Below are 57,393 nucleotides of genomic sequence, written 5' to 3' on the forward strand. Positions count from 1 at the left end.
ACCACGTCATCCAGGTCCGCGCCGGTCAGGTCAGAGAAGAAGCGCGCGGCATCCCCAAGCGTGGCGGAGAGACCGACCCAAGAGATCGGCGCTGCCAGCAAATGCCGCCATCGCCGCAAGGTCAGTGCGGCTTGCGCGCCGGTTCCGCCTTCATAGGTGTGGACCTCGTCGAGCAGAGCAAGCAACGGCTTGCGCGCCGCCGGAAGTCCCACGCCGAACAGGCCGCGCATCCAGTGATCGGACAGGCGCTGATTGAGGATCTCGGTCGTCGTGAACAGGATATCGGGCGGCGTGCGCTGCAATCTTGTCCGTGTCAGCATGATCTGGTCTTCGCCGATCGCCTGCCCGCAACCCGGCTGGACACAGGCCAGCCGCTCGGTACCGGCCGCGATATCGACGCCCCGCCATACGAGTTCGCTGTCGCAGCGTGGGCAACGTATCCAGGGACAGACGAAGTCCTCCCCGCGCCGGACCCAGTTCTTGTCGGTCAATTCCTGACGGGTGGCACGGGTCGGTGTCTTCCCGAACAGAGCACCGATGATGAGTGGTCGGCGCCCGTGTCCGGCGAGCGTCTGGTCGATCGTGCGCGCCATCCGAAACGCTTCGGCGAACTGGTCCTTGAGCAGTTCGATCCGCGGGTAAATGGCGATGGCCTTGACCCAGTGATCGGCACCGATGGCTTCGCCGATCCGGATCATTCCGGGCAGGTAGAAAGCAATGGTCTTGCCGCTGCCAGTGCCTGCGGTAACGATGGTGCCAGCATCGTCGGTGGCCGCCGACAGACGTAGCGCGGCACGTTCCTGAAAGCCTGCCAGTTTCATGCCGTCGCGCGCGGTCAGCGCCCGCCACAAATCCTGACGCAGTTGCGACCCGCCCAGCACCGATTCGTGTTCGGCGAGAATATCGGCGGGCAGTCGCTGCCGCTTGGGAAAGCGCCGCGGCCGGCAGTCGACCCGGAAGTCGGCGACGAGCGACGGCGCGCCCTGCCAGGGCTTGTTAGGGAAGAGCTGCCGGTTGGCGGCCAGCAGCCGCATCATTTCAGCGAAGCGTGACCGGATCCGAACGTCGCCGCCGACGCTTGCCATCTCGAAGATCAGCTTCGCGTCGATCAATTCCTCGACGAGATCCTGCCCGTCGGTGCTGCTGCCCCCAGCCGCCTCGCAGACCTGATCGCCGAGATCGAAGGCTTCGGCCTCGCTCAGCGAGCCGTCGGTGAACCCCCATTCGAGGGAGCGCATCTCAATGGCTTCGATGCGGTCGAGAACCGCGAGGGCGTGGTTGGACACGGGCATGATCGTGCCTACCTCAGCTTGATGCGGAACGCGCCGAGCAAGTTGCGGCTTTCGAGCCACGTCTGCACTTCGGACGTATAGGCGCTTAAAAGGGCATCGCTATTGGCTGCGGCGCGAATGAAGGCGACGACGCTCGTCGGGATGTCCGACGCCGCCAGTGTGCTCCAGGCCGCTTCGTGCTGGGTGAGGAGGCTATCGAGGCTGGCGATGGCCGCCTTTGGGTCCGGCGGAAGGCTGGCGCCAAACCCTGCCACTTCGCCCCGAATCTGCCGTATCTTGGTAACGCTCACCCGAAACTGCGGCACCTGGCCGAGCGCGCTCAGCACGTCATCGGCGCCAAAGGCGGCGCGCTTGTCGACATAGGCTCTCCATGCAGCGCTCGCGGCCTTGTGCCCTGCACTGGCGATACCGTTCAGCCGATCGGTGAAGGCGTGCTTGATGTCGAACGGCGGGTCGTTGACCTTCGCCGGGTCTTCCTTGATCGCCTCGCGCAATGTCCGCGCCTTGTCGGCATAGCCCAGGCCATCGCTTGGCTCGAAGTCGACCACGACACCGGCGTCGGCAAGGGCGCTCAGCGTCTCGCGGAGTCCCGCCATAAGTTGCGATGCGGATTCGAACTGCTTTGCGCGCGTGCCGAACTGCTCGGCCTCGGCGGCGCTGTTCTTGAGCTTCTGATAGGTGTTGATCTTGGTTGCGAGCGTAGCGGCGCGGTCAAGCAGCATCGGCTTGCTCCCCGTCGGTCGTCGCCATGGCGGTCAGGTTGGCTTCGATCGCGGTAAGCGAAGCATCGATCTGATCGAGGCTCGCCGCTACGGCACCATGCTTGGCGTCAAGACTCTGACTATTGGCGCCGATATTGTCATCGACGGTATCAAGAAAGGCTTGCGCTGCGGCCACCAGACCGGATCCCGCATCGACCGCGCCGCGTCGGCCACGACCGAAATGCGGTAGAGCAGCGACAGCATCGCCTTCGCCGGCGAGGGCGCGTGCGGCAGACAGTGAGTCATCGAAATACACTGTCTTGAAGCGCTCGAGCGCGTCGGCCAAACCCCGTCCAGTGTTGCTGGTGCCGATTCCGGCGTCGGCGACGGCCTGCCGTGCGGCATCGAGCGCAGTCACGATAGCGGCGCGCGTTGCGGTCGCACCGAACGCGGTTTCCATCGCCTCGAGCCATGACTTGCGCATCGCCATTTCCGATCCTGCCGCCGTGGGTAGAGCGTCCCTGACGTCGCGATAGAGTTTGGCAGGTTCTTGCGTATCACCATCGGGGGGTTGCAGGCGCAACTGCCATTTGGCCTGACGAAACTCGCGGATTGGCCCGAGGATGCGGCCTGGGTTGAGCATCGCGCCGGCGCGGCCGCCCTTCATGCTCGACATTTGGGATTGCGCGATCCCGACCAGCTTTTCGCGTTGCCGCGTCAGTTTGTCGTACAGCGACTTCATCTCGGGCGCCGTGCTCGCGCACTCGCTTGCCCATTGTGCGCTAAACGCTGCGTCGATCATGTCGGCGATCTTCGCATCGGGCTTGATCTTGCCGCCGATCGCTGCGCCGACACACAGCAACTCGACCGCTGCGGCAGCCTGGTTCCACTGCGGCGTCGGCTGACAGATGTCGTGCAATTGCGCCTCGACGTCCTTTGCCCAGATCTCGACGCAATCGAGGAAAGCAGCAAGCATCTTTTCGCCATCGGGAAACTCCCAGCGGAACTGGTCTTTGCTTGCGCGTAAAACACCTTGAAGGGCGGTAGCGGCGATCTCGGGTTGAACGAGTTTGCCCGGGATGACGACTTTGACAAGCATATGGCCAGCCACCTGCGTGGTCTGACGATCAAAACTAATACTCGTGCGGAAGAAGGGTTTGCCAGTCGACCCGACGAAATTCGACTTGGCTAGTCCGAGCATGTCCCAGTCTATTGCATTTGAGACGGCAGAGAAGACCAACCGTCGGAGCTTATCAGCGACGGTTTGTTCCAAGCCCTGTCCACCGAGCCACTGCTCGATCAACAAATCTTCCTTGCTGGCAGTGTTCCGCTGCGGTGCCTCTGCCGTGGGAGCATCGATTGTTGGCTCAATTGGCTTTGCCGCATCTGCGCCGGGAATCTCTGGAACCTCGAAGGCTGCACGCAGGCGTTCGTCGAGATTGGCGATTGTGCCGGTGCCGTCATAAAGTTCGAGAAATGCTGCCCAGCGCTCGTAGTTCTGTGGATTGCGGTTTTTCAGTTCGGCTTGCGCAACGGGAAGAAGCATAGTGATGCCGCCGAGTTTTTCGAGCAGCTTGGATGGCGGAAACGCGCCGGTCGCGATCGCGGGGCCGAAATTGTCGAGTACCTCGACCAGAAGGTCGTTTTGCAGGATGCGCGGGTTGAGACGCTCCGGCATCGAGTCCTTGTCGGCCCGAGACGCTGCAATCCACAACGCTTTTGGCGTGAATGGGTAGAGCCCGTAACCATCGACCTCGCCAAAGGTCGCATGGCACTCACTCTGGAGTGCGCAGGTCTCGCATTTCGAGCGCGGATTTTCGCCCGGCACTGCAGTCTCACTCCACTGCTCGATGCCATCACGTCCTAGGCGAACCGCGTTGAGATAGCGGGACGTGAACTGACTGAGCGATTCTTGCGTGACCTTGCGCCCCTCCGCGCGGCCAGCGGAGCGGTCCATATCGACGACGTGAGTCGTGCGCATATAGGCGGTCTCGGCCACGCTCTGGAAGAAGCCCGTGGTGACAGCGATCGCCGTCCGCATCTTGCATTGGCGCTCATCGCCTTGGGAAGTGATCGCCTGCAACAGCGCCCGGTCGATACCCTGCAAGCGCGCGAACTCCTCGACCAGCAGGACCAGTTCCTGCCCTTGCGTCTTCAGATAGCTGCGCAACCGCGCCATCAGTTCTTCGACGCGGTCGCCGGAAAAGCTGAGCGTCCGCGCCACCGCTCGATCGAGATTACGATTGATGATCCGGACCGCGAGCGGAAGATTGACGGTCCGATCGCATTCGATGGCTTCAATCGCCTTGCGCGCAAGACGCGATGCGTGCACGAAATCCATGCCGCCGAGTGGCAGATCTCCCTCTACAAAGATGCGGCGTTGATCGGGACGATCCTTGGCATTGGACGGTGCGAAGATGTGATCGACGATCTCGGCGATGACCGTGTCGTCGCCTAGGAAATGCGCTTCGCGCATATGAGGATCCTGGAACAGGTTCGGGAGCGTGCTCACCAACTCCTGTTCGAATTCGTCGGCGTCGTTCGGCAGGACCTCCTCGCGGATCGCTTGTGCCAGGTCGTTGAGCAATTGCTGCTTCTGGTCCGCCCGGGTCTGGGTCCCGTCACCCGCCGACTGGAGCGTCTCGAGGAAACCCGCCTGCTGGTCGGCAGGCAATTCGGCGATGATCATCTTGACGATGTTCCGCAGCGAAGTGCCCGACTTGCGCACGACCAGGACCACTCGGTCCTTGCTTGGCTTGATGTTGAGCCGCATCCAGTGAACCAGATGCGACTTACCCGAGCCGGTCTCGCCGAGGATCGCAGCCAGCGCATGCGGCCGGTCCTCGCGCAGAAAGTCCGCCAGAAATGCGGGTGGCGTCATGTCTGCCCACGAGGCTTCACCGATTTCCTGGAACGACTTTCCGACCTGCGGGCTGACCTTGAGATCCCAATCGCTGTGGACGGCGCGGAACAGGCTATCGCTGATATGCTCGGCGAACGGATTGATCACTTGGCGAACGGCGCCGGGATCCCAGCAAAGGAAATTGCGCATCATGCGGCTTCCCGCAGCGCGATGCGGCTGACACGACCTTCACGCGGCCCGAAGTCGAGAATGCGACCCGGCGCGTCGGCAACAGTCGCCATGGTCAGGCGCTGGCGATCCACGAGTCGCTGTAGCGCTAAGCTGGTCGTGATCGACAGGCGCTTGTCGGCGTCTGCCTGAGGGGTGAGCCGCATGGCTTCATATTCCTGACGAACGCTGCCCATTTCGAAGACCGGAAAGATCGCTGCCAACCGCGTCATAAATTGCTCGATCGGCAGGTCGTTGCCTTCGGCAAAGATGGCTGGAAGTGCGCTTTCAATCGCCTTGATGGGATCGGGGATCACTCGGCGAGAAGCGGCATCCTCGGCATCGCTGCCGCCGCCGACGATGGTGGCAAACCCAAGATAACGCGCCCAGTACAGGAAGTTTTGGTAGCGATTGAGCGAGGTCAGTTCGGTCTTTGAGGCGTGGTCGCCGATCTGCGCTTTCAGACTATTTTGCGGGGCCTCCGAGAAATTCATCGGGCGTAGCGGGCTGGAACTCAGGAACCAGGAAAGCGCAACCATGAAACCGGCCTGTTGGGCTTCAGAGGCACGGGTCGGATCGAACAAGGTGCGCCGCATGAACGCGAGGAAAAACGCCTCGCTACCCATTCCCTTCTTGCCACCGCCGCGCGCATCGGCTGTAAGACGCAGCTTGTCCTCAACCTCTTCGACCAAACCTATCCGCCGCGCTTCAAGAAGTGTGTTGCTAAACAGCGTCGTGGTCGACTCTCCATCATCATCAGCGCCCCGACCGCTGAGCGAAGGCGGTGTCGCCCAGGCCTCGAGCCGGTCTTTGACCTCGCCGTTCTCACTGTCGAACAAGGCGGCATAGATCGCGAACAACCGACTCGGAACAGCTTGGGCAGTTGTGACAATACTCATTGTGCTACCCTTGCATTAAATTCGTCGAGCGTCAGCGTCCGACCGCCAAAAACATCCTTCAATCTGCGTCCATCCGGTGCCGGCTGATCGAGCGGCGCGAGGAAGATGCGAGGATTGTCGGCGCGCGGGGCGAGATTCTGTGGCTCCAGTGTTTGCCGGTCGCCGACCATGACAAGTTCGGGACCGCGCGGGAGCCGCGACAAGGCCAGCGATGACAGATCACTGACGAAGAATGCCGTTTTTTCGGCAAATTTCAGCACGCGGGCCATGTCGAAAGGCTGCGGCCCAAGCGTGATCAGCTTGGCGAGCCGTGCTTGCGCCAGGCGTTGCAATGTGTCGCCGAGCCGGCGTGAAGCGTTGCGGGCCAAGTCGCTTGGCTCGTAGCTGACTAGCAGGCGGAGATCGCGATCGAACAGATTGGCGACGAGCGGGTCGAGCGGCTCGGTCCAGGGGCCGCGCGGTTCGCCGACAGCCACGCTGTTGAGGCGGCAGGTCTCGTCGGCACGGCACTTGCTGCAGCGGCTACACGTCCGTCCAACCCGGTTCGCGCCGTACAGGTCTTCGAGAATCGCGGCCGGACAGCGATCGTTGCGCAGATAGTCGCGCATGAGGTCGAGATTGCGTTTGGCCGCAAGCCAGCCGACCCGGCGCACGGGCTCTACCAGCGACTGCCACAAGGCTAGTTCGAGATGGTGATCGTCAATGATCTCGATCTCAAGCCAGTCGCCCTCTTGCTCGATCCGCGGATAGGGCGTGCCGAGCAGCCGCAATATGCCGGCTCGCGCCATCAAGGCGACGGTGCGTAGGTTCCAGTCGGTATTGGCATCGCCGAACATGTCGATGTCGCGCTCGTCGGTTCCGGGGCGTCCATCGATCCGCACAGCGAACCGTCCGTGTCCAAGACTGGTCTTGCGAGCGAACATCGCAGACCAGCGATGATAGCCACGATCGATGCTAATGACCTGCTGCGCATTGATGCGCTCGGCAATCCCAACGTCCTTGCCCGTCGGTACGATCAGCGACAGCGCGGCCTTGCCGTCACGCCCGCCGCGGCCGACCTCCTGATAGAAGCGGTCGAGCGTTTCAGGCACACAGGCGTGGATGACGCTGCGGGCATGGCCATAGTCAATGCCAAGCCCGAACGCCGATGTTCCAACGACGATATCGAGCGCTCCGTCGCGCCACTGACCGACGATGTCTTCACGCTCGGCGCGCCCGGTATCGCCATGGAGTTTGCGCACCCGGCGGAAGCCTGCCTCGATGAGCCGCGCATGCCATGCGTTGGCGGCATCCACTTCGGTGACGTAGAGCACGGCTGGTCGGGGCACGTGATGAAGCGCCTCGAGGACTTGGGCGATACGGCTCGCCTCGTCGGTCGATGGCGCGATCCAATAGTCTAGTTCAGGCCGTAACTGGACCGCCGCCAGGCTCTCAAAATTGCGCTCGGCACCAAATAGCGAGCGCAGCGTCTCGAGCGAGGAATCGGTGAGTGTCGCCGACAGCATGATCGTCCGCAGCGCCTGGCCGGCCGGCGCTGCTGACAGAAGTTCGCGCCGCAGTCCGCTCAGTTCCTGGAACTCGGTGCGGAAACCTGTGCCCCATTGATCGACGAGATGGGCCTCGTCGATCACCATGGCCCGCAACAGCCCCGCCTCGGCCGCGCGCCGCAAGGGATCGCGCAAACGGCCGCAAGCGGCTTCGGGCGACGCGAAGCACAGGCCTTGAGTGCCATCCGCGATGCGCTCGGCGATGATATTGTTCTGGACGTCGTTGCCGCCCTGGAAGGCGAGCGGCGACGACAGGCCGCAGACTTTGACCGCTTCCTGCTCGTGATTGACGCCGAGCGCGACCGTCGGGACGATCACCAAGGTGACGCCGCGGTTTTCCGCTTGGTCGGCCCCAACGAACCCGACGGTCTGGACCAACTGGAAAATCATGCTTTTGCCCTCGCCGGTCGGCAGCGCGACGACGAGGCTTCCGCCGGCGGGGGTCGAGAGCGCGGCCCGCACGGCGGCGCGCTGCCCGCGACTGCGATAAGAGGTGCGACCGACCGCGCCGAGCAAGGGATCGCCTTCGCAGCCAGCGTTGTTGAACTCGCGTCGAGTGGCCTCGGATGCGGCAAAAGTTTCGACGCCGTCGGCAGGATCTGTGAGCCATGCTGGTGTCCAAGGCTGAAGAGTTACCAGCCTCGCTTCGCCGGCGGCCGTGCTGCGGAGCCCGACCGCATCCCAAGCGGCGAACCCGTCGAAGCGCGGGTGCGACACCAGCACGGCGGGCGTCACCATCGCGCCGCGCCGGACATGCTCATGGGTCATCGCTTGGCGCAACAGAACAGCGAGATCGAGGCCACTTGCCAAACGGGCGGGGTCGACGAGCGCCTTGCGCAACCGCTCGATCGCCGGCGACTCGGCTTGCCAGTCGACCCCGCTATCGGTGCGATCGAGCAGATGGCTCAGTGCGACAAAGGCGTCATGACCGTCATGTTCAGCCATGCGAGGACCTCGCGCGTGTCCCGCCGAGGATGAAACACCCCATGGCGTCGAGCCGGATCGCGGGCGATGCAATGCTGGGGAGGATCGATTCTATGAGCGCGATATCGTCGCGCGCCATCGTGTCGCCGGCCGATTGGCGGCGCTGGAGGCGGTTCCGGCGCCGCTGCAGATCGCTCGCTGCAAGCGTCGTGGCCGCTGTGATCGCGTCGATTACGGAGGGTTGCTCGGACAAAGTCTGGCGCGCGCCGTCCCGCACGCGGCGGCAGACCGCAGGAAACGCCGCCGGATCGATATAGTCGGCGAGGATATGTGGCCGGCTACCGAGATTGAGGTCCGCGCTTGGGCCTTTGACATGCCCATTATAGGGTTTCGACAGGACGGCGAGCAGTGCCGGATCGGTGACCGCATCGCCATTGATGTCGATGAACAGGATCTGCTCGGTCTGCGCAAAATAACGCTGCGCACGGCGGGATGCGGCAAGTTCGGCGCGCGACGGCGCGAGCAGATCGGCCATCTCGAGGCTGGGCTCGATGGTGAAGCAAAGCTTGAACCCGATCCAAGCGTCGCCCTGCCAGTCCGCGACCGGGCGATAAGTGACGAACGCCGTCCCGCGATCGTCCCAGCGCGTGAAACGCGCGAGCACATCGATGAGCGGCGTGCCTGGCCGCAGCAGGGTCACGGCGGTCCGGCGTGTCGCAATCCGCCGCTTCCAGCTCAGCGGCTGGCTATCGTCGAGTTCGAGTTGTTGTTGCCACGGCAAGCGCGGGATCAAGGTTTGCTTGGTGATGCCGAGCTTGAACGGGTCTTCCTCGGGCCACGTAAACGGCCGTTTTTTGAGCTGGAGCGTACCGATCAGCCACTGGTCGACACCGGCCTCGAGCGCGGCCTCGTCGGCTTCGGCGTCGTCCAAAGACTGGATGAAGGCTTCGACGGGCTCCTCCGCCAGTGCGATCCGGTCGAGCGCATATTGCTCGTCCTGCGACTTGCGTTCTTCGGCGATCTGGCTCCGGATCTCCTCGGCCAGCACGACCAGGGCATCGGGCCCGGTGATCAGCAAGGCGTCGAGCGCGCGCGTCTCGAAATCCTCAAGCAGAAATTGCACATCGCTGATCGAGCGGTGGAAGATCGACAGGCCGTCCGCGAGCAGGGTCTGCCACGCGGAGAAGGCGCTTTCGTCTTCGTCAGAGGGAAGCAGGATTCGGTGACGGATGATCCCCTGGCGCCGGCCGTAGCGGTCGAGGCGCCCGATACGCTGTTCGATCCGAGCCGCGCTGAGTGGCAAATCGAGATGCACGATCGCATCGGCGAAGCTGAGATTGAGGCCTTCTTCGGCGGTCCGGTCGACGATGAGCACCGCGGCGTCGGGAGCGTTTGCGAACGCCGCGACGCCTTCTTCGTCGTCATCCACTGCCTCGCCGCCCTCGATAAGCAGCAGACAGGGCGTGTCGCCGAGCGCGTCTTCGAGCGCTTCGTGAAAAGCCGCCGCCAGCGCAGTCGCGGTGGCAAACACCACGATCTTGGGATGATCGACGTCAGCCCGCAAAGTCTTGATCAGGCGCCGCACGCTTTCGACCATCGTCTCGATGCGGTCGGCATCATCATAGTCTTCGGCTTGCTCGCGGAGCGCGCCGAGGATTTCGGTTTCGCCTGCAAAAATCGGGGCGACGCCGGCCAGCCAGGCGCGCAGTGCGTCGGCGCCTTCGGACACCGCGCCAAGAAGGTCGCGATAGCGGGCAGCAAGCGGCGTTGACCCGGCATCACCATCGACCAAAGAGTCCACCGCGGCCGACCGCCAGTCCTCGATCGTGCCAAGTAGCACCGCCAAGTCGTCGCTCGGATCACCTTCGGTGCGGACGTGAGCCATAGCGCCACCATCGGGACCGCGGGGCCGGAACTCCCAGCCCTGGGCGTCTGCGCGACGCGAGCGGATCAGGCGCTGGTGGATGCGATAGCTGTCGGCGACATGCTCCTTGAGCGCGCCACATAAGGTGACGAGCCGTTCGGGGGCTTCGCGGGTGGCATCGATCAACTGTGGCGCCAGATCCTGGACAACTGTGTCGTCGGGAAAGCTGCGGACAAGTTCCGCACCGCGCTGGCGCAGTACGATCCCTGAGGCATCGGGGTCGAGGCTGAGGAGTAAGCGGCCGATCGCGCGGCGCTGCTCGAGCTTCAGGCGGAACCCGTCGAGGTCATCAAGCGGGTGGGTCAGCGGATCGAGCAGGTTAAGCAGTGCCAGGAAGCGGGCTTCTTCGCCAAGCGGCGGTGTGGCGGAGAGCAGGAGCAACACTGGCACGTCGCGGGCGAGGTCCTGCAGCCGTGCCGCCGACGCGGCAAGAGGTCCGCCCTCAAGGCCGACCAGATGATGAGCCTCATCGACGACCAGAACGTCGGGGCTTCGCGTAACGCGCGCAATCTCCGCATGCGAGCAGCATTCGAACGGCTCGCCAAACTGATCGAGGCGGAGCTTTTCGGAGAGCTCGCGCCGCCATTGTTCGCACAGCGCCGATGGGGTCGCGACCAGTACTTCTGTTTCGGGGTTATCGATCAAATGCTGACGGATAATCAGACCGGCCTCTATGGTTTTGCCGAGACCGACCTCGTCGGCGAGCAGATAGCGCTGGATCGGATCGCTCAGCACGCGGCGAACCGCGGCGACCTGATGCGGCACGAAGTCGATCCCGGCCGAGAGCAGCGACGTCAGCCCCTGAGCCGCACTGGTGAGGGTTCGAAGCGGCGTCAGCGCCGCCTGGCGGCGGTCGTGGAGATATTGGCTTTCCGCGCCGCCGGCGGCCAGCATTTCAGCGGGATCCTCTGGCGCGTTCCACGGCCGGACGAACAAGTCGATCTCGCTGAAATCCTTTTGCTTCCCGTTGGGGAAGCGGACTTCATAAGTGACAAGGCCATTTTCCTGCTGGAGATAGTCGCTGATGCGGCCGACCCGCATACGCTCGTCGTCGAGAACATAGGCCCGGGTCTGCGGGCTTAAATAGGCACGGACGACCGCCCCTACCTCGCACTCGATATCTTCGCTGCGCTGGATCGAGTGGAAGATCGAGACGACACAGCGGCCCTCGGCCGCAGAATGCAGCTTCCCGACGCCCTTTTGCCCGGGCAATTCGACGAGCATTCCCCTGAACAGGCTCGTTTCCCCCAATGGGCGATTCCCCACAATCGCACCGTTAGGGACATCTTACTGACAGAGGGTTGAGAACCAACCAAAAACGGCAGCGCTACTGGTCCAAACTAGTCCGATGTTCTTGCCAGCCCTTCATGCGCAATTCGCAAGCAGGGCAGGCCCCGCATCCATACCCCCAGGAATGCAGCACGTCATGGACGCCGATGTAACAGGTGTGCGTCGTCGTCCGAATGAGATCCACGAACTCCGTTCCACCAATATTCTCGGCCATCCGCCAAGTCGCGGCCTTGTTGATCCACATCAGCGGCGTATGGAGAACCTGCCGGCTCCCCATGCCCAAATTCAGGGTCACTTGTAGCGATTTCAGCGTGTCGTCGCGGCAGTCGGGATACCCCGAATAGTCGGTTTCGCACATGCCGCCGATCAAATGGCGGAGATGACGCCGATACCCCAGCGCAGCAGCGAGGGTGAAGAAGAGCAGATTGCGCCCCGGCACAAAGGTGTTGGGCAAACCATCCTCGCGCATTGCGATCTCGGCACCGCTCGTAAGCGCCGTGTCGCTGATTTGCCCGAGGATCGAGAGATCAAGCATATGGTCCGCGCCGAGGCGCGCGGCCCATTCGGGCTTAATCGCCGTGACCTTTTCACGAAACTCATCGCGGCATTCAAGTTCGACGCGGTGGCGCTGGCCATAGTCGAACCCCACCGTTTCTACTGTGTCGAAATTGTCGAGCGCCCAGGCGAGGCAGGTCGCGCTGTCCTGTCCGCCAGAGAAAAGGACGAGGGCACCGCGGTCGTTCATGCGGCAACCTCTTCGCCCCAAAAGGTACAGGTCTCGCCGCTGGAATCGCGAAAGACGCTGACGCGGTGAAGATTAGCGATCGCGGGGTGGAGGCGGTCCCAGATCCAGCGGGAGAGATTTTCCATCGTGGCCGGACCGAGATCGTTGATCTCGTCGAGAAAACGGTGATCGAGGGCGTCGCGGGCATTCTCGATCATCTGTTCCAGAACGCCCAAATCGACGACCATTCCGGTGACCGGATCAGGTCGGCCGCGTACAGTGACCTCGGCGCGGTAGCTGTGGCCATGGATGCGCCGGCTCGATTCAGCCTGGATCGACCGATCGAGTGTGTGCGCAGCATCGAAACGAAATTGCTTGCTGAGCTCGAACATCAGCGAATTCCGATCATCTTGTGCGACTGGAGCGAGAGGCGCCAGCGCGGGTTAGCGGTACAATATGCGATTGTCGCGGCGAGATTGTCGGCAGCTTCGGGCGCATCCATGGGCTGCAGGAAGAAATGCGTGAATTCAAGATGCTCGAACTGCTCTGGATGCGCCTTGGCTTGGGGATAGACGAGTTTGATTTCGTTGCCGCCGGTCAAACAAAGCGCGGCGTCGGCCTTTGGCGATACGCAGATCCAGTCGATGCCGGCGGGCGCAAGCTGTGTGCCATTGGTTTCCACGCCGATTTCAAACCCGCGTTCGTGCAAAGCTTCGACCAACGCGTCGTCAACCTGCAACAAGGGCTCTCCGCCAGTAAGCACAATATAGCGGCCCTGAGCGCCTTCACCCCATGCCTCCTCGACTGCGTCGACGAGTCTGGCCGCATCCGCAAAGCGCCCGCCGCCGGTTCCGTCCATGCCTACGAAATCGGTGTCGCAGAAACTACATACCGACGAAGCGCGATCCTGCTCACGCCCGGACCAGAGATTGCAGCCCGAAAACCGGCAGAACACGGCAGCGCGGCCGCTCTGAGCGCCCTCACCCTGCAATGTCTTGAAGATTTCCTTAACCGCGTAGCTCATGCCGCATCCTCGCTCGCTTGCAAAAGCGGGGCGGCAGCAGGTTTGCGCCGCTGCCGTTGGTCGGCTTTCACGATGCCGACGAGATAATGTTTGAGGAGCGCGACGTCGCGATTGACGTTTTGCAGAGACTTCCAGCGCCGCTGTTCGTCGTCGAAATGCCAGTCGCCCTCGGTCCACGCGGTGCGGCCCTGCAGACAGAGCAGGCCCTCGTAGAAATCGTCGACCGACCGTGCATTTGCGCGCTCGGTGAGAACTTCCATCACGTCGCCCATCGCCTGTATGCCGACGCCGTGAAGGAGGCGCGAACTCGCAGGCGTCTGACCATGCCAGGCTTCAGGGAACACGCGCTTCACCGCGTCGAAATAATTCGAAATGAGCCGAACGCATTTGTCGCCGCCCTTGGCGCTCCGACTGAGGTCGCGCAGCACGCCGTTGTTGAGCGATTCCATGATGATCTTCTGCATCACCGTATCCGAGATGATACCCTCGGGCCATGTGTGCTGCTTGATATAGCCCTTAAGCGCTGTCGCCTCGAAATTGAGACGCCCGGTAAGATCGGCCGCCTCGGACCGTCGGCTGAGACGCGCCGGCAGATCGTCGACCGTGGGGAGCAATTCGTAAATCAGGGACTTCGGAAGCGGTTTGCTGTTGTTTATCAGCACGAATTGCCGCCGTAATTCGGCCTCGTCCTGACAGATCAGCGCCGACACAAACACCTGAAAATCGCGATCGACCTCGGCGAGCGCGGAAAGCCGCTGCTGCCCATCAACGACTAAGCCGCGAGCGCCGTCGCTCATATCGATCGACAGACGGGCGATCCCGCCATCCATATGCTCGACCTCAACTCCAGTAATGAAGGCGACGACAATCGGATTGGGAAGAACCGAATTCGGCTTCTCAAGATAGTCGCGGATCTCGCGTATGTGCGCGGCGACTTGCGGGCGCTGGAATCCACTGAGTTCGCCTTGTGCATCGCGGCCGATGCGGTCGATCCTCGCGAAGCGCAGCACGTCCGACGCGCGTGCGGCAAAGCTGAGGACGACATGCTCATGGCTCTGCTGCGCACAAACGGCGTTGAAGATCATCGGGTCGGATAACGGCACGCTTGAGATCCAGTCTTTCAATATGGTTTTTGTAAACAGCGAGATTGTGGATGCCGCGGCGTTTGTTGCGATTGCTTCCGCGGAAGATGATGACGTCGATCGACGCGTCACGGCAAATGGCGCACGAGCATTGTTTCCAAGGCTGTTCGGTCAGCGTCCGTCGGTAGCGGTCTGCTAGGAGCGTCAGAGCCGGACTGCCGGCGCAATCGGCATAGGGCTGTTCTTCGACCAGCGGCGCGCTGTAAACGAGAACATTGTGAAGCACCTCCTCCAGTCCTGCCTCGCCGCGATCGAAGGCGCGAAGCGAACCGAGCGCCAGCGCTTCGAGGCGCACCAACTCTTCGGCACGGACTTGGCCTTTCTTGACGGCGCGTTGGAGCTTCGGATTTTCGATGGCCTGCGGCACACGTATCGATGTGAAATATCGCAGCGCCAGATCTTCGCCAGGCAGATAGTAATTTTGCTTCGCGTCCTTGAACGCCCTAATAAGCGGTGACGTCGTATCGAAGCTAGCGATGTCGAAGCCATGGAAGCTGTCGATATCATCGGCCTTGGCGAAACCCAGAATGTGAAGGCGCGTGCTCTCCGGCACGGCATCACGGATGGCTGCCAGACATCGTTTGATATCTGGCGACTTGAGCGGAACCATCCCGCCCAACGCCAGATAATCATACCCCATTGCGACGAGGCGCCGTGCCGCTTCGGCCATGCTGCCGGGTGACCATCCCTGAACCACACCAAGCGGTGTAAAGCCGGCCCCCATAGCTGAGGCTTCGCGGTGGAAGGCCTCGGCATTTGCGAGGGTGATGTCGAAGCGTTGACGCGCATCAGGGGAGGCGCCGTCCATCGCGACCAACTGTGCGTCGAAATCGAAAATGATATGGTCGACCGAGCAACCGTGGGTGAAGCCGCATTCGTCGTAAAACTCGGCCATTTCCAACGGCGTGTAAGGCGGCTTTTCCTCTTGAACGTAAGTGAAGGCACCGCAGTCGCCGAAAATGTCGAGATCGGCAAATTCCGGTGTATCGAGCCGTAAGAATTTGCGTACGCCGACTAGGCTGAATCGGCGAGCCTGACTGGCGGTATATTTGCCCTTAACGCGGTGATCGCCGACGATGCCACGCGATACCAGCACCCCGTCGTACGGCGCATAGCCCATTATTTCGTGCGGAAAAGCGTCGTCCCAATAAGGCTGGCGGTCCGCCGGGCTGCGGTCGCCGAGGAAATCGAACGCGGGATCGACATAGTCGAGGCTGTCGGCGAAAATGAATTTCATGACGCCGTGCGCGCTAGGTCGCGCTCCAGACGAATCAAATGGTCGGTGAGGCGAGCAATATCCTGCGAGGTCGACTGGACCTTGTTCCAGTCCACGCCGAGACCGTCCCACGTGCCCTCGGTCCAATGGCAGTGCGGCGCAAGCCGGGTCAATATGGACCGAAGCGCTGCCCGCTTGTCCAGTACGCCGTCGAGCTTCAGCATTAATGGGTCCATCAAGGCGCCCATGGCCCGGATCCCCGCCGAGTGCATCAGGCGACTGTTCGCCGGAGCCTTGCCCCAAGCTTCGGGAAAAGCCTCTTTTACAGCCGACCAATAGAGCAGCAGCGTGTCATACATCGCCTCGGCATCGTTGCCGCTGCCGTTTCCCTTGAACTGCCCGAGCGCGCCGGCGGAAGTCTTGAGACTGACTTTCATCGCGTCGATCAGGGCAGTGTCGGTCACGATACCCGAACGATCGGACTCGCGTTTGATCAAACCGAAGAAGGGCGAGTTCGGATCGGTATTAAGTGCCTCGCAAAGAACGCTCGGCAGTTGGCGCGCGGCCAAATCTCGGGGGAGCAGAACGCTGACTTCAGGCAGCAGTTCGTTAATGAGCCGCGTCGGGAGCGGTTTCGCTTTGTTGACGAGAATGAATTGTTCGCGTTGCGTCTCGAGTTTATCCGAGACGAAGCCGATAACCGGCACCGCTATCGAATGGTCCCTTGCCGCAGCTAATGCGAGCGAACGTTGCTGGCCGTCGACAATCCATGCGGCCCTGCGACCTTCGGGAAAGATTGGGATGGTGAGCGTCCCGGCATCCCCTACCTCGCACATATTGCCGGGGGACCGGCCGCGCGCCGAGGCGAAGTCGACTTCGGGCGCGAGCGCCAAGATCACCGCGTTCGGAAAAAGCACTGGCCCGCTGTCCAGAAAAGCGGTGATCTGGTTCACATGCTCGCGGATCTCACGCCGCTGGAAGCCTTTGAGTTCATGGTCTTCGCGCCGAATGCGGCTGATGTCTGCAATGCGGTGGATGTCGGCGCCGAACAGAAAGAACGCGAAGACCGCCACACCTTCGCCCTGCTCGGCGCGGACGGCGCGCACCTTCAAGGTTTCGCGCGCACTCACTTTCTCGTCTCCCGAACACGGCGTGCGAGCGCAGCGAAGCGCGACTGCTCACAGGCGATGTCGAGTTCGTCGCGAAAATATCGAAGCAATCGCGATGCGCTCCCCCCGGCGCTTTCCCAATGCTCCGCGATGAGCTTGAGCATGGTGTCGTCGTCGTGACGCGCACGGTCGAATTTCTGAGCCGCGCGCCACGAGCTGAGCGCCGACCGAACGGCCGCGACATCGGCATCTAACGAAGCCTGGGGAACTGTCCCGCGGCCGACCCCAACGAAGTGCGCGAGCGCTCGCGATGCAAAATCATTCAGTGTGCCGCGACAGGGACTGTCGGGCCCATTCAGACGATCGTCGTAAGGCATCCGAAAGCGACGAAGCGCGTCGGGCAAGCGGGCTGCTGGCGATGCGGTGAAAATGCGGACGCGCGCGAGGTCGTTGGGCGGGAGAGCGATCAGTTCGGGCGCCAGCATTTCAATATACGCCTCGGACAAGGCGACAAGCAGAGGCCCTGGCTGCCCTCGCACAAAATCTTCAAGCGAACGCGAAAGGTGCGACGAACTCGACAATGCCCGCCACCACGACGCGATCGAGAAATTGCCATCGACCCGCGACCGAATGCCATCATCCGCGCCCACCAAAACTGTACAGCCGTAGGCAGGAATACGAGTGGAGGCTTCGAATAAGCCAAGTCCGGCAGAAATTATGACCAACTTCGCCTCGACCATCGCTGCGGCGGTGCGCGCTTCCTTGAAGCTGCGGCCACAATAAACATCCCAGGCTGGGTGGCAGGACGGCGCATTCGCGATCCGGCCTGCCCAATCGCTGGCGAGTTGTTGCAACGGAGCGAGGGGAAGCGAGGATATGTGCAGACCAGGCGGGATTGGATGACGCTTACGGTTGGTGCAGCTGGTAATCACAAGTGTCACAAAACATCACCCCCGCGCCACGTTGCCGGCGCATATCCCTTTACCGAATTATCCACAGTTTATCCACATTAAATGTGCCCATATTGGGCATCGCTAGTGGCATTAAATGCACCGGATATGCCCAACACTTGGCTGACGCCGATCAATAAATGCAAGAAAACTGGGCATATAACCCATCATTTATCAACACAAACTCCACCGATGACGTGGCGAGAGCAACCCTGCGCCCGACTCATGCCAGCGAAAAATAGAGATACGCACCTTCTTCGCCTTCGGGTCCGATATGACACTGGAATCGCCTCCGATTTGGATCATCATCCTTCTCTGATTCTTGAAGAACTGCGCTCTTAGCCTAAGCTGCATATCCCTGTTTCCTGTTATTGTTTCTCGCGCATCTTACGCCAGAATTGTCGCTCGGATTGAACGGCCAGGACGAGGAGTCAGTTATGAAGACGCAGATCATTTCGGTTGCTTTCGTCGTGCTCGGCGCATGTGGGCAAGCTGAACCGCGCGCCGAACAGTATTTTTCGGCTCATCTCGACGAGGCGAAGCAGATCGTCGAAGATTGCGCGACGGGGACAGCGCGCGGCGAGGAATGCAGGAACGCGGAGAATGCGATCAGCAAGGCGAAGGCCAAGGAACGTACGAAGCGGTTCCTCGGCGATGGCAAAGCATACACGCCGCTCCCATAAAATGGCGCGGCTCATGACAGATTGCGATTTCCGGCAGTTATCCAGATCATCGCGGTCTGGAAATTACAGTCGTGCATCGCGCGCAAGGCATTGCTAGGTCGCTCTCATGCGGAACGGTCTCGATCATCTCCCCAACGCGAAGCAGCGTGAACTTGAACATGTGGTGCGCGTGCTGTTCGAGGAATTCGAGGCGGCCCATGCCATGGGAACGCAGAAGTTTCGGAAACAGGGTCGCATCTTCAAGATCGTTCTTTACGGATCCTATGCCCGCGGCGGCTGGGTCGACGATCCGGTTGGCGGGTACAAATCGGACTATGACATCCTGATCGTCGTGAGCGACGACCGATTGACCGATTTCGAGTTTTGGTCGGCGGCGGACGACCGGCTGATGCGCGACCTGACGATACACAAAACATTGTCGGCACCGGTAAACTTCATCGTTCACACGCTGACCGATGTGAATCAACAGCTTGAGCGCGGTAGGCCCTTCTTCGTCGACATCGCCGATCAGGGCATTGTCCTGTATGAGGCAGAGGGACATCCATTCGAACAACCCCGAAATTTGCCACCGGAAGAAGCTAGGGCCGAGGCCAAGAAACACTTTGAAAAATGGTTCGAAAGCGCATGTCGCCGTGCGGAACTCGCGCGCACCGCACTTTCAAAGTCGTATTTGAACGAGGCCGCGTTCGACTTTCACCAAGCTACCGAGCGCTTCTACCACTGCACCCTGCTCGTGCTGACCCTGTACAGCCCCAAATCTCACCGCCTCAACTTTCTCCGCGGCCACGCTGAGGAAATCACGCCCGACCTGATCGAGGCCTGGCCACGCGGCGACAAATTCTCGCGGCGCTGCTTCGAGCTTCTGCGCGAAGCCTATGTAAACGCCCGCTACTCGCCGCATTATGCCATTACGGCCGAGGAACTCGCATGGATCGGCGAGCGCGTCGCGGTGCTCGAGACACTGGTGCGCCAAGTCTGCGAACGCCGGCTCGCCGGTAAATAATCCACAAGGAAATCAGTCCGGAAAGCGACGGTCAAGCCACCATGCTTGACTCATCGATCCGAAAAAGAACAAAGAAGGAACATTCACTGTCCCCCGGAGTCCTATGACCTCATGCGCCAACCCGCCGTCCTCGCTGATCTTCGCGCCAGAATTGCGCGGATCGAAGGCGTGTGCGCGCGGCACGAAGTTATTCCGTTCGGTGTCGAGTCGGTCGATTCGCGGCTTCCGGGCGGCGGAATCGCGACCGGCGCGCTCCACGAGATCGCCGGAAGCCCCGACCTCGCCGACGATGCGAGCGCGACGATCTTCCTCGCCGGCATCCTCGCGCGGACCGAGGGGCCCGTCTTCTGGTGCCTGCGCTGGCACGACCTGTTCGCCCCTGCCCTTCACCTCGCGGGACTGCACCCCGATCGCGTGATCCATGTCGAGGCGGGCAGCGACACCAATGTCCTGCTCGCGATGGAAGAATGCCTCCGGCACCCCGGTCTTGCCGGTGTCGTCGGCGAAGTCAGCAAATATTCGACGACGGCGTCGAAGCGGCTCCAGCTTGCCGCAGAAACCTCGGGCGTGCCGGCCTTTATCTTCCGCCGCAGCTGTAAGGCGGGACAGGCTGCCGAAGGCAGCGCGGCGGTGACACGCTGGCGGATCACCGCGAGCCCTAGCGAGGATCTCGGCATCCCGAGCCTTGGCCGCCCGCGCTGGCGCGTCGCGCTCGAACGCGTGCGCGGCGGCAATCCGCATTTCTGGATATTGGAGGGCTGCGATGCGACGGGTCGTATCGCTCTTCCTGCCGCACTGGTCGACCGACCGGTTGCGCAGGAAGACCGGCAAGCCGCGGCCTGAGGGCGGCGCCCCTGCCCGGCCGCTCGTCACCGCGATCCCCGACCACGGCCGGCGGATCGTCGCCGCGGTCGACGGGGAAGCACGCGCGCTCGGCATCCGCCCCGGCATGACGATCACCAAGGCGCGCGCCTTCGCGCCCGAACTCGATGTCGTCGACGCCGAGCCCGATGCCGATTTCGAGGGGCTGCGCCGTCTCGCGCTCTGGGCAGGACAGCGCTACTCGCCCGTCGTCTCGCCCGATCCGCCCGACGGCCTCTGGCTCGACATCACCGGCTGCGCGGCGCGCTTCTCGACCGAGCGCGCGCTTCTCAAGGACCTGCACCGCCGCACCGCAGCCTTCGGCCTGTCGCTCCAGATCGCGGTCGCCGACACCGCGGGCTGCGCGCACGCCGTCGCACGCCATGTCCCGGCCGGACGTCCAGTAACGATCGAACCCGGCGCGCACCGCAAGGCGATCGCACTGCTGCCGATCGGGGCGCTCCGCTTGCCGCCCGCCGACGTCGAGGGGTTGCGCAAGCTCGGCTTCGAGCGGATCGAACAGTTGCTCGGCGCTCCGCGCGGCCCGCTCACCAAGAGGTTCGGGCGCGAACTGCACCGACGCCTCGACCAGGCGCTCGGCACGATGCCCGAGCCAATCGAACCGATCTTTCCCGAAGAGCTTCCGCGCACGCGGCGCGGTTTCATGGAGCCGATCGCGACCGCCGAAGCCTTTGCGCAGGTCATCGGCGATCTCGCGCACGACATCGCCGGCCAACTCGGCCGCCTCGGCAAAGGCGCGCGCCGGCTCGACTGCTATTTCCACCGCGTCGATGGCCAGGTGCAGGCAATCCGCGTCGGCACTGCGGCGCCGTCGCGCGACCCCAAGCATCTTGCGAAACTGCTGGCTGCGAAGATCGAGACCATCGAGCCCGGACTCGGCATCGAGGCGATGACCCTCGTTGCGCCGCTCGTCGAGATACAGGATTTGCGGCAGGGTGAGAGCCTCGAAAGCCTGCGGCGCGGTCCCGACCTTCCAGCGCTCGTCGACACGCTCGCCAACCGCTTCGGGCAACGCAGCCTGCACCGGACGGTACCGCGCCCCGGCGCGATGCCCGAACGGTCGGTGGCGATCACCCCGGCGCTTCGCCAGCTTGACGGCGCCACATGGTCGGACGACCTGCCGCGCCCGTCGCGCATGCTCGCGCGGCCCGAACCCGTCGACGTAATCGCGCTGCTCCCCGACGACGCCCCGCGCCTCTTCGTCTGGCGCGGCAAAAGATACCGCGTGACGCAGGGTGACGGACCCGAGCGGCTGCAGGGCGAATGGTGGCGCGACGGCGGGATCGAAGGCGAGACCCCGCTCAGCGTGCGCGACTATTACCAGGTCGAGACCGAGGCGGGCGGGCGCTACTGGCTGTTCCGGCTCGGCGACGGCGTCCATGCCTCGACGGGCTCGATGCGCTGGTTCATTCACGGAGCATTCGCTTGAGAATGCGACCGACAAAATGGCGCATTCGCGTGAGAATGCGACGGAACCGGAGCACCTTCGCTTGAGCGGGGCCGAACCCGCTTATGTCGAACTGCAGGTCACCACGCATTTCAGCTTCCTGCGCGGCGCCTCGTCGCCCGACGAGCTGTTCGCTGCCGCGTCGCTGATCGGCCTGCCCGCGCTCGGCATCGTCGATCGCCATTCGGTCGCGGGGATCGTCCGCGCGTGGGATGCCGAAAAGGCGACCGGCGTGCGCGCGATCGTCGGTTCGCGGCTCGATCTCGTCGATGGCACCGCGCTCCTAGTTTATCCGACCGACAGGGCGGCGTACGGCCGCATGTGCCGGCTGCTCAGCGTCGGCAAAGGCCGCGCCGGCAAGGGCGCGTGCCATCTCGACTGGCCCGACGTCGAGGAATGGAACGAAGGGCTGATCGCCTGCCTCGTCCCCGACCGCGCCGATGCGACAAACGAGGCCGCGCTCGAACGCACGCGGCGCATCTTCGGCGACCGCGCCTATATGGCGCTGACGATCCGCCGTCGGCCGCGCGATGCGATCCGGCTGCGCGACCTCGCAGCCCAAGCCGCGGCCGCGCGGGTGCCGACGGTGGCGACCGGCGATGTCCTCTATCACGCCCCCGAACGCCGGCTGCTGCACGACGTCGTCACCTGCATCCGCGAGAAATGCACGATCGACGATCTTGGCGACCGCCGCGAGCGCTTCGCCGACCGGCACCTCAAGGCCGCCGCCGAGATGGAGCGGCTGTTCCGCCGCTATCTGAAGGACGCCTCCCCCGTTGCGCGCACGGTCGAGTTCGCCGCGCGCTGCACCTTCAGCCTCGAGGAACTGCGCTACCAATATCCCGACGAAATCCGCGACCCCGGACGCACGCCGCAACAGGAACTCGAAAGGCTGACATGGGAGAAGGCCCCGCTTCGCTATCCCGAAGGCATCGATGGCAAGGTGCGCACGCAGCTCGAGCACGAGCTTCGACTGATCGGAGAACTCGATTACGCACCCTATTTTCTGACGGTCCACTCGATCGTCGCCGAGGCGCGCCGCCGCGAAATCCTCTGCCAGGGGCGCGGTTCGGCGGCGAACAGCGCGGTCTGCTACGTGCTCGGCATAACCTCGATCGACCCGATCCGCACCGAACTCCTGTTCGAGCGCTTCGTCTCGGCCGAGCGGCGCGAGCCGCCCGATATCGATGTCGACTTCGAGCATGAGCGGCGCGAGGAAATCATCCAGTGGATCTACGAAACCTACGGCCGCACGCGAAGCGCGCTCACCGCGGTCGTCACCCGCTATCGCTCGCGCGGCGCGGTGCGCGAGGTCGGCAAGGCGCTCGGCCTCAGTGAAGACATGACCGCCGGACTCGCGGGCGCGGTGTGGGGCTATAGCCGCGAGGGCGTCGACGAAAGCCATGCCGCGGCGCTGAACCTTGACATGGCCGACAAGCGCCTGATGCTCACACTCGAACTCGCGCGCACGCTGATCAACACCCCGCGCCACCTCTCGCAGCACCCCGGCGGTTTCGTGCTGACGCGCGACCGGCTCGACGAACTCGTGCCGATCGAACCCGCGGCGATGGACGACCGGCAGGTCATCGAATGGGACAAGGACGATATCGACGCCTTGGGCTTCATGAAGGTCGACGTCCTCGGGCTCGGCATGCTGAGCTGCATGCGTCGCGCCTTCGAATTCCTCCGCGAAGCCAAGGGCATCGATCACGATCTATCGACCATCCCCGCCGAAGATCCCGCCACCTATGCGATGATCCGCAAGGCCGACACGCTCGGCGTCTTCCAGATCGAGAGCCGCGCGCAGATGGCATCGATCCCGCTGATGGCGCCGCGCACCTTCTACGATCTCGTGATCCAGGTCGCGATCGTCCGCCCCGGCCCGATCCAGGGCGACATGGTCCATCCCTACCGCCGCCGCCGCAACGGGCAGGAAGAGGTCACCTACCCGACCCCCGAGCTTCGCCGCGTGCTCGAAAAAACGCTCGGCGTCCCGCTCTTCCAGGAACAGGCGATGCGCGTCGCGATCGAATGCGCCGGGTTCACGGCATCCGAGGCCGATCTCCTCCGCCGCGCGATGGCGACCTTCAAGCTGACCGGCGGCGTCTCGCATTTTCGCGACAAGCTCATCAACGGCATGGTCGAACGCGGCTATGAGCATGAATTCGCCGAAAAGACCTTCAAACAGATCGAGGGCTTCGGATCCTACGGCTTTCCCGAAAGCCACGCCGCGAGCTTCGCCCTGATCGCCTACGCCTCGTCGTGGATGAAATGCCATCATCCCGACGTCTTCTGCGCCGCGCTGCTCAACGCGCAGCCGATGGGCTTCTATGCGCCGGCGCAGATCGTCCGCGACGCGCGCCAGCATGGCGTCGAGGTGCGTCCGATCGACGTCAATCACAGCCGCTGGGACTGCACGCTCGAAGCGACCGGCGGTCAATATCTTGCGGTGCGCCTTGGCCTGCGCATGGTGCGCGGGCTCGCCAACGAAGATGGAGCCGCGATCGTCACCGCGCGCGCCGATACGCCTTTCGCGAGCGCAGAAGAAATCCAGCGCCGTGCTGGCGTCGGTCGCGGCGCGCTCGACCGCATCGGCGACGCCGACGGTTTTGCCTCGCCCGGCTCGTCGCGCCGCGAGGGCTTGTGGGACGTGAAAGGCCTCGGTCACGCGGCGCTCCCGCTGTTTGCGGCCGCCGACGAGCGCGCCGGAAGGCTGATGCGCGAGGCGATCGAGCCCGCGGTGCAGCTCGCGCCGATGGGCGAAGGCGCCGAGGTGGTCGAAGACTACCGCGCCTCGGGGCTGTCGCTCCGCGCGCATCCGCTGGCATTCCTTCGCGACGAGCTGCGTGCGCGCAAGATGATCAGCTGCCAGGAACTGCAGAGCGTCAGGGACGGGCGCTGGATAGACCTCGCGGGCGTCGTGCTCGTTCGCCAGAAACCGGGATCGGCGAAAGGCGTCATGTTCATCACGCTCGAGGACGAGACCAATGTCGCCAATCTCGTCGTCTGGACCAAGGTCTTCGAGGCCAATCGCCGCACCGTGCTCGGCGCCTCGATGATGGGGGTGCGCGGCCAGGTTCAGCGCGAGGGCGAGGTGATCCATGTCATCGCACAGCGCCTCGACGATCTCTCGTCCCTGCTCGCGAGCGTCGGCAACCGCGCCGATGTCGCCGATGTCGCCGATGTCTATCGCGTCAGCCGCGCCGACGTCGTGAAAAGCCCGATTGGCCGCGACCCGCGCGACCCGGCCGAAAAGCCGCTCGGCCGCAATCCGCGCGATATCTACATCCCCGACCTTCGGCTCGGTTCGGGCATCATCGCAGGCCAGCCCACCGACGGCATCAAGATCAAGCCGCGCGACTTTCGGTAGGAATGAATGGCCCGCAAGGGGTGTTTGCTTTCCGGTTGGACCTAGCTTCTGTCCTCCTCTCATCTATTGGGCAACCCTGACAAGATTTGGAGAGCGTGATGAACAGTCCATCAAAGGCGTGGGATGGGGAACAAGTCCGGAAATGGCTGGAACGCCGGTTCGAGGCCGCGAAACTGGATCAGGCCGCGGCGGACAGGCGCGGCTATGATGCCCAGGACGAGTATGACAAAGCGGCGGCCGAGGAATGGGTCTGCCGCGTCTTGAAAACCGCGGATTCCACAAACGAGCAGGCAGCGTTCGCCGGGCACATCAAGGAGCTGGTCGGCCAGGAGGAATATCCGGCGACGGGCATCTATGACGACGCGCGTTTCCACCGCCATGTTCGCGGACATCTCAGGAAACTGGCGAAGATGACAAAGGCCAATGAGGGGTTCGAGAAGACGCTGCGCTATCAGTGAGCACTCCGCGCCGGGGCTTAGACTCGACCCGGCTCGGCAACGAAGCGTTCGAGCCCCGCTAGCTCACTCACAGAGCCAGCGCCCCCTGCGCAGGCGGCTGACCGAAAACCTGCGTCACCTCAAGGCTGCCCTCGGGCAACCATGCAAGCACATCCGATGCCGGAACGCGCGGATCGAGCCAGTCGGCCCAGCGGTCGCGCGCCAGCGGGATGATCTGCCGGTGATGATAGGGCGCGATGTCGGCACCTGCGTCCATGGTGAGGAGCGTGAAAGCTTCGCCACCATCATATTCGCGCCAGATACCCGCCATGCAGAACCAGCGATGATCCTTCATCGTGAAGAGCCATTTATCGAGGCGTTTCTGCGCCTTGTCGGTTGGATCGGTGAATTCATAGAACCCGTCGCAAAGTATCAGGCAGCGATGCGACGAAAAGTCGCGGCCTTCGGAGCGGAAATTATAAACGGGCTTGCCGGTCGGTCCGGGCCAGCTCCATCGCCGGTTCACCAGTTCGCCGAGCTTCGATCCCTCGCTGCTTCGCACGATCGGCGCCATGTCGGTGATCTTGATGTCTTCGCGTGCTTCGACGTTCGGCACGCCCTCGGGCATGTCGATGTTGATTTCCAGATCCTCGAAATCCTCCGCGATCGACGCGATGTCGACCTCAAGCCTGTAATCGTTGCACATCGCTGGCGTTCCCTCGGGTCTTGCGACTCAACTTCGTTCCCATTATGTTCCACCTGTGACGATCGCGCCAACCCCTTTTGATCCAGCTGCCCCGGGCGGCGGCGTGACAGCGCTCGTTCGCCGCAAGCCCGACGATATGAGCAAGACAGAAATGGTCAAAGCGGTGTGGGGTTCCGATCCGCGTTTCTCAGATGGCATCAATTACCGCTTCATCCGGACCGAAGGCCGCGCCTTCCCTGCCCGCCGCTGCCTGATCCCGGCCTCCGAGTTCCGCATGGGCACCGGCAGCCATCGCTACCGCGTGACGCTCGACAGCGGCAATTTCTTCTATCTCGCGGCGATCTGGGATCCCCCGCTCGCCGACTGGCCGCTCTCATACCGGATCCTCACGATCGACGCCGGCCCGGACGTCAGTCCGTACCAGTCGCGCCACGGCGTCATCGTCGAGCGGCGCGACGTCATGCACTGGCTCGATGGAACACTCCCTGACGAGACGTTGTTCGCACCGCCCCCGAAACACAGCCTGTTCGTCGAACCGCTGCGGGCGCAGGCAGCGCTGCCGCTGTGACCGTTCGCGGGGCGGCGCATGTGCGGCAGGCCGACTTCTTCGGCGCGCCGCTCCTCCCGGGTCTCGCCTATCGCGAGGCGTTTATCGACGCCGCCGAGGAGGACAGGCTGATCGCGCACATCGAAGCCGCAGGCCTTACCCCTTTTCAGTTCCAGCGATGGGAAGGAAAGCGCCTGACGCGTTCGTTCGGCTGGACCTATGATTTCCAGACCGGCCGCTTCGCGCCGGGCGAGCCGATGCCCGACTGGATCGTCCCGCTCCGCGCGCGTGCCGCCGCGTTCGCCGGCATCGAACCCGCGAGCCTCGAGCAGGCGCTCGTGATCCACTACGGGATCAGCGCCGGCATCGGCTGGCACAAGGACCGCCCGGTCTTCGAACATGTTATTGGCGTCTCGCTGGGCGCCCCCGCGACAATGCGCTTCCGGCGGCGCCGCGAAGGCGGGTTCGACCGTGCGACGGCCGAACTGGCACCGCGGTCGATCTACCATATGCGAGGCGAGGTACGCGACGATTGGGAACATAGTATCGCGGCGATGGATGCACCGCGCTGGTCGGTCACCTTTCGCAGCCTGCGATAATGCGGTGCGCGGAACCGCAGGCCGCGCTCGATGTTGTCCGCCGACACTTGCAGCGCGCAACAAAAGCCAGGCCCGGCCCCGCCAAGCAGACCTTTCGAAAAGCGGCGGCACCGCGCGAATGCCCCGGGAGAAGCCGAGCACGATGCCGCCTAGTGACGGCCGAACGAGTCGCATGTTCAGCCGACGAGTTTGAGTAAGGAGCCCCCTCCTTGTCGGCGGCATTTTCGCGGTCGACGCGTCGCCGATAGGCGCACCGCGTGCGTTTCGAAAACAAGAGATATACGGCGGCGGCCAAGCTCAACTTTCGTAGCAGGATGCAACGCGATCCCGCCGCGCTGATCTTCACGAAATCGTGGGCCCGCCACGCCCGCGGCCGACACTCCAGTTGATCCCGCGATCGCGCACCATTCCTGCCACCTCCTTGCCGACCTGCCGATCGAGCACCGGCTTCCAGGGCACGAGCATGAACTCCTTTGTCTTTTCAATGAGCGCGTAGCGCCCTCCCGCAGCGTCGATCCGCCGCGCCACCTTTCCTTCGATCCAGTCGCCTGATTTCGTCTCGGCGAACTCTTTGCCGAGTTCACGTGCAAGCTGATGAGCGAGCCGCAGCAGTTCGCGGCGCTGGAGGGCCGCCAGCGCGCCGCGCCGATAGACGATCCCCTCACCGGCCGCGTCGGCCAGTTCCTCCTCGACGAGCCATCGCTGGCGCAGCGCCGTGGCGCTGCGTACCTCGCGCCCGAAACCCTTGTCGCGAAGCGGCACCGGCGCGCTCTCGTTTGCTTCGCGGTCGAGCCAGGTCACCGCCTCGGCGCGTGCGAGCGTTTCAATGGGCACGGGCGACAGGATTTCGACCGATACCGGATGATCCTTCGCTAGGCGCGCTTCATAGGCTGCGGCCCGGTCGAGATGATCGGGCGCGATCGTCCAGCCGCCGTCATTCGCGCGCTCGGCAAATCCCCTTTGCCGCCGCATCGCCTCGAGCCGCCGGATATGTGTCTCGACGAAGGCCGGACTCGCTGCGGGATCGTAACGGAGATGCGCCTCGGCATCGTAGCGCCCGCCATTGGCTGCGGCGATTGCCGCGATCGTGCGATCGGCATCGCGGACGCCGATCGCAGCCGGCTCGATCCGCACGACCGCCCCTGCGGACAACGGCTCGACGCCCTCGCCCCGCCCGATCGCGACGAAGTGGCTGCGCCCATCGACGCCGTCGATGATAAGATAATGACGATCGTTCAGTTCATCGGAGACTCCGCGCGTCACGACGCGGCCAACCAGAGGTTCGGTGAGCGGCGACGCGTCATCGTGAATGGCGCGATCCGCGGGCGCTACGGCCTTCGCCCGGGCGGTCAGTTCGCGCTGCATCGTACGGATGATATCGCCGTGCTCGCCCATCGCCACGAGCGTGTGACGAAGCCCCTCCGCGAGCCGCCATTGCCCTGGTGCGATCTCGTCGGCGAGCCCCATAGCTTCGAGCTTCTGCAACCGTCCCGCCTGCAGCGACTGGACCAGTGGATCGCTGTCCTTCGCCCTGACGAGCGGTGCGCGCTCGGCCGCGCGGAGCAACTGCCGGTCGATGTCGGTGAGCCGCTCGGCGCCAATATCCCGGCGCATTCGTGTCTCGATCTCGAGCTGGGTCTTCGGCCCGAGATCGAGGGTCGCAATCTCGCTCGCGCGAGCGCGCATCCCGTGCGCGATATACTCGCGCGCAAGGATCAGATCTTTGCCTCGGTCGTCCCTGCCGCGCAGCATGATATGGCTGTGCGGATGGCCGGTGTTGAAATGATCGACCGCGACCCAGTCGAGTCTCGTTCCGAGATCCGTTTCCATCTGCGCCATCAGGCGGCGGACGAAGGGCTTGAGATCGGCGTAGAGATCGCCGTCCTCTGCCGAGACGATCATGCGAAACTGATGGCGATCGTCGCCGCAGCGATCAAGGAAAGATTTGCCGTCGGCGGCGTCATCCCGCGCCGAGTAAAGTTCGCCGGGCTCGCCTTCGCGCGTCACGCCGTCACGCTGGATATAATGGAGGTGTGCACGCGCCGCGCCGATGCCTTTTCCTCCGAGCCTGACCAGCCGCGTCTTTACGACCACGCGCCGGCTGGTGTTTCGATCGAGCGACCCGCGCGAAGACAGGAGTCGGCCGGTCGCCGCGCCGCGGCCGATCCGCGAGCCGTCGAAACGGGCGCGCCTCGGCGATGCGCGCGCTGCGATCGCACCCGCAGCTAGCAGCCGGCCGAGATATTTGCGCGCTTTCCTGCCGCGCGTGGCGCGCATCTTGCCGAGCCGCGGTTCAAAGTCCCCGTCGTCGCCGCTCATGGTAGCCAACGCCCGGAAATCTCCAGGAAAGCTACGAAATTCTGCGGCCAATGCCGAACGAGTCCCCCGACCGCCGCAGCGGCCCCCACAAAAAAGGATGTGCAGACAGGAACATAACCCCACTTGAGGGGGTGTGCTTTTATCTTGCCGTCACCGCCATTGCCTCCAGCCCGCCCTGTCCAGCCCGTACCATCCCGTTCTACAGGAGATCGCGCACCCTCGCTCCCAGGGCAGTCGGCTCCCAGACCAGCCACTCGTCGCCGCTGTCGCTCTCCCATATTTCGCCGCAGGAGAAGAGGCCTGTGGGGATCGCTTTGGCCTCGTCGAAACTCGTCGGGCCGCATGCAACAATGTCGCGCTGCACGGCGGTCAAGGCATCGACGATCGATTGCGGAGTGGGTTTGGAATCCATGCCGGGCATGGCCGGACCATAGCGAAGGAATGATGCCTGTGAAGATCGGACGCGCGGCACGATCCGCCGCGCATGCGAAAAGGAGCAGTGCCTTTCCGGCGCCGCTCCCTTCCGTAAGACGCGCTGTTTCAGCGCGCGATCTCGAACGCGCGCATCGCGTCCTCGCTGCGTTCGAATCGACGCAGTCCAAGTAGCGCATCGATGCCGCCGAGCCCGTCCACGAGCAGCACCGCGATGTAGTAGACGCCATCGAGCAATCCGAAGACCGCGACCCGGTCGAGCGCTCCTTCACTCTCTTCCTCGAGGCTTTCATACCCACCGAGCCAGCGTTCGCGGAGCCGCGCTTCCCAGTAAAAATCCGCCCCTTCGGCCTCGATAAACTGGCGCGCCAGCCCCTCGGCGGCGCTGCGACCGAATCGTGATTCCATGCCCGAAACGAGCCGTTCGAAGACCTGGTCCGATGCCTTTGCAATTGCCAAAACGCCCATGATATCCTCCTCGAAACAAACGATCCCAACGTCGGGAACATGTTTCCGGAGACGGGGGGCGGCGCGGCTGTCAGGGCCGCGCGGGCAGAGCCCGCGCGCCGCGAAGCGGCGGTGGGGGAGCCGATTTTCGAAGAAAATTGGGGGTACCGCCGGCCTTGCACAGCCGCGCCGCCCCCCGTCATACTGGGCCTTGCCGAGACGATCCCCACCCCCGCGATCATGGGCGACCTCACGCCCCTTACTCTCTGACTTTCGGCGCCGGATACCGCACGGCAAAGAGTGCGCCGCCACCTGCGGTTCGAAGGCTATCCGATGATTCCGCAGGCACTTCAGGGACCCCCGCCGACCCTCCGCGTGAAGGAAAAGACGACCTCGCGGCGACCGCATCTGACCGTGTCGCCATGACACCGGATTGCGCTTCGACCCGGCTAAAGAAGATCGGGTCCAGCGTCCGCCCCGGTCCGGCCGGAGGCGCCGCGCGGCCCGCGCGCGGCGCAGCCGCCGAGCGATCCGGCGCGGGCGCGTAGCCGGTAACGCGCGCCATATAGTCGCGTGTCTCGCGCGGCAGCGGCCGTCCCCGCGCGACATATTCGCCATAGCGTCCGGGCCCGGCATTATAGGCACCGAACAGCCCCGGATAGCCGAAGCGATCATACATCGCGCGAAGATAGGCGGTGCCCGCAACGATATTGTCGCGCGGAAGATGCGGGTCGGAGCCAAGGCGATATTGCGCGCGAAGCGCCCCCCAGGTCGCGGGCATGATCTGCATCAGACCCATCGCGCCAGCGTGGCTCGTGATCGGTTCGCCTCCGAGCCGCGTGCGCCCGCCGCTCTCGGCCGCGATGACGCGCATCACCCATTCGATCGGCAGGCCGAAACGGTCGGCCGCCTCGCGCGCAATCGGCCGCCACTGCTCGACGCCGGGCGAGGTCTCGGCCGCGCCCGCCTGCGCGGCGTCTGCCTGCACGGCGCCCGCAAGAATCGTCGCGGCGAGCGCCAGCGCGGCGCCGAAGGCACTTAGCGCGCCCACAGCAGCCGCGCCTTGCCGACGATGTCGCCGCGCCGGGTAACCCCGAAATAGCGGCCGTCGAACGACGCGTCGGCGTTCGCCATGAGGAGGAACGCCTCGCCCTTCCCAATTGCAACGCAGCCTTCCCACCATGGCAGAATTCGCCCGCGCGCGTCCCGCATGAGCCGCGTCACGGCGGGCACGCCGTTGATCGAAACCTCCTCGCCCGACGCGCAGATCCGGTCGCCGCCGACCGCGACGGCCCGCTTCACGAGCGGCACATTGGCGGGAAGATAATGACGCCGTGCGGCGAGCGCGCGCCACGGCCTCGGGGTCCAGGCAACCACCATATCGCCCGGCGCGAGCGAAGCGCCGGGGGTGACGCTATAGAGGCCGACCGGGGCGCTCGGGCTGACATTCCAGACGAGGCGCGGCATCGGCGGCGCGATCATCGTGAGACCGAGGGCCGCGATTCCCGAGGCAGCGATCGCGAAGCGAAAACGGAGCCGCTGGCGGCGGGCGCGCGCGGCCCGGATCGTCTCGCCCCATGCGATCAGCGGCAGGTCTGGGGGCCTAGTCATCGCACTTGCCCCCGGTCGCAGCGCTGCCAGACTTAGGACCTTGCGGCCCGCGCGACCTCGACCAGATGACCAGATCGTCGATATGATAGCGGACGAGGCGTCCGTGATAGCGGTAGGACGGACCGCTGCAATTCTGCCGCATCGCCTTCAGCCGGCGAGCGCCAATGCCGAGATAGGCGGCCGCCTGCTCGGTGCTGAGAAAAGGGCTCCCGCGCGTCGCTGCCCGCGCGCGTTGCACTTCGTCATTGTCGTCCGCCATCGCGTCGCCTTTCGTCGTCCATGCCGGTCCGGACGGCGTTCGATGTCCCGGACGGCCCCGAACTTGTCCGCGGCGGCCCCGTCCGGGGAGGCTCGAAAAACGACCATGCGAAAAACGATCCTAGCCGCGAGCGACAGGACCGGATCGGCGACACGAAAAAGCACCCCCGCGCGGGTGCCGCGCGGGGGTGAGGTGGGGAGAAGTCAGTCGGCGGGATTCCAGATGAGCGCGTAGGTATCCTCGTCGTCCTGCCCGGCGGCGCGGCCGAGGTTCGCGTAGAGCCGGCGCGGGCCGAATTCGGGCGCGGCGAGGCTCAGCGAGACATAGGGTTCGCCCGACACTTGGCCGGTGCGGACCCATGCGGCGCCGATCTCGACATTGTCCGAGAAGACCCGGTAGTCGGGCTGGGCGTCGCCGCTCTTGCTCCGGTTGACCCGGATTTCGATGTCGGCGCGGATCGAGAGCGTCTTGAGCTGTCCGCGATATCCCTCGGCCATATTGCCGTTCACAAAACCGATTGCTGCCATGGTTCGTCTCCTTGAATTTGCGCCGCCGGGACCATTCCCGGGGCGTGGCGGATGACGAGGACGGGGCATGAGGCGGCGGCGCACCCGCAGGGCCGCAGCGCCAGCGGAGGACGCGCGCCGCGCCGCTATTTTGAAGGCGGAACGCCGCGCGCGAGGAGCCGGCAAAGCCGGCGGGGAAAATAGCGGCGCGGCGCGCGTTGCGCCGCCGCCGACCCGTCCCATCCCGCCCCCCGAGCCCCGAATGGCTTCCGCCGCGACAAGGAGTGCGTCCGCGGCAATGCGGTGAAGCGATAGGCGGCGTGCGGATTGCGGGTGGCAAGGACCGCCGTTTCGCGGCATGGCTTCAAGCTTCGGCCGCCGGAGTCGCGGGGATGGCTGGCCGGAATTTCGCACGAACGACAGGGCCGATATGGCCCGCAAAGGGGACGAAATGGACGGACGGGCTAGCCTCAGTATCGCCGCCGACGGCAGCGATCTCGCGATGATCGCCGCGCGGAGCGCGGGCATCTGGATCGGGCTGTCGCTCGACGAGGCCGCGCTTTCGAGCCTCCGCCGCGACGGACTCGACCCTGCCGCGCTGCGCTTGACCGGGCTTCATCCGTTCGAATTCCAACCCGCGTCCGATGGCGGGTTCGACGTGATTGCGCATGCGAACGACAATGAAGCGGCCGAGGCGCTGCTCGACCTGTTCCGCGTCTATTTTCTGCGCCGCCTGCTCGCGGGCCGCGTCGACGGCGTGCTTTCAGAATAGGATTTCGCGCGGCGCCGAAGGCCTGCCGCGCGGCGATATTTCAGGCAAACGCAAAGGCGCGCGGGCGTTGCCCGAAAGGACTCGCCCGCGCGCCTTTTCCTCCCTCCCCGCCGCCCCGCGAGGGGCGGCGCGCGGGATTTCGGGCTTCACTCTTCGGCGGAATGAAGGGGCGACGAAGGCGCCGCCCCTTCGCGGTCAGGCGGCGAGCGCCGCCGGGACGTCCTCGCCCCCGCCTTCGCTCGTATCCGCACCGGTGCCAAGGCCTTCGGGCTTGTTCGCGCCCTCGCCCTCGCCCTCGCCCTCGCCAGCGTCAGCCGTCTCGCCCGCGTTTTCGACCGGCGCGTCGGGGTCCGGCGCGGCGTCCGCCATATCGCCATCCCCGGCCGCGCGGCGCGCGGCATCCTCGGCATCGCGCGCGAGGATATGGAGCATCCGCTCATGCGCCGCGACGCTCCCGACCCCGCCGCGCGCGGTATAGGGCGACGGCTCGAAACGCATCCAGCGGGGCACCCAGCCGCTCACCTGCGGCCGCCCGTTGCTGCCGCCCAGATGGTCGGTAACGATGGCCTTGAGTATCTTGGCCTGGCTCCCGGCATTGGCAGCGGCGACATCCGCGCCCGCGACCTCGGCGACGATATGGCCGAGCACCTCCTTGTCGCGGATCAGGCCCCAGAAAGCGGGATCGGGCGTCCAGACCTTCGCCATGTCGACGCCAAGGTGAAAGCCGATCATTTCGAGCGCCTCGCTCCCCGCCGCGAGCGTCTCGCCCATCACGATCGCGACGATTTCGAGGACAACCGGGTCGGGCAGTTCGAGCAAACGCGCGAAGAGCGGCGCGAACTGCCGCCCGCCGCCATAGCCGCGCCCGGTGACCGTCAGGCTCTCGGGGTCGAGATCTAGGACGGCGATCACCGCGCGGCGGCGCTCGTCGAACATCACCTCGCTGCCGCACGTCTCGACGCTTTCCTGCACCTCGTCCTTCGCGCAGACATAGGATTGGACATCGACGCGAAAATGATCGGCGCTCGCGATGACATGCGCGACGAGCGCGCGCAGCGCGATCCCCCCATGTTTCGCCAGTTCGGCGCGCACCGCCGCGTGGCGGTGAAGGTCGATATAGGCGTTGGTCGCGCTCGTGACCTCCGGCCGCATGGCCTTTTCCGGCACACGGCCCGCCTCGCCCTTGGCGCGCGCGGCGGCTTCCTTCTCGGTGAGATAGCCTTCGTGGAAGCTCACCTCGCCGCTCTTGCGGACCTCGACATAGATGCGCCCGCCCTGCCGCTTCGAAGTGTGGCGGTGATCATAGCGGTCGAAGCGCTGGCCGCTGTCGAGGACGATCACGTCGCTCCACCCGTCGGCGAGATAGGCGGCACGGCGCGTTTCGACCTCGGCCATCTGGCGCGGCCAGAAGGTGTCGACGTCGGCAATCAGCGCGTCGCCCTCGAACAGGTCGGCAATCACCGCGACCTTCGCTTGCCCGACGTCGAACAGCGCATGCGCGGCCTTGATCGCGGTGCCGCCGAACAGCCAGTCCTTCAGGCGGAAGCCGGTCGGACAATAGGCGTCCTTGTCGTCGAACAGCGCGAGCCATGCCGACTGTTGGCTCTTGCTGGCAAGAGTCAGCTGCCTGACCGTCGTCTGGTCGATCTCGCCATTTTGATAGAGCGTACGGATGCGCGGCAGCAGATGGCCGAGCGCGAGGATGCGCTTCACCGTCTGCGGTTCGAAGGCGAAGTCGGCGGCGATCTCCTCGACATTGCGTCCCGCCTTGGCGAGCCGAACAAAGGCTTCCCACTGGCTGACCTCGTCGGGGGCGACGCGCGCGAGATTTTCAAGCATCGACGCCTCGATGGCGTCGGCGTCGTCGCCCTCGTCGAGGATCGCGCACGGCAGCGGGCGCGCCGCGCCGCCGTCGCGCACGATATTGTTCATGGCGGTGAAGCGCCGCCGCCCCGCGAGGATTTCGAACGGGATATCCTCGGCTCCGGTCCCGCACCGCTCGCGCACGAGCAGCGGAATGAGGATGCCGCGCTTGCGGATGCTCGGCTCGATGTCGCCGACATCGGGGTCGCGCCCCTTGGCGCGCATATTGGTCTTGGCCACTGTAAGCTTGTCGAGCGGAATAAAATCGAGTTTCATGACATTTGCTCCATGTGAGCACCGGTCCCGTCCGGGGGGTGGAGTCTCGGCGGGACCGGCTTGATTGACGGCGAAAACGCGCCGCCTCGCCTTGCCGCCTAGAAAGGCGGAAGCTCGTCCTGTTCGCAGCCCGACGACGGCGGTGCGTCGGCCCCATCGGTGGCGGCAAGCCGCAGCGGTTCCCCGACGCCGCCTTGGGAATCGCGCGCTTTGCGGCGCAGGGCCGCCTCGGCCTGAACGATGGTGCCGAAGCGCCGCGCCGCGTCGGCCCAGACCGAGAGCGGCGCGAGACCGTCGAATTGGAGGTCGCGCTCGATGGCGAGGCCGAAGGGCAAGCGCACCGCCGCGATTTCGCGCAGCGAGAAGCAGCCGAGTTCGGGACAGCCGAAGCCGAGGTCGGCAAGGCCGAACAGCGTGTCGCCGTCGCTGTCGATCTCGGTCGCGAGCCATGTCGCCGCGCCAACGGGCGAGAAGAATTTAACGACCGGACGCGGGTCGAAACGCCCGCCCTGCGCTGCGTGAATGCGGCCCGTCAGCGCATTGGCGTTGAGTGCGAAGCGGAGATTGGCGGGGAGCAGGGTCATCGCGCCGCCCTCCCGTTCCATGCCGCCGGCACCGTCGCCTCGCCGCCATGCGCGGGCGCCATCTCCGCCACTGCGCCCGATACGGATCGGAGTGCCCCCGCCGCGCGTTGCGCCGCATCCGGCGCGAAGCCGAGCAGATAATCCGCCGCTTTCGAGGCGAGGCTCGCGGCTTTGAAGATCGCGCGCGTGTCGGCACGCATGATTGCGAGCCAAGCGCCGAGATAGTCCGCGTGGCGGACGGTGGGGCGGATGCCGAGCGCGGCGCAGAGAAACGCGCTCGCCAGTTCGGCGCAAAGCTCCTCGCGGCCATAGGCACCGCTCGCGAACGCCCCCGACTGGTCGCGGTCCAGCCGCGTCTTGTGGCCGGTCCAGTGGCCGAGTTCGTGGAGCGCAGTGCGATAATAGTCGATCTGCGCGAAGAACGCCTGTTGCGGCGGAAGCGCGATAAAGTCGTCCAGTGGCGAATAATAGGCGTCGTTGCCGCCGATACGGATATCGGCGCCACTCACCGCGAGCAGGTTCTCGGCGTGCGGGATGATCTCACGCGGCGGCAAGGACCCGTCGAGCGCGGTGCAGCGATCCGGGAGGCCGTCGACCTGCGCGACGTTGAACACGGTGAAGCGCTTGAGGAACGGAACCGCGCGCTCGCCGTCCCCTACCCCGCCCCCGGTCTGGTCCGCGCCCGCCGCTTCGGCCGCGCCGCCGTCCTTCGGCGTGAAGCGCGCGGCATAGAAGATCGTCGTGCCCTTCTCGCCCTTGCGGACCTGCCCGCCCGCCGCTTGCGCCTGACGAAAGGTCAGCCATCCCTGCCCCGCGAAGCCGCGCCGCGCCGCCTCGGACCACAGGATGAGGATATTGATGCCCGAGTAGCTGCGCCGCGTGTCGGCGTTGCGCGGCAAGCCCGGCGCGAAGGCGGCGGCGTCCCAAGGCTGCGCCCATGGGAAACGCCCCGCCTCGAGTTCGGCAACGATCCGCGCTGTCACCTCGTCGTAGAGCGACGCGCGCGACGGGTCGCCTTGTCCGTCCTTGTCGCCGAGCGGGTTCATGTCGCCGCGCGCGCGTGGTGCGCCGCTGCGCTTGGTCGTGGCGCGGTCCTGCCGCGCTGCCTCGCCGCGCGCTCGCGCGCGGCGCTCTATGGGTGAGGCCTTGTCCAAACCTTGCGGGAAAGCATTCACGGCGCGTCTCCTCCTGACCGAAATCCGCCGCAGCCGGCCCCGGACAGCGGGGCGGGCGGCGAATCCACGGACAAGGGGACCGCCCCCGGAGGCGGCCGCGCACCCGCAGGGCCGCAGCGAAGCGAAGGAGCCGGGCGAAGACCGGCTTGCGTGGGCGCCGGGCGGTCCCACAGGCCGTGCGCCGCCCGCACCGATGTCCGAGGTGCCGGCACACCAAAGCGCCGCCGCGCGCCCCGCGCGGCGCCATCAGCCGCGACCCCGGCGGTGCGGGTGTCTGTTCGATATGGGTGTGAAATTGGGCGCGGAGGCTTTCCAAGCCGACCGCTCGCGACGCGGCCCTCGGTCGCCCGATCGACATCTCGCTCCCCAATCCAGACGGCCCGGAGCCGGCCCGAAGGGCCAAAATGAGAGGCGCCCTTGGCGAGCCGCAGGCGCGGCGGCGTGCGCGCGCAGCTGTGCTTAGCCGCCGCCGCGCCAAGACCAGCGAGCCCAAGAGCGCCGCGTGGCCCACCGTGCAGCGCGCGACCTCTGGCGGCGGCCCCGCCGCCAGTGTGCGCTCCTTTCAGGCCGCGCTCCTCATCAGCAACCTGGTCGACCTTGGCCCAGTTTCTGTCCTGCCAGCCCGGAGAATCCCGCAAAAGGCAAACGAGCCGCAAACGCCGCTCGCGGTTCAGTGACCATAGAGGGAGACATAGCTGGCCCTCGCGAACTATGCTCCGCTAACGCCGCGCCGCAGCGGAGCGCGGCGCGTGAAACCCCGTACCGTCGGCGGCTCCGGCGCGGCCCAGATCCCGCTCCTTCCGAAATGGACCAGTATCATCTGAAACCATATTGCACTCTGGCGCTTGCGCGTTATTCTGTGCGCGCATCGGGCGGAGGCGCACGGTGCCGGGCGTGAGAACCCGCTTGAACCTATAGAGTTTTCATTGCCATCCTGCCGGGTGGCCGCTGCGTCTGTCCAGGCCTTCGGGCTAAAGGCAGCGGCGCACGTTCAAGAGTGTTCTCGTCGCCCGGCTTCAAAACCGCCTTTCCGCCTCGCGCGGAAAGGCGGAGGCAATGGACTATGACGACAGCATCGGGCGCTCCGGGCTCGCCGGCGACGATCCGCTGCCGCCCGAGGATTGGTCGGGCTTTGCCCGCACCGCGCGCCTCGACGCCATCTATGCCGCGCACCAGCCCGAGCTTCGCCGTTATCTCGCCTCGCGCGCGCCGCGCCAGGACGTCAGCGACCTCGTCCAGGACTGTTTCCGCAATCTCGCCGCGAGCAAGGGCCAGGCGCTGGCGCTGATCGAGAAGCCCGGCGCCTATCTGATTCGCACCGCGCGCAACCTTCTCGCGATGCGGGCGCGCACCGGCGAGCGGCGGATGCAATCGGCGCACGACAGTTTCGACGAAACCGCCGTCGCCGGCCCCGATCCGCACGCCGCGCTCGAGGCGCGCGACGCGATCCGGCGCATCGAGGCCAGCCTCGCGCGCCTTAAGCCGAAGACGCGCGAGATTTTGCTGATGCACAGGTTCGACGGGCTAAGCTATGAACAGATCGCAGCGGCAAAGGGACTCACGGTCAAGGGCGTCGAATGGCAGATCGCACAGGCAATGAAGGCGATAGACCGAGCACGGACGGCGAAGCCTTGAACGACGGCGCGATGGACGCCTCTGACTGGTTCGCGCGCATGCGCACCGGCGACGCCGAAACCTACCGCGACGAATTCGAAGCCTGGCGCCGCGATCCCGCCAACGCCGAAGCCTATGCCCGCGCCGAGGAGAATTGGTTGCTTCTCGGCGGGATCGCGACCGCCCATCTCGCGGCGCATCCGCCGTCGTCAAGCACGTCGCGGCGACCGGGCTGGGCGCTCGCTGCCGCCCTTCTGCTCGCGCTGTCGCTCGGCGCCGCGTGGCTGCTGCTCGGCGGCAGCGGCGACCCGGTGATCGTCGCCAGCGAGGAGACCGGCGCGCTCACGCTCGACGACGGGACGCGCGTCACGCTCATCGACGGCGCCAAGGTAACGCCGCAGTACAGCGCCGGCGAACGCCGCGTCGTCATGACAGGCGGCCGCGCGCGTTTCGATGTCGCGCACGATGCCACCCGGCCGTTCCGCGTCGAAGCCGCGGGCTCGGTCACCACCGCGCTCGGCACCATCTTTGAGATCGATCTCACCGGTACCGCGCCGCTGGTCCATCTCGTCAAGGGATCGGTCGAAATCCGGCGGCTCGGTAGTATCACGCCGCCGATCCGGCTGCGCCCCGGCGATACCGCCGAAGCCGCGAAGGAGGGTCCGCACCTTCTCCCGCGCGAAACAGCGACCTTGCCAATGGCGTCACCGGTAGATGTTCCCTCCACGACGCTGCTCGTTGCCGACAATCTGCCGTTAGGCGCGATCCTCGAGCGCGCCAATCGCGTCAATGCGGTGCCGATCAGGCTCGCCGACCCGGCGCTCGCGACGCGCCCGGTGACCGGGCGCTTCGACATGGCGGGTTCGCCTCTGCTGGCGCAAAAGCTCGCCGCCGCGCTCGGGCTCACGGCCTCGGAAGCGGACGCCCAGATCATGCTCGCGGACGCCCGAAGAAAAACCTAGGTCCAAATCCCGCACCGGCATCTTCCCACCCAGACGGCCATCGAGGCCGCAAGGGAGGGACGAATGAACAAGACAATCCTGGCCATCTCGCTGGCATCCACCTGTGCGAGCATAGCTCTATGCGCGTCGGCGGCGCAGGCGCAGACCGAAACGCGCTCCTATGATATCGCCGCGCAGCCGCTCGGGGAGGCGCTGCGCCGCTATTCGGAGATTTCGGGCCGGGAAGTTCTCGCCGACGCCAATCTCTTGGCGGGCAAGCGCGGCCGATCCGTGCGTGGGCACCTCGCGGCCGACGCGGCGCTGTCGCGACTGCTCATCGGCACGGGACTGTCGGCGGAAATCGTCGGCGGCGCCTTGGTGCTGCGCGCGGGAAACGATGCCGCGGCGCCGATCTCGACTGACGAGGCCGACGCCGCGATCGTCGTCACCGGTACGCGTATCCGAGGCGCGGGGCCGATCGGCTCGCCCGTCACGACGATCGACCGCGAAGCGCTCGACAGGAGTGGGCGCACCACCCTGAGCGATTTTCTCCAAACGATCCCGCAGAATTTCTCGGGCGGCCCCGCCGAAGCCAATGTCGGGACGAGCGCGCGCGGCTATGCGAACACGAACCTCACCTATGGCACGGGGATCAATCTGCGCGGGCTCGGGAGCGGCTCGACGCTCACCCTGTTCGATGGCGCACGCCCCGCCCTTGGCGGCGGGTCGGGGGCCTTCACCGATCTGTCGCTCGTCCCCTCCGCGGCGATCGAGCGGGTCGAAATCCTCACCGACGGCGCGTCGGCGATCTATGGCAGCGACGCGATCGCCGGCGTCGTCAACATCCGCTTCCGCGACCGCTTCGAAGGCGCCGAGACGCGGCTGCGCGTCGGCACCGCCGACGGCGATTTCGGCGAAGTGCAGGCCGGGCAGCTACTCGGTGCCCGCTGGAGCAGCGGTCATCTCGTCGTCGCGGGCGAATATTATCGCCGCGGCAACCTAGCATCGAGCCAGCGCGCGTTTGCCACCGAGGATCTGCGCGCCTTCGGCGGCCCCGATCTCCGCTCGAACTTCGCCAACCCCGGGACGATCGTCGCCGCCAATGGCCAGCACTTCCTGATCCCCGCGGGACAGGATGGGTCCGCGCTCACGCCAACGCAGCTCGTTCCGAGCGCCGGCTTCAATCGCGGCGACACGCGGCGCAACATCGACATCCTGCCGCGTCAGGAAAGCGGGAGCCTCTATGCATCGGCGCAGCAGGATCTTGGCGACCATTTCTCGCTGTTCGCGCGCGCGCTTTATGCCGAGCGGCATTTCGCGGCGCGCCAGCGCGTCTTCGGCATCACCCAGCTCACCGTGCGCCCGACCAATCCCTATTATGTGGATCCGCTCGGGACGGGTCAGAATATCAGCGTCTATTATGATCCGACCGCCGACTTCGGACCCGAAGGCGTCCGCGGCTCGTCGCGCGCGCTCAACACTGCCTTTGGCGGGCGCGCCGCACTCGGTCGCTGGTCGCTCGAGCTCTCGGGCGGTTACGGGCTGCAGCGCGAGCGCAACGACGGCGTCAACATCGTCCATCGGCTGCGCCTGACCCGCTCGGCCGGGGCGACGACACGGGCGCAGGCGATCAACCTGTTCGGCGACGGCGCGGTCAATGATCGCGCGCTGATCGACAGCTTGCGCGGAAGCCTCACGCGCGGGGTACGCTATCAAAACTGGACCGCCGCCTTTCGCGCCGACGGGCCGCTCTTCGCGCTGCCGGCGGGCGAGGTGAAAATGGCGGTCGGCGCCGAATATCGCCGCGACCGGCTGCGCTACAGCCAGACGATCGACCGCAGCGCCGAAACGCCGACGACGTCGGGAATTCCGGGCCTGCCCGATCACCGCGCGGTCAAGGCCATCTATGGCGAACTCGTCGTCCCCGTCTTCGACGCGGGCGCGCAATTCCCCGGCGCGCTCACCCTCTCCGCCGCAGGCCGCTACGAGGATTATTCGGATGTCGGCGACACGGCGAATCCGAAGTTCGGCGTGCGATGGACGCCGACCCGCGGCGTCGCGCTGCGCGCTTCCTATGGCCGGTCGTTCCGCGCGCCCTTCTTCGATGAACTGGTCGGAACGGCGAACGCCTTTTACGAGACGATCGCCCTCCCCGACCCGCAGTCCCCGAGCGGCCAGACCGTGGTGCTTGGCCTGTTCGGTTTCCGGCCCGACCTCGGACCCGAGAAGGCCGCCAACTGGACCGCGGGCCTCGATCTCGAACCCGCGATCCTGCCGGGCGCCAAGCTCAGCCTGACGTGGTTCGATATCCGCTATCGCGACCGGATTGCGACCGCCTCCTTAGACCTGTTCAACTTCCTCGCGCGGCGCGATATCTACGCGGCGATCATCGACGACGCCCCCGATCCCGCGACCATCGCGGCCTATTTCGCCGACCCGAGCTTCACCAACACGCTCGGCGTCGCGCCGGGCGAGGTCGGCGCGATCGTCGACGGACGCACGCTCAATCTCTCCAAAGCAAGGGTGCGCGGGCTCGATTTCGATGCCAGCTACGCTCGCCCGATCGGCAATGGCGAGGTTTCGCTCTCGATCGGCGGAACGCGCCTGTTCACGATCGACAACCAGATTACCAATGCGGCGCCGGCGGTGAACGTCGTCGGAACGCTCGGAAATCCCGGCAAGCTGCGGCTGCGCGGGCGCGCAGGCTTGGCGCACGGTGCCTTCGATGGCGGCATCGGCTTCAACCATGTCGCGGGATATCGCAACCTCACCGTGACCCCCGCCGAACGGGTGAAGAGCTGGACGACTTTCGATCTCCAGCTCGGCGCACGGATCGGCGATACCAAGACGGGAGACCGCGCGCTGCGGCTTGCGCTCAGCGTGAACAACCTGTTCGACACACCGCCGCCCTATGTCCAGTTCCGGACCGGAAACTCGGCCTTCGGCTATGATCCCGAACAGGCAAGCGCGATCGGGCGCACGATCGCATTGCAAGCGATCGTCGCGTGGTGATCATGTCCCTCCTTCTCGCTTCCGCCGCACCGCCTCCGACGGCGCCAGAAATCGGGCGGACGCCGGTGTCGGCGCGCGACCTCGTCGAGGTCGCCGAGATCGGTGCCCCGACGCTTTCGCCCGACGGGCGCCGGGTTGCCTATCGCGTCAGCCGGCCATCGGTCGACCACAACAAGATCAGGCTCGACTGGTATGTCGCGACGCTCGGCGGCCTGACCGAATTGCATGTCGGGAGCGGCGGCGACGCGATGTTCGATGGATCGGGCGGCGTCGCCGACCAGGTCCCCGTCTGGGATGGCGATTCACGGGGGCTTCGCTTCCGGGCGCGGGTCGATGGGATCGTCGCGATCTGGCACTGGCGCGAGGGGGAAGCCCTGCGCCGCGAGATCGTCGACGCGGCCGACATCGTCGACTTTGCCGTCTCCGCCGATGGCGGAACGCTCCGTTACACGGTGGGCGCGAGCCGCGCCGAGATCGCGGCGGCCGAAGACAGAGCGTATCGGGAGGGCGTCCTCGTCGATCACCGGCTCGACATCATGCAGCCCGTCGCGGGGGGCGCGGTCGAGGACGGCAAACGCGTCATGCAGCAACTCCCGACCGAATGGTTCGAGCGCGAGCGGCTGCTTTGGGATGCACCGCGCACGCAGAAGTTCGTCGCGATAGGCGAAAGCCCCAAGGTGTCGACGCCGGTCTTCGCCGACGCCTCGCCAGCGCAGGCCAAACGCGTCGCCAGCGCCAGGGGCGCGGTGGCAGAAATCACCGGATCGGGGGATAAGCGCCTCGTGCGCCTAACATCGCCCGACGGCACGCCGCCGACATGCGCAGCTCCCGTCTGCCGATCTCCAGCGCTCACCGCGCTCGCGTGGCAGCCCGGAAGCGGCGCGCTCCTGCTGTTCGAGCGCGAAGGCTCGGCGCGCGAAACCGTCTATCGATGGCGGGTCGGTGCGCCCACCGCGCGCCTTGTCGCGACAATCGATGGCGCGCAGCGAACGAGCTACCGGGCGCCACGCTGCGCCGTCGGACGTTCAAGCCTGATCTGCGCCGAGAGCGCCCCCGCCGATCCGCCGCGACTCGTCGAAATCGACATCTCGACCGGTGCGCGACATGTCCTCGCCGATCCCAATGCAGCGCTGCGTGGCCGTATCCTTGCCCGCGCCGAGACGATGGAATGGGGCGCCGATGTCACCGGCATTCTCCTGCTTCCACCACGGTCGCGCGGACCGCTGCCGCTCGTCGTGCAATATTATCATTGCGCGGGCTTCCTCAAGGGCGGCGTCGGCGATGAAATCCCGATGCTCCCGCTCGTGGAGAAGGGGATCGCGGTGCTGTGCATGGACCGAACAAGGAGCCCCAACGCGGAGGCGGCCGACGCCGGATACCGGCTCGCGCTCGCGGACATCGAACGCGCGCTCGACGATCTTGCCGCCAAGGGCATCATCGATCCGGCGCGGGTCGGGATCGGCGGGCTCAGCTTCGGCTCCGAAGTCGCGCTGTGGGCCATCCGTCACTCGAAGCGCTTCGCCGCGGCGACGAGTGCGTCGGGTCAGATTTCGCCGATCTATTACTGGGCCAATGCCCTGCCCGGCCGCGGCTTCCCGGAAATGCTGAAACGCTATTGGGGTCTGGGCGATCCCGATAGCGACACGGCGCGCTGGAAGGCGCTGTCGCCGACGGCGGACGCGGCCGAGATCGATACACCGCTTTTGATGCAGCTTCCCGAGTCTGAGGCACGCTATGTCGTCGAGTTCCACACCAAGCTGAAACGCGCTGGAAAACCGGCAGTAATGTTCGTCTTCGCCGACGAACCGCACATCAAGAATCAGCCCGCCCACAAGCTCGCGGTCTATGCGCGCAATCTTGACTGGTATCGTTTCTGGCTCAAGGATGAAGAAGACGCCGATCCTGCCAAGCGCGTGCAATATACGCGCTGGCGGCAGCTGCGCGCGGGGGCTCCGCAGGAGCCCTTGCCCGCACCCGCGCCGTAGGTCCGTGCCGGGCGCACCCTCCCCGGTGTACGCCCGGCCGGCTCGACATCGGCATCACGGCCGCCCGATGATCGATCGAACCCAACGTTCGATGTCCGCAAGGTGGAGCAAGCGGATCACGGCGACGCCGTCGGCGCGCACCTTGCCGTCGATCAAGGCCGCGACGGCGTCGCAATCGATCAGCGACTCCGAGGCCAGCCAGCCATCGAGCAGGAAGTGCCGGAGCGCGGTGCGGTTGAGGTCGAAGGACGGATAGAAGAGCGACTCGATGCGGCCCTTGATCCGCCGCGCGAGAATGATGTCGGGCAGGTCGGAGCGGAACGTGTCGCGTGCGAGCGCCCGGTCGCGCCCGCCCTCGAACCACTGCCAGCTCGGCACGCCAAGGCCATATTCGACCAGCGGCTGCGACAGCAGCGGGGCGATCATCGGCAGCGCGAGCGCGCGGTCATAGCCATCGAGGAACGGCTGGATCGGAAGCAGCTTCAAGGCGTAGGTGCGCTGGCCCGGCCAGGCCGTGGATGCGCCGTCGAACCAGGGATGCTGGGGCGGGTTCGCTGCGAAGCGCGACGAGAGCAACGTCGCGTCGGTTGGCCAAAACGCGCCGGGCACGACGAGCTTGCGGGCGGCGAGCCGCAGGGCTTTCCAGATATTGTCGTTCATTACGCGTGCGAGATCGCCGGCAGCGCGCCAGGCCGCGGCGGGTCCCGCGAACCGCAGCGCGTCGACGATGGGTGCGGCCGAGGTCAGATACCCGAAGACATTGTCGCCGCCCGCTCCGGTGAAAATCGCCTCGGCGCCATAATCTTTCGCAGCCGAAAACAGCGCGCCATCGACCGGCGCAAGGAGTCCGAACCCGCCCGGTCGCGGCCGGAGATGCCGCAGCGGCGCCACGGGGTCGGCCGCCTCGCCCGCGAGAAGCAGTTCGAAAAGCGGCGCACGCGCTCGGTCCGCCGCGGCACGCGCATAGACGCGCTCATCCCCGTCGGGATCGGGCGTCGCCATCGTGATCGCGCGCCACGGCGAACGGCGGCCGGCGAGACAAGCCGCCACGATCGAGCTGTCGAGGCCGCCCGACAGCTCGAGCTGGATTCGTCCGAACCGTCCGCTCCACGCCGAGACGACGCGCATGACCTGACTGCGCAAGGCATCGGGATCGGCGCGCCGCGACGCATCGACATAGTCCCATGGCCGCCAGCTCTGCGGCAAGGCGGTGGGCGCGCCGAGCCGTACGATCTCGCCGGGCAATATCTCGCGAACGTCCTTGAGCCCGGTCGTGGGGCTGCGGAGCAAGGGTATCCGTAATTCGGCATCGATCGCCTGCGCATCGGGGCGATCGAGCGCGAAACCGAGCGACCGTGCGAGCGCGAGATCGGTAAAGGCGATCCGTGAGCGCGAATCCGGGCCTTGAGGCCCTTCGGCGCCGACGACATGATAGACGGCGGGACCGGTGATCGGCGAGCGCAGGATATGCGGGGCGCCATCCTCGGCTTTCCACATCACAATATAATTGCCCCAGAGGCGGTCGATCGCCCATCGACCCGCGCTCTCGATGATCGCAACAGCCTCTTGCGGCGCCAAACGATCGCAAGGTTGATCCCGACCCTTCCGGAATGCCCAGCCGATCAATATCGCGTCTCCCATAGCGACGACCGGCACATCGGCATCACCGACAAGCGTCGCGGCGCCGACGGCGGCGAGGCGCACCACACCCTGCGGCAAGGCGTCGTGCTCACTATGCCCCGTAACAAGAGCGAGACGGAGGGTCACAGTTCGAACACGGGCGTAAACTCCCGGACAATGTCGAAGGGATCGGACAAAAGAAGGTTGCCTGACTGCACCCAGCAATGTGCTGCGAAGGGCGCAAGGCGCACGCCGAAGTAAAGCTCCGCCGGTGCCGAGCGCCGCCAGAGGCAGGTGGCGAGCGCGAGGCTGTCCGGAACACATCGGCGGGCCGCCGGAACGAACATGCGCGCTTCCGCAAAACCCCGAGCGATTGCGGCGGCCCTGTCGCGGTCGCTCACGGCCGAGCCAGACGATGCCGAGCGCTGACGACGTGCGATCCGGCGCTCCAGGCGGCGCCAGCGTTCTAGCGTCGGTGCGAGGCCGGCGGCGCGAAGCGACAGCCGCGCGCCGAACATCGCGCGGCCCGCTTCGAGCGTACCGACGCGCTCCCGCGGCCCGGGCAACTCGAGCGCGCTTTCATCGAGCCCTGTCATTTCAATCGGCGCGATCGCCGGACCCGGCCCTGACCCGATCAGGCCGCGCTCGGCGAGCCTGCTGGCGCAAGTCACGTCGATGGCGTCCAGGGCTCTTTTTGAGAGCGCCGCCAGCGTCGCCGCGTCGGCTTCGGCGAGAAGATAATAGCGATCGGCTGCGACATCGAGAGCGACGGCGCGGCCGCGAAGAAATCCGAAGCTGATATGAGCGGGCTGGTGGAAAAGCATGGCGCGTAAGGGCGCGGCGATGACCGCCGCGCCCTCGCCTGGTCAGTCGACCGAGATGCCGGCGTCGGGTTCGAGCTTGCGCCCGATCGATTCCGGAACCGGGAATTCGGTGCCGCGCGTCTCGACGCTGGCGACGCCCAGTTCTTCGATGCCGTTCTCGGCGAGGTCTTTGCGGTCCATGGGACCCTCCTTTCCAAACTGCCGCGAAAGTGCGGCAATTCAAAGGCTATGCCCCGAGGTCGATATAGCCACTTTATACGAAGCCTATTTCGCGATTGTTGTCAGAGCTGGCGCTCGGGTGGGCGCAGCAGCAAGGCCACGGCGCCCGCACCCGCTATCCGCCGGCGATGAAAGACCGCCACCGACCGGCGAAGAGCGGACCAGTTCGCGACCGCGAAATCCTCTTCCATCGCCGCGAGCTGCGCCTCGCTATCGGGGTCGCTTCGTCGTTCGGCGGCGCGCAGCATCTGGCTGCGATCGGTGACGTTGCCGATCGCGTGCCGCAGTTCACGGTTCTCCGACGTCAGCGCGATCGCTCGAAAGAGGCGCGCCACCCGGGAAGCATAGGCCGCGCCATCGGCTCCGCACACCGGACCGTCGAGCGGTGCCGGTCGGCCGGGCGCGCGCAGCGCCAGCCCGAGAAGCACCTGCGTCCAGACATAGATATCGCGCAGATCCGCTTCATTGTGCGCCGGCTGGTGGAAACCGTCCTGGTGCCAGCTCTCGACGAGGCGCTCGCCGCTCAGCCTGTGCAGTGCGTCGCGGACCGGGGTCGCGCTCGCCACCAGTTCGCGCGCCAGATGTACCGGGTCGAGCCTTGAGCCTGGGTCGAACGCCCCCGCCATGATCCGCGACTTCAGATCGGTGTAGACACGCTCCATCGTCGCCCCGGGACTCATGAGACCTGTCCTGCGGCCAAGCCGTTGCGCTGCGCCGCCAGATGATCGGCGAGCTGGTCTGCCTGATCGGGCCGCAGAGCGTCGACTGCGCCGAGCGGATCCGCGGGATATCCCCCAAACAGGACCGACGGACATTGTCCTTCGAAATTGCCAAGATTGGGGCGATGCTGCGCATAGCCGACGAGCGCGGCCAGCTCGGGTGGAAACATCTTCGCGACGTCGGGCGGGTATGCAAGCCACTGGTTTTCATAGGGCTTGAGCCAGCCAAGGCAGTAGCTCACGATGATGCCGCGGCGCACCGCCGAACTCTTGTTGCTGCCTGCGCCGTGCAGGGTCGAACCGAGGAAGACAATCGCATCCCCCGGCCGCGCCTCGGCGACGATTGGCGCGCCCCGTTCGTCCATATCGAGCGCGGCCGCGCCGTGGCTGCCGGGCCAGACCAGAGTCGCGCCATTCTCGGGCGTGAAGGGCGTCAGCGGCCACATGACATTGAGGAGATATTCGATACGCCCGATCTCGCCCCGCCACATATCCTGATCGCGGTGCGGAAATTGCGGCAAAGCTCCCGGATGGATCTCGATCGCCTGGGTAAGATTGAGTTGCAGGCGATCACAAAAGCGGCCGAGGACCATCTCGGCGAGCGCGAGGATCGTTGGATCGAGAACAAGGTTCGTCATGCCTTCGGACCGAAGGAGCAGGCGGCCGAAGCGCTTCGTGCGCTCGCCATAGAAGCCCCCCTCGCAAAAGGGCGTCGCTTCGTAGCGATCGGCGAGGTCGGCCTCGATCTCGGCGATCAGCGAGGGCCGCACGGCACCGCGCACGATCGTATAGCCGTCGGCGAGCAGCTCGGCCGCCTCTGCGAGGCGATCCGCGGGAAGAAGGTGGCTGTCCATGTCCTGCTCCTTCATGCCGCTTCGGCGGGAAAGTGCGCGATGGCCGCGTGCGAGACGATACCATTGGCCGCGAGCTTGCCGATCGTCGTTTCGTCGATGAAGATATGCAGGGCGACTAGCGGCCTTCCCTCGTGGACACGCGGCGCGCCGAGCGCGGAGCAATCCCAGCCGAAGATCGCGATCTGGTCGAACCACGTCCGCTCCGCGACACCCGTGTAACTCGCGATGCCGTTCGCCAGCGCATAGTCGGCCAGAGCAACGAGCAGCATGTCGCGCGCCCTCCGCCGCATTGCCGCGCCAATGCCGCGCGACAGGCAGAAGCGGGTGATCTCGCGAATGCTGGGGCCGCGCGGGATATCGCCTTCGACCAGATCGGGATAAAGCGCATCGAGGAGCGCCGGCCGGGTGGTGTCGAGCAACCGTGCCGAGGCCAGGTGGCGGCTCTCTTCATCGGTGACGATCAGATAGACGGCATCGCCATCGTCGAACTGGTCGAGCTCAAAGCGGCCAGCGAGGACTGGCAAATCCCAGCCGAGCAGGTCGATGAATACCTGCTTCCTCGCCTCGAACATGGTGCGCAGCGCGCGCCGCTCGCTGTAACGATTGGCGTTATTGACGATCAAAACCATTGGACTGTCTCCCAGTTGAAAGAGACAGTCCAATTGAAGCGAAAATCGGCGCCGCGCTATAACAGGAAACGGGGATATCCGAGGTCGGCGACGTCGCCGAAATGCAGGGATCCGTCGAAAAGCGCGCAGACCGTCAACCGTGTCCGGTTCGCTGCATCATAGCGGTGCCGCGCGTCACGGACGTGCTGCAGCACCGTCATTTCGCTGATGCTCATGATCTTCGAGATTTCCCAGTCGGTCTTCCCGCGCGCGATCCATTGCAGGCACTCGCGCTGCCGCGTCGTCAGGCGTCGAGGCGAAAGCAGGATCGGACTATGAACCCGCCGTGCGGCCTCGAAGGCGAAATTGGCAATCGATTGCGCAGCAACGACCGCCTCGTCGTTGGCGACCTCCCCTCGTCGCCAGGCGAACGAGCAGGAGCCGTGCGCGTCGCCGGGGACATGCGCCGGAACGGTGAGCCCGTCGCCGATGCCATAGCGCCGCGCCCGCGCAAAGACCTCACGATCCGAGGCGCGCATTTCGATCATCGCCGGAACATGGTGCCAGGCAAAGCCGGCGGAGGTGCGCTGACTGGCGCGGTGCACGGGGTCGGTCAGACCGAGCCGGTGATGATCGAACCACTCGGCCCATTCGTCGGGATAATTATGAACCCGAAGCCCGCTTCCAGGCGACCCAAGAAAATCGACATGATGGCTGAGCGCGTAAAAGCTGCAACCGAGCTGCCGACAGATTTCACGGAGCATGTCATGAAGATCTTCGCGGCCGCGAACTTGCGTGAACTCGAGCGCCATGCCCTGCGCCCCATCGAGATTGAACATATCGACTGCCGCGCACCCCGGGGCGTTTCAAGCCACCCGCGTCGGTCCGCCCTTTCAATATGCTGACCGACCGCGGCCTCTCGCTAGGCCAAATCGCTCAGACGAAAGAACGCCGCCCCCATCGCAGCTGACAAAATCGGTCACCGATAATATCCGAAAGTCATGGAAATATTTCAAGAATATTCTAGATATTTTTGTTAATGTCCAAATCGCCGCCTTGCGTGCTGGTCGAATGTGAGCGGGACTGGCGCTCCGCGACGCCTTACAAGTCGCTGCTTTATGCCGATCGCCGCGGCTTCGCCTGGGAATGGCTCCGCCGGCACGCACCCTACCGCCACGCTTGGCAGAGCCGGGACCGCTTGCCCGAGGAGTTCGGACTGCTCGCCTATGAAGACCCTGGGCACGCGCTCGCCGATGCCCGCCCCATCTGGTCGCCCGGCATCGACCCCTCCGTTCTGGCCAGCCATCCGATACGTCTACCCGCTACTGCTGCCGAGGACATGCTCGATATTCGAAAATTGTCCCAGTTCGTCTCGGTTGAAATCGACGATGCGGATATCGAGCACTGGCTTCTGACCGATGGCCAGTGGATTGTCCGCCTTGACCTGCACGACGGCACGCTGCTTGGCGGCCCGGTCTTCCTGGGGCACGCGCTCTCGGGCTTCCGTGCTGCGGAGCCGGGCATTGCTGCCTTGCGCCAATTGGGCGCGCTCGCCACAGCGGGGCAAATGCCGCCGGCGTTGCGCCCGCGCGAGCCGCGCGCAGTGCGCTGGGTGCTCGAGCTTCGGACCGCCGACGCGATGATCAGCGGAGCCTCGCATCAGGATATGGCGCGCGCCTTTTATGGCAAGACGGCAACCGGCGAGCGGTGGCGGCTGGAGAATGGCTCGTTTCGCTTACGTATCCAACGCCTCGCTCGAACGGCGCGGAAATATCTCGACGATCCGTTTTGCGGGCCCTGGTTCTCCGCGCGCGGATCTCACCCCTGAACGGCAAGCACGACCAGCCCTCAAAAGCGTCATCCGCGGCTTACAGTTCCAACCTCTTGCCACCGCCTTAAGTCGGTCGGCGAGCGGCGGTCGAAAACCGCTGCGTCGGTCGGTCTCCCGGATTAGAGGCAGTATATTCAGCGCGCCTTCCATTGGGGCGCACGCTTTTCCACAAAAGCACGTGGCCCCTCGGCGAAATCTTCGGTCGTCATCACGCGATCCTGCCCCTGCAAGCCGAGCGCGAAGAGATCATCGTCCGCCATGTCATAGGCCCGCCGGGCGACGGCCAAGCTCTCTCGGACGGCGATCGGCGCGTTCTGGTTGATGCGTTCGGCAAACGCAATCGCTTCGGCGACAGCATCTCCAGCGGCGGTGACCTTGTTCACGAAGCCGAGTTCGGCCGCGCGTGCGGCGGAGATACGGTCCCCGGTCGCAATCAATTCGAACGCCAAGGCGCGGGGTATGGCGCGCGGAAGCCGATACACGCCGCCGGCCGCCGCGATCAGGCCCCGGGTCACCTCCGGGAGAGAGAAAACCGAGCTTTCCGACGCGACGATCATGTCGCATGTCAGTGCGATCTCAAAACCTCCCGCCATTGCGAAGCCTTCGACCGCCGCGATCCAAATCTTGGTGCGGTGATGCTTGACGAAGCCAGCGAACTGGCCGTCGGTCGTGTAGAGGTCCTGCATTCGGCCAGCGGAAACCTCCTTGAGGTCGGCGCCCGCGCAGAAGGCCACCCCCCCCTCCCCTGTCAGAACCGCGGTCCAAAGATCCGGGTCGACCTCGACCGCCTTGACCGCGCGATCGAGGCCGGCGGCGACGGCGCCGTTGACAGCGTTACGCGCGTCCCGGCGCCGGATAGTGATCAGCGCCACATGCGGCGCGACGATTTCTACAGTGACGGCGTCCATGGCTCTTGATCCTCTCAATAGATTTCGAACAAACCGGCGGCGCCCATCCCGCCGCCAACGCACATCGTCACCACGCCATATCTGGCTTTGCGGCGGCGGCCCTCGAGGAGAAGATGTCCGGTCATCCGCGCACCGCTCATTCCATATGGATGTCCAATGGCTATCGCTCCGCCGGATACATTCAGGCGCTCGTTCGGGATGCCGAGCGTATCCCGACAGTAAATGACCTGGCTGGCGAAGGCCTCGTTCAGCTCCCAAAGATCGATATCGTCGACCTTCAGTCCATGGGACTTCAGGAGCTTGGGTATGGCGAAGACGGGACCGATTCCCATTTCGTCGGGATCGCATCCCGCTACCGCCATGCCGCGGTAGGCGCCAAGCGGCTGCAGGCCGCGCCGACCGGCTTCCACTGCGCTCATGAGCACCAGCGCTGCGGCCCCATCGGAGAGCTGGCTGCTATTGCCGGCCGTGACCGTGCCGCCGGGCTCCAGGACCTGGCCGCCCTTGTACGCCGGCGGCAAGCCGGCAATGCCTTCCCGCGTCGTACCGGGGCGCATCCCCTCGTCCTCGGTAAGGGTCACCTCGCGAAGGCTGGTTTCGCCCGTCGCCTTGTCGGTCACGGCCATTGTAGTTGGGAGCGGGACGATCTCGTCCGCAAAAATGCCGGCGGCGGTTGCCGCGGCGGCGCGCTGGTGGGATTCCGCCGCCAGCACATCCTGCGCTTCGCGGCCGATATCGTAGCGACGGGCTACCATCTCCGCGGTTTCGAGCATTCCCATGTAGATGTCCGGGCGGTGCTCCACCAACCACGGGTCCTGCCCGCGGTACATGTTCATATGATCGTTCTGAACCAGCGAGATCGACTCCACCCCGCCAGCGACGACGATGTCCATATCGTCGACCATGATCTGCTTGGCTCCAGTGGCGATGGCCATCAGCCCCGACGCGCACTGACGGTCGATGCTCATCCCTGCAACGGAGGTCGGCAGCCCGGCCCGTAGCGCTGCCTGGCGCGCGACATTGGATTGCGTTGCACCCTGCTGGAGCGCGCACCCAAAGACGACGTCGTCGATCTCGCCGGACGAGAGACCCGCCCGGTCGACGGCATGCCGGATGACATGGCCGCCGAGTGTCTGCGGCTGGGTGTCGTTGAACGCCCCGCGATAGGCCTTGGCAATGGGCGTGCGGGCGGTGGAAACAATGACGGCTTCGCGCTTGGGCATACTGGTCTCGCTTTTCAAAAAGATTGCGGTCAGGGGATGGGTTGCCCGTCGGGAGCAACGAAGATGTCGATCTGGAGCTCGGCGGCAGGGTCATGGCGATAGGGTGCAAAATCGGTGACGCCCGCCTCGCGCAGCACATCGTCATCGAGCAGGAAGTTCCCGGTGAAAGCCCGGGCGTCACGCAAGAAGATGGCATACGCCGCGTCGGCCATGATCGCGGGGAGCCGCGATCGATTCATCAGCGCATCGCCGCCCAGTACATGCTTGATTGCGGCCGTTGCGACGGTGGTGCGGGGCCAGAGTGCGTTGAAGGCGACGCCATCGCTTTTGAACTCCTCCGCCATGCCGAGAGTGACCATCGACATCCCATATTTGCTGAGCGTGTAAGGCAGATGATGTGCGAACCAGTCGGGGCGCAGCGTGAGCGGCGGCGAAAGCGTCAGCACATGCGGATTGACGCTCCTGCGCAGATGCGGGACGCAGGCGCGCGACACCAGGAAGGTCCCTCGCATATTGATCTGCTGGATCAGGTCGAACCTTTTGACCTCGATCTGTTCGGACGAGGCCAGATCGATCGCGGATGCATTGTTGACGCAGATGTCCAATCCGCCGAAATGCTGCGCGGCGCGTGCGACGGCCGCGTCGATCGCATCGGCATCGCGCACGTCGAGTACCAGCGGAAGCGCCTGTCCTCCGGCTTTCTCGATTGCCGCGGCGGCGGTGTAGATCGTCCCTTCGAGCTTGGGATGAGGCTCTGCCGTTTTGGCGGCGATCACGACATTGGCGCCGTCGCGTGCTGCCCGCTCCGCGATCGCCAGGCCGATGCCGCGGCTGCCGCCAGTGATGAAAAGCGTCTTGCCCTTCAGATCCGTCTGCGCCGTCATGTCGGCAAGTCCGTAAATCGCAACGGAAGCGCCGACGTCGCAGCCGCTGAGATCGCGCGCCGCTTCATCGGCACACCCCCCCAGCGGCCCGAAGCGTTTGCCAGCGCCGTCCTTGCATTAGGCCCTTGCCCGGATGGAGAATAGCAGCGCGGCAAGCCGGCTCAGCCTTCACGCGCGATCTGCCAGCCGATTTCGGCCAATGGATGGGCTTTGGCGCCTACGGTCGCCGCATCTGCGCTGCTGGCCTGCCCGTCCTGGCTCCGGCGCCAGACTCCCTGAAGGATCGCCGCTACGCGGAAAAGACTGAACGCGAGATAGAAATTCCACTGGGGAATTTCCTTTCGCCCCGTCCGCTCGCAGTATCGACGGACATAGTCCGCCTCTTCCGGAATCCCCATGGCCGCTCGGTCGAGATCACCGAAACCGCGGAATAGATCGGCACCGACGCGCCAGACCATGCTGTGATAGGCGAAGTCCGCCAGGGGATCTCCGATCGTGGACAGCTCCCAGTCGAGCAGAGCGATAACGCGTGGCTCCGTCGGGTGGAAGATCATGTTGTCCAGACGCAGATCGCCATGGAAAATTCGCGCGGGTTGCTCCGGTGGCAAATTTTCTGGCAGCCACTCGATGAGCCTCTCCATCGCCTCGCAGCGAGCCCCTTCGCTGGCGCGATATTGCCTGGTCCAGGTGGCGACCTGCCGTTCGACGAAATGCTCGGGGCGGCCGAAATCCTCCAGCCCCAGGGCGAGCGGTTCGACTAGGTGAAGGCTCGCGACGGTCGCGTTCATGGCATCGAAAATGGCAGAGCGTTCATGCGGTGCCATGCCGGGCAGCCGCTGATCGTAGAAGATCCGTCCGTCGACGTAATCCATGATGTAGAAGGGCGAGCCCAGGATCGAGTTGTCGTCGCAAAAGGCGAGAACCTTGGGAACGGGAACATCGCTGTCGTGGAGCGCGTGGAGCACGCGGTACTCGCGCTCGATCGCGTGAGCTTTCGGGAGCAGCGGACCGGAAGGTTTTCTACGTAGGACATATTGGCCCGAATCGGCGACCAGCTTGTAGGTCGGGTTCGACTGTCCGAATCCGAACTTCTGCAGCGCACCGCCGCCCCGAAAACCCGCGACATGTGAAACAAGCCAAGCCTCAAGCGCTGGCAAAATCCGTTCAGTATCCGGGTTTTTCTGCGCTTCTTCTGTTGATTCCGCTACTCGAGACATTTGCCTCAAACCCTTCCTGTCGAAACTCCGGGGTAAAATTCACCCGGAGCCGATCGCCGCTTGCCATGTGGGATATTTTGATGCCACAATGTAGGACAATCTGCAATGCCGAGAGTCAAGGAACTGTGATGTTTGAATCGAGCGACCGGAGCGCTGCCATCGCCGAACGCCTGAAGGGATTCATGGCCGAGCACATCTACCCCAATGAGCGGCGCTATTATCTCGAGGCAGAGCGTCTCGGGCCGTGGTCGGTGTATCCGGTCGTCGGGGAGCTGAAGCCGAAGGCGCGCGCGGCGGGACTGTGGAACCTCTTCCTGCCCGTCAAAGAGGATCCGCAAGGCCTCTCCAATGTCGACTATGCCCCGCTGTGCGAGATCATGGGGCGGAGCCTCTTCGCCCCCGAAGTCTTCAATTGCTCGGCGCCCGACACAGGGAATATGGAAACGATCCTGCGCTACGGCACGGCCGAACAGAAGGCGCAGTGGCTCGAGCCCTTGCTTGCAGGCAAGATTCGCTCGGCCTTCGCGATGACCGAGCCCGAAGTCGCTTCGTCGGATGCCACCAATATCGGCAGCACGATCGTCCGGGATGGCGATGACTATGTGATCAACGGGCGCAAGTGGTACACCACCAACGCAACCAGCCCGGCGTGCGAAATCATCATTTTCATGGGCAAGAACCAGCCCGAGGGCGACGACCCGTATCGCCGCCAGTCGATGATCCTCGTACCGCGCGCGACGCCCGGGGTTCGCGTCATCAGGGCGCTTCCGGTCCTGGGCTTCTACGGCGTTCCCGATCGCGCCTCCGAGGTGCTTTTCGAGAATGTCCGCGTTCCGGCATCGAACATGCTGCTCGGCGAGGGGCGCGGTTTCGAAATCGCGCAGGGCCGCCTGGGGCCGGGCCGCATTCACCACTGCATGCGGCTGATCGGACTGACCGAGCGCATCCTCGAGCGCATGTGTCGGCGCGCGGACCAGCGAACGACGTTCGGGCGACCGCTTTCCGACCAAACGGTTACGCTGGAGAGAATTGCCGAGGCGCGCGTCGCGATCGACCAGGCTCGCCTCCTGACCATGAAAGCGGCGGAGATGATGGACACCGTCGGCAACAAGGCTGCCCGGCGCGAGATCGCGATGATCAAGGTGGCGGCGCCGCTCATGGCGCAGAAGGTCATCGATTCGGCGATGCAGATGTTCGGCGGCGG

Annotated in this window: 50 protein-coding genes (2 of these 50 running past the window's edge); 15 read left to right on the forward strand and 35 right to left on the reverse strand. The window is 65.0% G+C overall.

From position 1 onward, the window contains the following. The 13 genes from dpdJ to V6M50_RS06070 form a co-directional block, all read right to left on the reverse strand. Nucleotides 1–1,292, reverse strand: partial view of a protein DpdJ gene (gene dpdJ / locus V6M50_RS06010; RefSeq protein ID WP_332817645.1) — the 5' portion only. 3,298 nt of this gene lie to the left of the window's left edge; 1,292 of the gene's 4,590 nt are visible here — the first part of the coding sequence; the start codon lies at nucleotides 1,290–1,292; its stop codon lies beyond the left edge, outside the window. A gap of 8 nt (nucleotides 1,293–1,300) precedes the next feature. Then, on the reverse strand, nucleotides 1,301–2,014 hold the full coding sequence (locus V6M50_RS06015; RefSeq protein WP_332817646.1) for a hypothetical protein: 714 nt from the start codon (nucleotides 2,012–2,014) through the stop codon (nucleotides 1,301–1,303). After that, entirely contained in the window at nucleotides 2,004–5,048 is a 3,045-nt protein-coding gene (gene dpdH / locus V6M50_RS06020) for a protein DpdH (RefSeq protein WP_332817647.1), read from the reverse strand. The genes V6M50_RS06015 and dpdH overlap by 11 nt, the downstream gene beginning before the upstream one ends. Then, nucleotides 5,045–5,962: a protein DpdG gene (gene dpdG, locus V6M50_RS06025; RefSeq protein ID WP_332817648.1), complete on the reverse strand. Its 918-nt coding sequence runs from the start codon at nucleotides 5,960–5,962 to the stop codon at nucleotides 5,045–5,047. Before dpdG ends, dpdH begins: the two co-directional genes overlap by 4 nt. Beyond that, the gene (dpdF, locus tag V6M50_RS06030) at nucleotides 5,959–8,454 is read right to left on the reverse strand and encodes a protein DpdF (protein WP_332817649.1); all 2,496 of its coding nucleotides are present in this window, start codon (nucleotides 8,452–8,454) and stop codon (nucleotides 5,959–5,961) included. Before dpdF ends, dpdG begins: the two co-directional genes overlap by 4 nt. After that, nucleotides 8,447–11,581, reverse strand: a complete 3,135-nt coding sequence (gene dpdE, locus V6M50_RS06035) for a protein DpdE (protein WP_332817650.1) — start codon at nucleotides 11,579–11,581, stop codon at nucleotides 8,447–8,449. The genes dpdF and dpdE overlap by 8 nt, the downstream gene beginning before the upstream one ends. A 103-nt stretch (nucleotides 11,582–11,684) precedes the next feature. After that, a complete protein-coding gene (gene queC / locus V6M50_RS06040; RefSeq protein WP_332817651.1) occupies nucleotides 11,685–12,392 on the reverse strand; it encodes a 7-cyano-7-deazaguanine synthase QueC in 708 nt (235 codons plus the stop codon). Beyond that, nucleotides 12,389–12,763, reverse strand: a complete 375-nt coding sequence (locus tag V6M50_RS06045) for a 6-pyruvoyl trahydropterin synthase family protein (RefSeq protein WP_332817652.1) — start codon at nucleotides 12,761–12,763, stop codon at nucleotides 12,389–12,391. The genes queC and V6M50_RS06045 overlap by 4 nt, the downstream gene beginning before the upstream one ends. After that, nucleotides 12,763–13,395 (reverse strand): 7-carboxy-7-deazaguanine synthase, encoded by a 633-nt coding sequence (gene queE, locus V6M50_RS06050; protein WP_332817653.1) that lies wholly within the window; start codon nucleotides 13,393–13,395, stop codon nucleotides 12,763–12,765. The genes V6M50_RS06045 and queE overlap by 1 nt, the downstream gene beginning before the upstream one ends. Then, on the reverse strand, nucleotides 13,392–14,480 hold the full coding sequence (dbpB, locus tag V6M50_RS06055) for a DGQHR domain-containing protein DpdB (protein WP_332817654.1): 1,089 nt from the start codon (nucleotides 14,478–14,480) through the stop codon (nucleotides 13,392–13,394). Before dbpB (V6M50_RS06055) ends, queE begins: the two co-directional genes overlap by 4 nt. Beyond that, a complete protein-coding gene (gene dpdA / locus V6M50_RS06060; protein ID WP_332817655.1) occupies nucleotides 14,443–15,774 on the reverse strand; it encodes a tRNA-guanine transglycosylase DpdA in 1,332 nt (443 codons plus the stop codon). The genes dbpB (V6M50_RS06055) and dpdA overlap by 38 nt, the downstream gene beginning before the upstream one ends. Beyond that, nucleotides 15,771–16,883, reverse strand: coding sequence for a DGQHR domain-containing protein DpdB (gene dbpB, locus V6M50_RS06065; protein WP_332817656.1), 1,113 nt, complete (start codon nucleotides 16,881–16,883; stop codon nucleotides 15,771–15,773). The genes dpdA and dbpB (V6M50_RS06065) overlap by 4 nt, the downstream gene beginning before the upstream one ends. Continuing rightward, nucleotides 16,880–17,716 carry a hypothetical protein gene (locus V6M50_RS06070; RefSeq protein ID WP_332817657.1) on the reverse strand — a complete coding sequence of 279 codons (837 nt, stop codon included), beginning with the start codon at nucleotides 17,714–17,716 and terminating at the stop codon, nucleotides 16,880–16,882. Before V6M50_RS06070 ends, dbpB (V6M50_RS06065) begins: the two co-directional genes overlap by 4 nt. 533 nt (nucleotides 17,717–18,249) lie before the next feature. Here V6M50_RS06070 and V6M50_RS06075 point away from each other — a divergent pair. From V6M50_RS06075 to V6M50_RS06100, 6 genes are all read left to right on the forward strand, one after another. Continuing rightward, on the forward strand, nucleotides 18,250–18,495 hold the full coding sequence (locus V6M50_RS06075; RefSeq protein WP_332817658.1) for an EexN family lipoprotein: 246 nt from the start codon (nucleotides 18,250–18,252) through the stop codon (nucleotides 18,493–18,495). 106 nt (nucleotides 18,496–18,601) lie between these two features. Continuing rightward, entirely contained in the window at nucleotides 18,602–19,498 is an 897-nt protein-coding gene (locus V6M50_RS06080) for a nucleotidyltransferase and HEPN domain-containing protein (RefSeq protein WP_332817659.1), read from the forward strand. Between the two features lie 111 nt (nucleotides 19,499–19,609). Then, entirely contained in the window at nucleotides 19,610–20,341 is a 732-nt protein-coding gene (locus tag V6M50_RS06085) for an ImuA family protein (RefSeq protein WP_332817660.1), read from the forward strand. After that, a complete protein-coding gene (locus tag V6M50_RS06090; protein WP_332817661.1) occupies nucleotides 20,262–21,809 on the forward strand; it encodes a DUF6504 family protein in 1,548 nt (515 codons plus the stop codon). Before V6M50_RS06085 ends, V6M50_RS06090 begins: the two co-directional genes overlap by 80 nt. 16 nt (nucleotides 21,810–21,825) lie before the next feature. Then, nucleotides 21,826–25,197: an error-prone DNA polymerase gene (locus V6M50_RS06095; protein ID WP_443030486.1), complete on the forward strand. Its 3,372-nt coding sequence runs from the start codon at nucleotides 21,826–21,828 to the stop codon at nucleotides 25,195–25,197. 98 nt (nucleotides 25,198–25,295) lie between these two features. Beyond that, nucleotides 25,296–25,655, forward strand: coding sequence for a hypothetical protein (locus V6M50_RS06100; RefSeq protein ID WP_332817706.1), 360 nt, complete (start codon nucleotides 25,296–25,298; stop codon nucleotides 25,653–25,655). 67 nt (nucleotides 25,656–25,722) lie between these two features. Here V6M50_RS06100 and V6M50_RS06105 read toward each other — a convergent pair whose 3' ends face one another. Next, nucleotides 25,723–26,340 carry an SOS response-associated peptidase gene (locus tag V6M50_RS06105; RefSeq protein ID WP_332817663.1) on the reverse strand — a complete coding sequence of 206 codons (618 nt, stop codon included), beginning with the start codon at nucleotides 26,338–26,340 and terminating at the stop codon, nucleotides 25,723–25,725. A gap of 136 nt (nucleotides 26,341–26,476) precedes the next feature. Here V6M50_RS06105 and V6M50_RS06110 point away from each other — a divergent pair, with 136 nt between their 5' ends. Then, on the forward strand, nucleotides 26,477–26,908 hold the full coding sequence (locus V6M50_RS06110) for an SOS response-associated peptidase family protein (protein ID WP_332817664.1): 432 nt from the start codon (nucleotides 26,477–26,479) through the stop codon (nucleotides 26,906–26,908). Beyond that, nucleotides 26,905–27,486 (forward strand): alpha-ketoglutarate-dependent dioxygenase AlkB, encoded by a 582-nt coding sequence (locus tag V6M50_RS06115; protein ID WP_332817665.1) that lies wholly within the window; start codon nucleotides 26,905–26,907, stop codon nucleotides 27,484–27,486. The genes V6M50_RS06110 and V6M50_RS06115 overlap by 4 nt, the downstream gene beginning before the upstream one ends. Nucleotides 27,487–27,828: 342 nt before the next feature. On the opposite strand, the gene rlxS is transcribed toward V6M50_RS06115, so the two are convergent. The 7 genes from rlxS to V6M50_RS06150 all read right to left on the reverse strand — a co-directional run bounded on the left by rlxS (nucleotide 27,829) and on the right by V6M50_RS06150 (nucleotide 33,081). After that, complete coding sequence (gene rlxS / locus V6M50_RS06120) at nucleotides 27,829–29,805, reverse strand: relaxase/mobilization nuclease RlxS (protein ID WP_332817666.1); 1,977 nt, start codon at nucleotides 29,803–29,805, stop codon at nucleotides 27,829–27,831. A gap of 199 nt (nucleotides 29,806–30,004) precedes the next feature. Continuing rightward, the gene (locus V6M50_RS06125; RefSeq protein WP_332817667.1) at nucleotides 30,005–30,226 is read right to left on the reverse strand and encodes a hypothetical protein; all 222 of its coding nucleotides are present in this window, start codon (nucleotides 30,224–30,226) and stop codon (nucleotides 30,005–30,007) included. 119 nt (nucleotides 30,227–30,345) lie between these two features. Further along, the gene (locus tag V6M50_RS06130) at nucleotides 30,346–30,705 is read right to left on the reverse strand and encodes a hypothetical protein (protein WP_332817668.1); all 360 of its coding nucleotides are present in this window, start codon (nucleotides 30,703–30,705) and stop codon (nucleotides 30,346–30,348) included. Nucleotides 30,706–30,943: 238 nt separating this feature from the next. After that, nucleotides 30,944–31,735 carry a lytic transglycosylase domain-containing protein gene (locus V6M50_RS06135; protein WP_332817669.1) on the reverse strand — a complete coding sequence of 264 codons (792 nt, stop codon included), beginning with the start codon at nucleotides 31,733–31,735 and terminating at the stop codon, nucleotides 30,944–30,946. Then, on the reverse strand, nucleotides 31,723–32,295 hold the full coding sequence (locus tag V6M50_RS06140; RefSeq protein WP_332817670.1) for a S26 family signal peptidase: 573 nt from the start codon (nucleotides 32,293–32,295) through the stop codon (nucleotides 31,723–31,725). Before V6M50_RS06140 ends, V6M50_RS06135 begins: the two co-directional genes overlap by 13 nt. Continuing rightward, nucleotides 32,288–32,554 (reverse strand): helix-turn-helix domain-containing protein, encoded by a 267-nt coding sequence (locus V6M50_RS06145; protein ID WP_332817671.1) that lies wholly within the window; start codon nucleotides 32,552–32,554, stop codon nucleotides 32,288–32,290. The genes V6M50_RS06140 and V6M50_RS06145 overlap by 8 nt, the downstream gene beginning before the upstream one ends. Before the next feature lie 203 nt (nucleotides 32,555–32,757). Next, nucleotides 32,758–33,081 (reverse strand): DUF736 domain-containing protein, encoded by a 324-nt coding sequence (locus tag V6M50_RS06150; protein WP_332817672.1) that lies wholly within the window; start codon nucleotides 33,079–33,081, stop codon nucleotides 32,758–32,760. Between the two features lie 430 nt (nucleotides 33,082–33,511). Between V6M50_RS06150 and V6M50_RS06155 the strand changes: the two genes are divergently transcribed. Continuing rightward, nucleotides 33,512–33,832, forward strand: a complete 321-nt coding sequence (locus V6M50_RS06155; protein WP_332817673.1) for a hypothetical protein — start codon at nucleotides 33,512–33,514, stop codon at nucleotides 33,830–33,832. 195 nt (nucleotides 33,833–34,027) lie between these two features. On the opposite strand, the gene V6M50_RS06160 is transcribed toward V6M50_RS06155, so the two are convergent. The 3 genes from V6M50_RS06160 to V6M50_RS06170 form a co-directional block, all read right to left on the reverse strand. After that, nucleotides 34,028–35,971 (reverse strand): ParB/RepB/Spo0J family partition protein, encoded by a 1,944-nt coding sequence (locus tag V6M50_RS06160; protein WP_332817674.1) that lies wholly within the window; start codon nucleotides 35,969–35,971, stop codon nucleotides 34,028–34,030. 98 nt (nucleotides 35,972–36,069) lie between these two features. After that, nucleotides 36,070–36,555: a DUF2958 domain-containing protein gene (locus V6M50_RS06165; protein ID WP_332817675.1), complete on the reverse strand. Its 486-nt coding sequence runs from the start codon at nucleotides 36,553–36,555 to the stop codon at nucleotides 36,070–36,072. Then, nucleotides 36,552–37,730 (reverse strand): ArdC family protein, encoded by a 1,179-nt coding sequence (locus tag V6M50_RS06170; protein WP_443030487.1) that lies wholly within the window; start codon nucleotides 37,728–37,730, stop codon nucleotides 36,552–36,554. The genes V6M50_RS06165 and V6M50_RS06170 overlap by 4 nt, the downstream gene beginning before the upstream one ends. A 1,056-nt stretch (nucleotides 37,731–38,786) precedes the next feature. On the opposite strand from V6M50_RS06170, the gene V6M50_RS06175 reads away from it, so the two are divergent. The 4 genes from V6M50_RS06175 to V6M50_RS06190 all read left to right on the forward strand — a co-directional run bounded on the left by V6M50_RS06175 (nucleotide 38,787) and on the right by V6M50_RS06190 (nucleotide 45,282). After that, nucleotides 38,787–39,365: an RNA polymerase sigma factor gene (locus tag V6M50_RS06175; protein WP_332817676.1), complete on the forward strand. Its 579-nt coding sequence runs from the start codon at nucleotides 38,787–38,789 to the stop codon at nucleotides 39,363–39,365. Beyond that, on the forward strand, nucleotides 39,362–40,306 hold the full coding sequence (locus V6M50_RS06180) for a FecR family protein (protein ID WP_332817677.1): 945 nt from the start codon (nucleotides 39,362–39,364) through the stop codon (nucleotides 40,304–40,306). Before V6M50_RS06175 ends, V6M50_RS06180 begins: the two co-directional genes overlap by 4 nt. Nucleotides 40,307–40,369: 63 nt before the next feature. Further along, entirely contained in the window at nucleotides 40,370–43,297 is a 2,928-nt protein-coding gene (locus tag V6M50_RS06185; protein ID WP_332817678.1) for a TonB-dependent receptor domain-containing protein, read from the forward strand. 2 nt (nucleotides 43,298–43,299) lie between these two features. Beyond that, entirely contained in the window at nucleotides 43,300–45,282 is a 1,983-nt protein-coding gene (locus V6M50_RS06190) for an Atxe2 family lasso peptide isopeptidase (protein ID WP_332817708.1), read from the forward strand. 54 nt (nucleotides 45,283–45,336) lie between these two features. Here the strand turns inward: V6M50_RS06190 and V6M50_RS06195 are convergent, their stop codons facing one another. The 7 genes from V6M50_RS06195 to V6M50_RS06225 form a co-directional block, all read right to left on the reverse strand. Beyond that, nucleotides 45,337–47,049: an asparagine synthase-related protein gene (locus tag V6M50_RS06195; RefSeq protein ID WP_332817679.1), complete on the reverse strand. Its 1,713-nt coding sequence runs from the start codon at nucleotides 47,047–47,049 to the stop codon at nucleotides 45,337–45,339. Then, nucleotides 47,046–47,726: a lasso peptide biosynthesis B2 protein gene (locus V6M50_RS06200; protein WP_332817680.1), complete on the reverse strand. Its 681-nt coding sequence runs from the start codon at nucleotides 47,724–47,726 to the stop codon at nucleotides 47,046–47,048. The genes V6M50_RS06195 and V6M50_RS06200 overlap by 4 nt, the downstream gene beginning before the upstream one ends. 42 nt (nucleotides 47,727–47,768) lie before the next feature. After that, nucleotides 47,769–47,906 (reverse strand): hypothetical protein, encoded by a 138-nt coding sequence (locus tag V6M50_RS06205; RefSeq protein WP_332817681.1) that lies wholly within the window; start codon nucleotides 47,904–47,906, stop codon nucleotides 47,769–47,771. 101 nt (nucleotides 47,907–48,007) lie between these two features. Further along, complete coding sequence (locus tag V6M50_RS06210; protein WP_332817682.1) at nucleotides 48,008–48,625, reverse strand: GntR family transcriptional regulator; 618 nt, start codon at nucleotides 48,623–48,625, stop codon at nucleotides 48,008–48,010. Beyond that, nucleotides 48,622–49,518, reverse strand: coding sequence for a phytanoyl-CoA dioxygenase family protein (locus V6M50_RS06215; protein ID WP_332817683.1), 897 nt, complete (start codon nucleotides 49,516–49,518; stop codon nucleotides 48,622–48,624). The genes V6M50_RS06210 and V6M50_RS06215 overlap by 4 nt, the downstream gene beginning before the upstream one ends. 11 nt (nucleotides 49,519–49,529) lie before the next feature. Then, entirely contained in the window at nucleotides 49,530–50,147 is a 618-nt protein-coding gene (locus tag V6M50_RS06220; protein ID WP_332817684.1) for an acyl-homoserine-lactone synthase, read from the reverse strand. A gap of 56 nt (nucleotides 50,148–50,203) precedes the next feature. Beyond that, a complete protein-coding gene (locus tag V6M50_RS06225; RefSeq protein ID WP_332817685.1) occupies nucleotides 50,204–50,965 on the reverse strand; it encodes a LuxR family transcriptional regulator in 762 nt (253 codons plus the stop codon). A gap of 200 nt (nucleotides 50,966–51,165) precedes the next feature. Here V6M50_RS06225 and V6M50_RS06230 point away from each other — a divergent pair, with 200 nt between their 5' ends. After that, a complete protein-coding gene (locus V6M50_RS06230) occupies nucleotides 51,166–51,954 on the forward strand; it encodes a transcriptional regulator domain-containing protein (protein ID WP_332817686.1) in 789 nt (262 codons plus the stop codon). A gap of 137 nt (nucleotides 51,955–52,091) precedes the next feature. On the opposite strand, the gene V6M50_RS06235 is transcribed toward V6M50_RS06230, so the two are convergent. From V6M50_RS06235 to V6M50_RS06250, 4 genes are all read right to left on the reverse strand, one after another. Next, entirely contained in the window at nucleotides 52,092–52,865 is a 774-nt protein-coding gene (locus V6M50_RS06235) for an enoyl-CoA hydratase-related protein (RefSeq protein WP_332817687.1), read from the reverse strand. Between the two features lie 14 nt (nucleotides 52,866–52,879). Next, a complete protein-coding gene (locus V6M50_RS06240; RefSeq protein WP_332817688.1) occupies nucleotides 52,880–54,088 on the reverse strand; it encodes an acetyl-CoA C-acyltransferase in 1,209 nt (402 codons plus the stop codon). Nucleotides 54,089–54,117: 29 nt separating this feature from the next. After that, nucleotides 54,118–54,972, reverse strand: coding sequence for an SDR family oxidoreductase (locus tag V6M50_RS06245; RefSeq protein ID WP_332817689.1), 855 nt, complete (start codon nucleotides 54,970–54,972; stop codon nucleotides 54,118–54,120). 161 nt (nucleotides 54,973–55,133) lie between these two features. Further along, a complete protein-coding gene (locus tag V6M50_RS06250) occupies nucleotides 55,134–56,129 on the reverse strand; it encodes a phosphotransferase (RefSeq protein WP_332817690.1) in 996 nt (331 codons plus the stop codon). A gap of 188 nt (nucleotides 56,130–56,317) precedes the next feature. Here V6M50_RS06250 and V6M50_RS06255 point away from each other — a divergent pair, with 188 nt between their 5' ends. Next, nucleotides 56,318–57,393 carry the 5' portion of an acyl-CoA dehydrogenase family protein gene (locus V6M50_RS06255; RefSeq protein ID WP_443030488.1) on the forward strand. 235 nt of this gene lie beyond the right edge of the window, so only the first 1,076 of its 1,311 coding nucleotides appear in the window; the start codon lies at nucleotides 56,318–56,320; its stop codon lies off the right edge, out of view.

The organism is Sphingopyxis sp., from assembly GCF_036675685.1.
In the GTDB taxonomy this organism is placed as follows: Bacteria; Pseudomonadota; Alphaproteobacteria; order Sphingomonadales; family Sphingomonadaceae; genus Sphingopyxis.

What these genes read in the sequence shown, in the direction of transcription:
- V6M50_RS06240 (WP_332817688.1), bottom strand. Translation starts at nt 54,088, where the DNA reads ATGCCCAAGCGCGAAGCCGTCATTGTTTCCACCGCCCGCACGCCCATT.
- V6M50_RS06225 (WP_332817685.1), bottom strand. Translation starts at nt 50,965, where the DNA reads ATGTTCAATCTCGATGGGGCGCAGGGCATGGCGCTCGAGTTCACGCAA.
- V6M50_RS06100 (WP_332817706.1), top strand. Translation starts at nt 25,296, where the DNA reads ATGAACAGTCCATCAAAGGCGTGGGATGGGGAACAAGTCCGGAAATGG.
- V6M50_RS06215 (WP_332817683.1), bottom strand. Translation starts at nt 49,518, where the DNA reads ATGGACAGCCACCTTCTTCCCGCGGATCGCCTCGCAGAGGCGGCCGAG.
- V6M50_RS06165 (WP_332817675.1), bottom strand. Translation starts at nt 36,555, where the DNA reads ATGACCCTGCTCCCCGCCAATCTCCGCTTCGCACTCAACGCCAATGCG.
- V6M50_RS06175 (WP_332817676.1), top strand. Translation starts at nt 38,787, where the DNA reads ATGGACTATGACGACAGCATCGGGCGCTCCGGGCTCGCCGGCGACGAT.
- V6M50_RS06210 (WP_332817682.1), bottom strand. Translation starts at nt 48,625, where the DNA reads ATGAGTCCCGGGGCGACGATGGAGCGTGTCTACACCGATCTGAAGTCG.
- dbpB (WP_332817654.1), bottom strand. Translation starts at nt 14,480, where the DNA reads ATGATCTTCAACGCCGTTTGTGCGCAGCAGAGCCATGAGCATGTCGTC.
- V6M50_RS06220 (WP_332817684.1), bottom strand. Translation starts at nt 50,147, where the DNA reads ATGGTTTTGATCGTCAATAACGCCAATCGTTACAGCGAGCGGCGCGCG.
- V6M50_RS06230 (WP_332817686.1), top strand. Translation starts at nt 51,166, where the DNA reads ATGTCCAAATCGCCGCCTTGCGTGCTGGTCGAATGTGAGCGGGACTGG.
- V6M50_RS06205 (WP_332817681.1), bottom strand. Translation starts at nt 47,906, where the DNA reads ATGGACCGCAAAGACCTCGCCGAGAACGGCATCGAAGAACTGGGCGTC.
- V6M50_RS06190 (WP_332817708.1), top strand. Translation starts at nt 43,300, where the DNA reads ATGTCCCTCCTTCTCGCTTCCGCCGCACCGCCTCCGACGGCGCCAGAA.
- rlxS (WP_332817666.1), bottom strand. Translation starts at nt 29,805, where the DNA reads ATGAGCGGCGACGACGGGGACTTTGAACCGCGGCTCGGCAAGATGCGC.
- V6M50_RS06110 (WP_332817664.1), top strand. Translation starts at nt 26,477, where the DNA reads ATGAGCAAGACAGAAATGGTCAAAGCGGTGTGGGGTTCCGATCCGCGT.
- V6M50_RS06140 (WP_332817670.1), bottom strand. Translation starts at nt 32,295, where the DNA reads ATGACTAGGCCCCCAGACCTGCCGCTGATCGCATGGGGCGAGACGATC.
- V6M50_RS06075 (WP_332817658.1), top strand. Translation starts at nt 18,250, where the DNA reads ATGAAGACGCAGATCATTTCGGTTGCTTTCGTCGTGCTCGGCGCATGT.
- V6M50_RS06235 (WP_332817687.1), bottom strand. Translation starts at nt 52,865, where the DNA reads ATGGACGCCGTCACTGTAGAAATCGTCGCGCCGCATGTGGCGCTGATC.
- V6M50_RS06080 (WP_332817659.1), top strand. Translation starts at nt 18,602, where the DNA reads ATGCGGAACGGTCTCGATCATCTCCCCAACGCGAAGCAGCGTGAACTT.
- V6M50_RS06150 (WP_332817672.1), bottom strand. Translation starts at nt 33,081, where the DNA reads ATGGCAGCAATCGGTTTTGTGAACGGCAATATGGCCGAGGGATATCGC.
- V6M50_RS06130 (WP_332817668.1), bottom strand. Translation starts at nt 30,705, where the DNA reads ATGGGCGTTTTGGCAATTGCAAAGGCATCGGACCAGGTCTTCGAACGG.
- V6M50_RS06145 (WP_332817671.1), bottom strand. Translation starts at nt 32,554, where the DNA reads ATGGCGGACGACAATGACGAAGTGCAACGCGCGCGGGCAGCGACGCGC.
- dpdH (WP_332817647.1), bottom strand. Translation starts at nt 5,048, where the DNA reads ATGATGCGCAATTTCCTTTGCTGGGATCCCGGCGCCGTTCGCCAAGTG.
- V6M50_RS06085 (WP_332817660.1), top strand. Translation starts at nt 19,610, where the DNA reads ATGCGCCAACCCGCCGTCCTCGCTGATCTTCGCGCCAGAATTGCGCGG.
- V6M50_RS06185 (WP_332817678.1), top strand. Translation starts at nt 40,370, where the DNA reads ATGAACAAGACAATCCTGGCCATCTCGCTGGCATCCACCTGTGCGAGC.
- V6M50_RS06160 (WP_332817674.1), bottom strand. Translation starts at nt 35,971, where the DNA reads ATGAAACTCGATTTTATTCCGCTCGACAAGCTTACAGTGGCCAAGACC.
- V6M50_RS06090 (WP_332817661.1), top strand. Translation starts at nt 20,262, where the DNA reads ATGCGACGGGTCGTATCGCTCTTCCTGCCGCACTGGTCGACCGACCGG.
- V6M50_RS06155 (WP_332817673.1), top strand. Translation starts at nt 33,512, where the DNA reads ATGGACGGACGGGCTAGCCTCAGTATCGCCGCCGACGGCAGCGATCTC.
- dpdE (WP_332817650.1), bottom strand. Translation starts at nt 11,581, where the DNA reads ATGCTCGTCGAATTGCCCGGGCAAAAGGGCGTCGGGAAGCTGCATTCT.
- V6M50_RS06105 (WP_332817663.1), bottom strand. Translation starts at nt 26,340, where the DNA reads ATGTGCAACGATTACAGGCTTGAGGTCGACATCGCGTCGATCGCGGAG.
- queC (WP_332817651.1), bottom strand. Translation starts at nt 12,392, where the DNA reads ATGAACGACCGCGGTGCCCTCGTCCTTTTCTCTGGCGGACAGGACAGC.
- V6M50_RS06245 (WP_332817689.1), bottom strand. Translation starts at nt 54,972, where the DNA reads ATGACGGCGCAGACGGATCTGAAGGGCAAGACGCTTTTCATCACTGGC.
- dpdG (WP_332817648.1), bottom strand. Translation starts at nt 5,962, where the DNA reads ATGAGTATTGTCACAACTGCCCAAGCTGTTCCGAGTCGGTTGTTCGCG.
- V6M50_RS06125 (WP_332817667.1), bottom strand. Translation starts at nt 30,226, where the DNA reads ATGCCCGGCATGGATTCCAAACCCACTCCGCAATCGATCGTCGATGCC.
- V6M50_RS06045 (WP_332817652.1), bottom strand. Translation starts at nt 12,763, where the DNA reads ATGTTCGAGCTCAGCAAGCAATTTCGTTTCGATGCTGCGCACACACTC.
- V6M50_RS06015 (WP_332817646.1), bottom strand. Translation starts at nt 2,014, where the DNA reads ATGCTGCTTGACCGCGCCGCTACGCTCGCAACCAAGATCAACACCTAT.
- dpdF (WP_332817649.1), bottom strand. Translation starts at nt 8,454, where the DNA reads ATGGCTGAACATGACGGTCATGACGCCTTTGTCGCACTGAGCCATCTG.
- V6M50_RS06200 (WP_332817680.1), bottom strand. Translation starts at nt 47,726, where the DNA reads ATGCTTTTCCACCAGCCCGCTCATATCAGCTTCGGATTTCTTCGCGGC.
- dpdA (WP_332817655.1), bottom strand. Translation starts at nt 15,774, where the DNA reads ATGAAATTCATTTTCGCCGACAGCCTCGACTATGTCGATCCCGCGTTC.
- V6M50_RS06095 (WP_443030486.1), top strand. Translation starts at nt 21,826, where the DNA reads ATGGCGCATTCGCGTGAGAATGCGACGGAACCGGAGCACCTTCGCTTG.
- queE (WP_332817653.1), bottom strand. Translation starts at nt 13,395, where the DNA reads ATGAGCTACGCGGTTAAGGAAATCTTCAAGACATTGCAGGGTGAGGGC.